At 55.6% G+C, this 57671-nt stretch carries 54 protein-coding genes (2 of these 54 cut by a window edge); 29 read left to right on the top strand and 25 right to left on the bottom strand.

The window, feature by feature from the left end; all coding sequences use genetic code 11:
- Window positions 1–520, top strand: partial view of a YHYH protein gene (locus tag AUQ41_RS15225; protein WP_143588757.1) — the final stretch only. The gene continues 581 nt to the left of window position 1, outside the view; the window shows 520 of its 1101 coding nt (coding positions 582–1101); the start codon falls outside the window, past its left edge; its stop codon occupies window positions 518–520.
- On the opposite strand, the gene AUQ41_RS15220 is transcribed toward AUQ41_RS15225, so the two are convergent.
- Entirely contained in the window at window positions 521–1477 is a 957-nt protein-coding gene (locus tag AUQ41_RS15220) for an AEC family transporter (protein ID WP_063089161.1), read from the bottom strand.
- A gap of 100 nt (window positions 1478–1577) precedes the next feature.
- Here AUQ41_RS15220 and AUQ41_RS15215 point away from each other — a divergent pair, with 100 nt between their 5' ends.
- A complete protein-coding gene (locus AUQ41_RS15215) occupies window positions 1578–2177 on the top strand; it encodes a DUF4269 domain-containing protein (protein WP_168173427.1) in 600 nt (199 codons plus the stop codon).
- Here AUQ41_RS15215 and AUQ41_RS15210 read toward each other — a convergent pair.
- Entirely contained in the window at window positions 2174–2623 is a 450-nt protein-coding gene (locus AUQ41_RS15210) for an MOSC domain-containing protein (protein WP_063089159.1), read from the bottom strand. The genes AUQ41_RS15215 and AUQ41_RS15210 overlap by 4 nt on opposite strands.
- The gene (gene nadB / locus AUQ41_RS15205) at window positions 2624–4270 is read right to left on the bottom strand and encodes an L-aspartate oxidase (protein WP_051007609.1); all 1647 of its coding nucleotides are present in this window, start codon (window positions 4268–4270) and stop codon (window positions 2624–2626) included.
- 237 nt (window positions 4271–4507) lie between these two features.
- Between nadB and AUQ41_RS15200 the strand changes: the two genes are divergently transcribed.
- Window positions 4508–4954 (top strand): GFA family protein, encoded by a 447-nt coding sequence (locus AUQ41_RS15200; RefSeq protein ID WP_063089158.1) that lies wholly within the window; start codon window positions 4508–4510, stop codon window positions 4952–4954.
- On the opposite strand, the gene AUQ41_RS15195 is transcribed toward AUQ41_RS15200, so the two are convergent.
- The 8 genes from AUQ41_RS15195 to AUQ41_RS15160 form a co-directional block, all read right to left on the bottom strand.
- Entirely contained in the window at window positions 4945–5919 is a 975-nt protein-coding gene (locus AUQ41_RS15195) for an SAM-dependent methyltransferase (protein WP_369813536.1), read from the bottom strand. The genes AUQ41_RS15200 and AUQ41_RS15195 overlap by 10 nt on opposite strands.
- A 94-nt stretch (window positions 5920–6013) precedes the next feature.
- A complete protein-coding gene (locus AUQ41_RS15190; protein ID WP_063089357.1) occupies window positions 6014–7315 on the bottom strand; it encodes an esterase-like activity of phytase family protein in 1302 nt (433 codons plus the stop codon).
- A 166-nt stretch (window positions 7316–7481) separates the two neighbouring features.
- On the bottom strand, window positions 7482–8087 hold the full coding sequence (locus AUQ41_RS15185; protein ID WP_008889862.1) for a flavin reductase family protein: 606 nt from the start codon (window positions 8085–8087) through the stop codon (window positions 7482–7484).
- Between the two features lie 78 nt (window positions 8088–8165).
- Entirely contained in the window at window positions 8166–9455 is a 1290-nt protein-coding gene (locus AUQ41_RS15180) for an amidohydrolase family protein (RefSeq protein WP_063089157.1), read from the bottom strand.
- 47 nt (window positions 9456–9502) lie between these two features.
- The gene (locus AUQ41_RS15175) at window positions 9503–10444 is read right to left on the bottom strand and encodes an ABC transporter permease (protein ID WP_062955907.1); all 942 of its coding nucleotides are present in this window, start codon (window positions 10442–10444) and stop codon (window positions 9503–9505) included.
- Between the two features lie 11 nt (window positions 10445–10455).
- Window positions 10456–11526 carry an ABC transporter permease gene (locus tag AUQ41_RS15170; RefSeq protein WP_063089156.1) on the bottom strand — a complete coding sequence of 357 codons (1071 nt, stop codon included), beginning with the start codon at window positions 11524–11526 and terminating at the stop codon, window positions 10456–10458.
- Entirely contained in the window at window positions 11523–13139 is a 1617-nt protein-coding gene (locus AUQ41_RS15165; RefSeq protein ID WP_063089155.1) for an ABC transporter ATP-binding protein, read from the bottom strand. Before AUQ41_RS15165 ends, AUQ41_RS15170 begins: the two co-directional genes overlap by 4 nt.
- 131 nt (window positions 13140–13270) lie before the next feature.
- Window positions 13271–14278: a BMP family protein gene (locus AUQ41_RS15160; RefSeq protein ID WP_063089154.1), complete on the bottom strand. Its 1008-nt coding sequence runs from the start codon at window positions 14276–14278 to the stop codon at window positions 13271–13273.
- 477 nt (window positions 14279–14755) lie between these two features.
- Here AUQ41_RS15160 and AUQ41_RS15155 point away from each other — a divergent pair, with 477 nt between their 5' ends.
- Together AUQ41_RS15155 and AUQ41_RS15150 are read left to right on the top strand one after the other, a co-directional pair.
- Window positions 14756–15856 carry a site-specific DNA-methyltransferase gene (locus AUQ41_RS15155; RefSeq protein ID WP_063089153.1) on the top strand — a complete coding sequence of 367 codons (1101 nt, stop codon included), beginning with the start codon at window positions 14756–14758 and terminating at the stop codon, window positions 15854–15856.
- A gap of 141 nt (window positions 15857–15997) precedes the next feature.
- Window positions 15998–16207: a hypothetical protein gene (locus AUQ41_RS15150; RefSeq protein WP_232308412.1), complete on the top strand. Its 210-nt coding sequence runs from the start codon at window positions 15998–16000 to the stop codon at window positions 16205–16207.
- Between the two features lie 93 nt (window positions 16208–16300).
- On the opposite strand, the gene mutY is transcribed toward AUQ41_RS15150, so the two are convergent.
- Window positions 16301–17380: an A/G-specific adenine glycosylase gene (gene mutY / locus AUQ41_RS15145; RefSeq protein WP_083952865.1), complete on the bottom strand. Its 1080-nt coding sequence runs from the start codon at window positions 17378–17380 to the stop codon at window positions 16301–16303.
- Between the two features lie 77 nt (window positions 17381–17457).
- On the opposite strand from mutY, the gene AUQ41_RS15140 reads away from it, so the two are divergent.
- The 9 genes from AUQ41_RS15140 to AUQ41_RS15100 all read left to right on the top strand — a co-directional run bounded on the left by AUQ41_RS15140 (window position 17458) and on the right by AUQ41_RS15100 (window position 26837).
- Window positions 17458–18069 carry a DUF721 domain-containing protein gene (locus AUQ41_RS15140; protein ID WP_063089150.1) on the top strand — a complete coding sequence of 204 codons (612 nt, stop codon included), beginning with the start codon at window positions 17458–17460 and terminating at the stop codon, window positions 18067–18069.
- Between the two features lie 232 nt (window positions 18070–18301).
- Window positions 18302–18898, top strand: a complete 597-nt coding sequence (locus AUQ41_RS15135) for a DsbA family protein (protein WP_063089149.1) — start codon at window positions 18302–18304, stop codon at window positions 18896–18898.
- Window positions 18899–18971: 73 nt separating this feature from the next.
- The gene (smc, locus tag AUQ41_RS15130; RefSeq protein WP_063089148.1) at window positions 18972–22505 is read left to right on the top strand and encodes a chromosome segregation protein SMC; all 3534 of its coding nucleotides are present in this window, start codon (window positions 18972–18974) and stop codon (window positions 22503–22505) included.
- An 88-nt stretch (window positions 22506–22593) separates the two neighbouring features.
- Window positions 22594–23925, top strand: coding sequence for a bifunctional 2-polyprenyl-6-hydroxyphenol methylase/3-demethylubiquinol 3-O-methyltransferase UbiG (locus tag AUQ41_RS15125; RefSeq protein WP_063089147.1), 1332 nt, complete (start codon window positions 22594–22596; stop codon window positions 23923–23925).
- Between the two features lie 449 nt (window positions 23926–24374).
- Window positions 24375–24740 (top strand): AtpZ/AtpI family protein, encoded by a 366-nt coding sequence (locus tag AUQ41_RS15120; RefSeq protein WP_040823076.1) that lies wholly within the window; start codon window positions 24375–24377, stop codon window positions 24738–24740.
- Window positions 24741–24761: 21 nt separating this feature from the next.
- Window positions 24762–25484: a F0F1 ATP synthase subunit A gene (locus AUQ41_RS15115; RefSeq protein ID WP_008889876.1), complete on the top strand. Its 723-nt coding sequence runs from the start codon at window positions 24762–24764 to the stop codon at window positions 25482–25484.
- Window positions 25485–25544: 60 nt separating this feature from the next.
- A complete protein-coding gene (locus AUQ41_RS15110; protein WP_007089066.1) occupies window positions 25545–25769 on the top strand; it encodes an ATP synthase subunit C family protein in 225 nt (74 codons plus the stop codon).
- Window positions 25770–25843: 74 nt separating this feature from the next.
- Window positions 25844–26329, top strand: a complete 486-nt coding sequence (locus tag AUQ41_RS15105; RefSeq protein WP_008889877.1) for an ATP synthase subunit B' — start codon at window positions 25844–25846, stop codon at window positions 26327–26329.
- Between the two features lie 4 nt (window positions 26330–26333).
- On the top strand, window positions 26334–26837 hold the full coding sequence (locus tag AUQ41_RS15100) for a F0F1 ATP synthase subunit B (protein WP_063089146.1): 504 nt from the start codon (window positions 26334–26336) through the stop codon (window positions 26835–26837).
- A gap of 78 nt (window positions 26838–26915) precedes the next feature.
- Here AUQ41_RS15100 and AUQ41_RS15095 read toward each other — a convergent pair whose 3' ends face one another.
- The gene (locus AUQ41_RS15095; protein ID WP_063089145.1) at window positions 26916–27875 is read right to left on the bottom strand and encodes a glutathione S-transferase family protein; all 960 of its coding nucleotides are present in this window, start codon (window positions 27873–27875) and stop codon (window positions 26916–26918) included.
- Between the two features lie 150 nt (window positions 27876–28025).
- On the opposite strand from AUQ41_RS15095, the gene AUQ41_RS15090 reads away from it, so the two are divergent.
- A complete protein-coding gene (locus AUQ41_RS15090; protein WP_008889880.1) occupies window positions 28026–28991 on the top strand; it encodes a LysR family transcriptional regulator in 966 nt (321 codons plus the stop codon).
- Here AUQ41_RS15090 and AUQ41_RS15085 read toward each other — a convergent pair whose 3' ends face one another.
- Genes AUQ41_RS15085 through AUQ41_RS15070 form a run of 4 tightly spaced genes read right to left on the bottom strand, consistent with a single transcriptional unit; the run spans window position 28992 to window position 35766 of the window.
- Window positions 28992–31067, bottom strand: a complete 2076-nt coding sequence (locus AUQ41_RS15085; RefSeq protein ID WP_063089144.1) for a hypothetical protein — start codon at window positions 31065–31067, stop codon at window positions 28992–28994.
- Window positions 31064–33775, bottom strand: a complete 2712-nt coding sequence (locus tag AUQ41_RS15080; protein WP_063089143.1) for a DUF4159 domain-containing protein — start codon at window positions 33773–33775, stop codon at window positions 31064–31066. The genes AUQ41_RS15085 and AUQ41_RS15080 overlap by 4 nt, the downstream gene beginning before the upstream one ends.
- The gene (locus AUQ41_RS15075) at window positions 33772–34725 is read right to left on the bottom strand and encodes a DUF58 domain-containing protein (protein WP_063089142.1); all 954 of its coding nucleotides are present in this window, start codon (window positions 34723–34725) and stop codon (window positions 33772–33774) included. The genes AUQ41_RS15080 and AUQ41_RS15075 overlap by 4 nt, the downstream gene beginning before the upstream one ends.
- Window positions 34726–35766, bottom strand: a complete 1041-nt coding sequence (locus AUQ41_RS15070; protein ID WP_063089141.1) for a MoxR family ATPase — start codon at window positions 35764–35766, stop codon at window positions 34726–34728. It abuts the gene before it with no gap.
- 113 nt (window positions 35767–35879) lie between these two features.
- Between AUQ41_RS15070 and AUQ41_RS15065 the strand changes: the two genes are divergently transcribed.
- The 5 genes from AUQ41_RS15065 to AUQ41_RS15045 are packed head-to-tail and all read left to right on the top strand — an operon-like array spanning window position 35880 to window position 39458.
- A complete protein-coding gene (locus tag AUQ41_RS15065) occupies window positions 35880–36461 on the top strand; it encodes a DUF1285 domain-containing protein (protein ID WP_063089140.1) in 582 nt (193 codons plus the stop codon).
- A complete protein-coding gene (locus AUQ41_RS15060) occupies window positions 36458–37102 on the top strand; it encodes a CoA pyrophosphatase (RefSeq protein WP_063089139.1) in 645 nt (214 codons plus the stop codon). The genes AUQ41_RS15065 and AUQ41_RS15060 overlap by 4 nt, the downstream gene beginning before the upstream one ends.
- A 23-nt stretch (window positions 37103–37125) precedes the next feature.
- Window positions 37126–37413, top strand: a complete 288-nt coding sequence (locus AUQ41_RS15055) for a hypothetical protein (protein ID WP_008889887.1) — start codon at window positions 37126–37128, stop codon at window positions 37411–37413.
- Window positions 37414–37443: 30 nt separating this feature from the next.
- A complete protein-coding gene (locus AUQ41_RS15050; RefSeq protein ID WP_232308411.1) occupies window positions 37444–38802 on the top strand; it encodes a CCA tRNA nucleotidyltransferase in 1359 nt (452 codons plus the stop codon).
- Window positions 38799–39458, top strand: coding sequence for a GDSL-type esterase/lipase family protein (locus AUQ41_RS15045; protein ID WP_063089138.1), 660 nt, complete (start codon window positions 38799–38801; stop codon window positions 39456–39458). The genes AUQ41_RS15050 and AUQ41_RS15045 overlap by 4 nt, the downstream gene beginning before the upstream one ends.
- A gap of 15 nt (window positions 39459–39473) precedes the next feature.
- On the opposite strand, the gene AUQ41_RS15040 is transcribed toward AUQ41_RS15045, so the two are convergent.
- The 5 genes from AUQ41_RS15040 to AUQ41_RS21060 all read right to left on the bottom strand — a co-directional run bounded on the left by AUQ41_RS15040 (window position 39474) and on the right by AUQ41_RS21060 (window position 45197).
- Window positions 39474–39827, bottom strand: coding sequence for a hypothetical protein (locus AUQ41_RS15040; protein ID WP_063089137.1), 354 nt, complete (start codon window positions 39825–39827; stop codon window positions 39474–39476).
- A gap of 128 nt (window positions 39828–39955) precedes the next feature.
- Window positions 39956–41818: an EAL domain-containing protein gene (locus AUQ41_RS15035; protein WP_083952867.1), complete on the bottom strand. Its 1863-nt coding sequence runs from the start codon at window positions 41816–41818 to the stop codon at window positions 39956–39958.
- 195 nt (window positions 41819–42013) lie between these two features.
- Window positions 42014–42964: a site-specific tyrosine recombinase XerD gene (xerD, locus tag AUQ41_RS15030; protein ID WP_063089136.1), complete on the bottom strand. Its 951-nt coding sequence runs from the start codon at window positions 42962–42964 to the stop codon at window positions 42014–42016.
- A 27-nt stretch (window positions 42965–42991) separates the two neighbouring features.
- Entirely contained in the window at window positions 42992–45058 is a 2067-nt protein-coding gene (locus AUQ41_RS15025) for a hypothetical protein (protein WP_063089135.1), read from the bottom strand.
- 1 nt (window position 45059) lies between these two features.
- Complete coding sequence (locus AUQ41_RS21060; protein WP_165374927.1) at window positions 45060–45197, bottom strand: hypothetical protein; 138 nt, start codon at window positions 45195–45197, stop codon at window positions 45060–45062.
- A 387-nt stretch (window positions 45198–45584) separates the two neighbouring features.
- Between AUQ41_RS21060 and AUQ41_RS15020 the strand changes: the two genes are divergently transcribed.
- The 6 genes from AUQ41_RS15020 (at window position 45585) to AUQ41_RS14995 (ending at window position 51704) form a co-directional block, all read left to right on the top strand.
- A complete protein-coding gene (locus AUQ41_RS15020; protein WP_232308410.1) occupies window positions 45585–46196 on the top strand; it encodes a shikimate kinase in 612 nt (203 codons plus the stop codon).
- A gap of 4 nt (window positions 46197–46200) precedes the next feature.
- On the top strand, window positions 46201–47316 hold the full coding sequence (gene aroB / locus AUQ41_RS15015; protein WP_063089133.1) for a 3-dehydroquinate synthase: 1116 nt from the start codon (window positions 46201–46203) through the stop codon (window positions 47314–47316).
- A 179-nt stretch (window positions 47317–47495) separates the two neighbouring features.
- Window positions 47496–48770: an HlyC/CorC family transporter gene (locus tag AUQ41_RS15010; RefSeq protein WP_008889896.1), complete on the top strand. Its 1275-nt coding sequence runs from the start codon at window positions 47496–47498 to the stop codon at window positions 48768–48770.
- A gap of 253 nt (window positions 48771–49023) precedes the next feature.
- Window positions 49024–49473 (top strand): CBS domain-containing protein, encoded by a 450-nt coding sequence (locus AUQ41_RS15005; protein WP_008889897.1) that lies wholly within the window; start codon window positions 49024–49026, stop codon window positions 49471–49473.
- 213 nt (window positions 49474–49686) lie between these two features.
- Window positions 49687–50256, top strand: coding sequence for a DUF2889 domain-containing protein (locus AUQ41_RS15000; RefSeq protein WP_063089132.1), 570 nt, complete (start codon window positions 49687–49689; stop codon window positions 50254–50256).
- Between the two features lie 197 nt (window positions 50257–50453).
- Window positions 50454–51704 carry a transporter substrate-binding domain-containing protein gene (locus AUQ41_RS14995; protein WP_232308409.1) on the top strand — a complete coding sequence of 417 codons (1251 nt, stop codon included), beginning with the start codon at window positions 50454–50456 and terminating at the stop codon, window positions 51702–51704.
- Window positions 51705–51740: 36 nt separating this feature from the next.
- Here the strand turns inward: AUQ41_RS14995 and AUQ41_RS14990 are convergent, their stop codons facing one another.
- From AUQ41_RS14990 to AUQ41_RS14980, 3 genes are all read right to left on the bottom strand, one after another.
- On the bottom strand, window positions 51741–52352 hold the full coding sequence (locus AUQ41_RS14990) for a c-type cytochrome (RefSeq protein ID WP_063089130.1): 612 nt from the start codon (window positions 52350–52352) through the stop codon (window positions 51741–51743).
- Window positions 52352–53605, bottom strand: a complete 1254-nt coding sequence (locus tag AUQ41_RS14985) for a sorbosone dehydrogenase family protein (protein WP_063089129.1) — start codon at window positions 53603–53605, stop codon at window positions 52352–52354. Before AUQ41_RS14985 ends, AUQ41_RS14990 begins: the two co-directional genes overlap by 1 nt.
- A 140-nt stretch (window positions 53606–53745) precedes the next feature.
- Window positions 53746–54042 (bottom strand): BolA family transcriptional regulator, encoded by a 297-nt coding sequence (locus AUQ41_RS14980; RefSeq protein ID WP_063089128.1) that lies wholly within the window; start codon window positions 54040–54042, stop codon window positions 53746–53748.
- Window positions 54043–54202: 160 nt separating this feature from the next.
- Between AUQ41_RS14980 and AUQ41_RS14975 the strand changes: the two genes are divergently transcribed.
- The 3 genes from AUQ41_RS14975 to cobT all read left to right on the top strand — a co-directional run.
- On the top strand, window positions 54203–54853 hold the full coding sequence (locus tag AUQ41_RS14975) for a DnaJ domain-containing protein (RefSeq protein ID WP_063089127.1): 651 nt from the start codon (window positions 54203–54205) through the stop codon (window positions 54851–54853).
- Window positions 54854–55065: 212 nt separating this feature from the next.
- Window positions 55066–56073: a cobaltochelatase subunit CobS gene (gene cobS / locus AUQ41_RS14970; protein WP_063089126.1), complete on the top strand. Its 1008-nt coding sequence runs from the start codon at window positions 55066–55068 to the stop codon at window positions 56071–56073.
- Window positions 56074–56124: 51 nt separating this feature from the next.
- A protein-coding gene (gene cobT, locus AUQ41_RS14965; protein WP_063089125.1) for a cobaltochelatase subunit CobT crosses the window boundary here: on the top strand, window positions 56125–57671 show its 5' portion. 379 nt of this gene lie beyond the right edge of the window; the window shows 1547 of its 1926 coding nt (coding positions 1–1547); the start codon lies at window positions 56125–56127; the stop codon falls past the right edge of the window.

Here is a 57671-nt window from a genome sequence, read left to right as displayed (position 1 = left end):
GGGGCTGATCAAAACCTGGTCGCCCGATCAGCATTCCATCCGCATTGGCTTTGCCGCCGATGGTTTTCCGATCTATGCGATGTTTGGCTACTCCGATCCGAATGATCAGGCATCACCTGTGGTCGCAGTGCGCAGTTCGTGGCGGGTGAAGGCGGGGACGCGCCCGAATGGTCCCGGGGGCAAGTATGATGGCACCTATGGCGAGGATTTCGAATTTGTTCCGGGATTGGGTGATTTGGACGAGGCCAATGGCCGTGAAACGATCACGCCGGAATATCCGCAAGGCACCTATGCCTATTTCGTAACAGAAAACTTCCCGTTCATTCCGCGTATGCTGGCAGGCATGCCGGATCGCAGTTTTGCGAAAGGCCCGGGCGGGATGGTACCAGGCGGGATGGGGCCAGGTGGTCCAAGTGGCTCAGGCAATGGTCCCGGTGCCGGACCCGATCAGGGGCGGCGCCCACCACCTGGTGGCGGTTTCCCGGGGCAGCGACCAAAATTCGGACAGCCGCCGCGATAATCAGGGCAATGGCCCGAATACCGCGGTGCTATCAAGCAACCAAAGTGCAGTGCTGATGGTGATGAAGGACAGCGATGTGGCTGCCATCAGGGATGCCGCGCCCATTGCTTCGTGCCCGTAGCGCTGACAATAGATCGGGTAGACGCTAAACATCGGGGCACAGGCATAACCGACAGCAGCGATCTTCATCACCGGATCAAGATTGGGGACAAGTCCCAGCAAAAGGAAAATGATCAAGGGGTGCAGCACAAGTTTGCCAAACACGATGCGTGCCATGTCGAAACGCAAACCGCGCAGTTTGAGCCCAACAAGCCCGCCACCGATGACAAACAGCGCCACTGGCCCTGACGCCGATGCCAGCATATCAATCACGGAAAAGATCGGACCGGGCAATGTGATCCCGGAGATCGAAATGCTCATTCCGATCACGATGGCGACAATGATCGGATTGCGCGCAAGCCGGGTAAAGGTCTTGCGCAGAATTTGCCAACGACTAGTGCCCTCTGCCTCGGCACTATCGCCCAGTATCAGGGTTAGTGGCGTGATCACCAGATTTTCGATGATAAAGCAAAGTGCCAGTGCAATACCCGCCGTCGGACCAAGCAGCTGCAGAACAATCGGATAGCCGATAAAGCCGCTGTTGGACATCGACATACCCATACCCTGCAGGGCGGCATTCTGTTGGCTTTTCTTGGCGATCAATCGGGCAAAGAAATAGCCCAGCGCAAACACGATCAAGGACCCGCCGCCATATGCCGCCAGATAGTTGGTGTCGAACACCTTATTGATGTCATGAGCAATCAACGTGCGGACCAAAAGGCATGGCAGGGCAAAGTTAATCACAAATGCCCCCATGCCGCGCGCGACCGTTTGCGCAACGATGTTGCGATAGACAGCGATATAGCCAATGGCGATGATCAGGAATATCGGCAATGTAACGGCAAGGATATCAAGCATCTGGGCCAGAGGCTTTCATTGTGGTAAGGCCTTCATCAGCTAGCCCCCTATTGGCCCAAGGTCAAGAAACAGAATGATTTCAAACAAGAACCAAACGGTAATGGATTGGCCAGAAGGACTGGATGGCAATAGCTTTTCCGGGGTGGCCCGGCTTGCGAATGCGTCTCCACGTGGGGCACAGGCCGCCGAAATTCTTGACCGTCACCGGCTAATTGATTGTTTGGCGGCGTATCAGCCCGAGATTGTCGGAACCTTGCCGCTTGCGATTGATACCCCGGAATCTGACATTGATATCCTGTGCAACGTCGCTGATTTGACGGCGTTTTCTGAATTTTCAGACCGGGTTTTCGGTCATTTTGACGGGTATCGTCTCCGCCAGCGCCCCGCAACCAGACATGTGGCGGCAGCATTGGTTGTGCGATTTGAGTGTGAAGGCCTTCCTGTCGAAATCTTCGCCACTAATTGTCCGACACGGTCGCAATACGGTTTTGTCCATATGCTGATTGAGGCGAGGATACTATTTGTGATGGGGGACGAATTTGCCCGTCAGGTGAGGGAACTGAAGCAGTTAGGCATCAAGACCGAACCGGCCTTTGCCAGACTTCTGGGATTGTCTGGCGACCCGTATATTGAACTGGCTGAACTTGTCAGCCTTTCGCCACCACAGCTTTGCCAACGACTTGGTGTTGGTGGAAACTAGGTGTTCTCAGTCACCGGATCACCAATGGTAATTGTGCCACCCACGATCACGCGACAGGGCACACCACCCCGCCAGTCTGGTCTCAAAGCTTCTTGCAGTCCCATGGCAACCGCATCCATGCGATTGCACGGGTCTGTTTCGCCGGTAATTTCAAACACCACATCGCCGATTGAAAGTTTGCTGCCTTTGCTGCGTGGTAAGGCAATCCCGCGGACAAAAAGGTTGGCACGGCGTTCGGTCCAGTGAATGTCATCTCGACCGATTTCATGGCAAGCAGCCTGCCAGTCTTCTTCTGCCAGAATGGTGACCTGACGTCGGCGCAGCTTGCCGCGAAAATCCCCGTCGATACCAAGTTCGGTTGTGGCGGAAACGCTTTCAAGGCTTTCCATCGCGGCACGCGGGCGTGCCTTGCGCGCGATACCTACAAGTTCGGCTTTATCGAACATTCAGGTTTTCCATTGACCGGAAATCACCCAGCGACCTGCGAAGTTTTCCGGCACCAGAATGGTCTGGCGCGGCGTGCCACTTTCATCAAGATCAGGGTAATCGGTGGTGTAATGAAGCCCCCGGCTTTCGCGCCGCCACAGGGCAGACTGAATGATCAGCTTGGCAACGACAGACAAGTTACGCAGTTCGAGAAGGTCATTGGTGACACGGAAATTGCCGTAATATTCATCGATTTCCGATAACAGCAAATCTACCCGGTGCTGGGCGCGTTGCATGCGCTTGGTGGTGCGTACAATGCCGACAAAGTCCCACATCACGTTGCGCAGCTGTTCCCAGTTATGGGCAACAATGACTTCTTCGTCGGAATCCGTGATGCCAGTTTCATCCCAGTCCGGGATCGGTTTGAAAAGATCCTCGACCGGCAGGGCTTCGATAATGTCCTTTGCCGCGGCCTCGCCAAACACAAGGCATTCCAGAAGCGAGTTCGATGCCAGTCGGTTCGCGCCGTGCAAACCGGTGCCAGCACATTCACCAATGGCATAAAGCCCGGTCAGATCGGTACGCCCGCGCAGATCGGTCAGAACCCCGCCGCAGGTATAATGGGCCGCCGGGACAACCGGGATCGGTTGCTGGGTCATGTCGATGCCGTAGCTCAGGCAATTTTCATAAATGGTCGGGAAGTGTTCCTTGATGAAATCAGCCCCCTTGTGGGTGATATCAAGGTAAACACAATCCGCACCCAGACGTTTGAGTTCATGGTCAATCGCGCGTGCAACGATATCACGCGGGGCCAGTTCGCCACGTTCATCAAACCGGTCCATGAAGCGTGTGCCATCAGGCAGCAAAAGCTTGCCGCCTTCACCACGTACGGCTTCGGAAATCAGGAAGGATTTGGCTTGCGGATGATAAAGGCATGTCGGGTGGAACTGGCTGAATTCCATATTCATCACCCGGCAACCCGCACGCCATGCCATGGCAATACCATCGCCCGTTGACCCGTCCGGGTTGGAGGTGAACCGGTAAACCTTACTCGCTCCGCCGGTGGCAAGAATTACGGTGCGCGCATTGAATGACTTGACCTTTCCGGTGCCAAGATCAAGCGCATAGGCCCCGATGCAGCGGCGACCTTCGCCACCGAACTTGCGATCAGTCACCAGATCAATCGCCAGATAGTTTTCAAAAACATCAATGTTCGGATGATTGACTGCCTGCCCCTGAAGCGTCGTCTGAACCGCACGCCCGGTGGCATCTGCCGCGTGCACAATGCGCCGGTGGCTATGGCCACCTTCGCGGGTCAGGTGGAACGGCTGATTGTTATCCCCATTGGGATCACGGGTCAGTTGAATGCCAAGTTCATCAAGCCAGGCAATTGCCTTTGGCGCATTGGTGGCGACGAATTCGACGGTTTCACGCTTGCACAGATCAGCACCGGCAACCAGCGTATCGCGAACGTGGTTTTCGATGCTGTCGGCGGCATCAAGTACGGCGGCAATACCGCCTTGTGCCCAGTTGGTCGATCCATCATCGATCTTTCCCTTGGAAAGAACGGCGACTTTTACATGCGGGGCAAGTTTGAGTGCCGTGGACAAACCGGCAGCACCACTACCGATAATAAGCACATCATACTGGAAAGAATTTTCGGACATTTTTTCCCATCGCTTTCGGGCGGTGCCAGATGGCGGAAACTGGCGCGGTGGCGTCAACATCGGGCTCCGAACAGAGGCGCAGAATAGGACTGCTTTTCTTCAATCTCAAACATATTTGTCTGAAATGGTGTGATGATTTCTGTCCGCTTGTGTCAGATTTATTGCGCGTTGCTTGCAAATGGCCGCCAAACAGACAGATTAAAAAGGACCACCCAACACCAACCAGGGGAGTTTGCTGTGGGCAATTCTGCGCACAAGGAGACGGTTTATCGCGGTGGATGTCATTGCGGCGATGTCCGTTATGAAGTTCACGGGCCGGTTGACGATGCGGTGATGTGTCACTGCGAACTGTGTCGCAAGCTGCATGGACATGTCAGCTCTTATGCCCGCTTTGACCGCCATCATCTGAAACTGGCCAAGGATGACGGGCTGCGGTGGTATCGCATGTCCGATAAAACCGATCGCGGATTTTGCAAGGAATGCGGCACCGCCCTGTTCTGGCGCCCTGTGCGCAACGATAATATGGCACTGATGCCCGGAACTCTAGATGATACAAAGGGTATGACCACAGTCGGGCAGATTTATTGCGCAGATAAAGGGGATTATTATCCGCTTGATCCGGCAATTCCCCAACATGATCAATCAGACAAGGCCGACAACGCCGGCGTTGCCGATCAATCCTGATCGGTAACGCCGGGCACCTTCATCCAGGTCAGTTCGTGCTTGTTGTTATAAAGATGCACGACCTTTGATCCGGGGATATCGGCGAACTGGGTGATTGCGGAATAGTCCGTATCGCCCTGCAATTTGATGGTGCAGATGAAATTGGTCGCCATTCCGGCATCCATCCACTGATTGACCAGCGTAAACAGGCGATCCGGATAGCAAATCACGTCCGAGCAAAGCCAATCAATATAGCCGATTTCTTCCGGGTTCAGGCCAAAGGCGCTTTCCTGTCGGAAATCAACGCGGGGCAGATTGGCGATCTTGGCATCTAGGCGGGCCTTGTCGATGGAAATGACGTCGGTACCAAATTCATGCAAAACCCAGGTCCAGCCGCCCGGGCTTCCGCCCAGATCCATGGTGCGATCACCGGCCTGCGGATAGGCGCCAAGGCGGGTGAAGGCTTCCCAAAGTTTAAGGTAGGCACGGTTTGGCGGGGTCACCTTGTCTTCTTCAAACTCGACTTCGCCGTTTTTCCACGGGCTGGAACAATCGGCCGATGCGATGATGGTGTCGGGATCAATCAGCGTCCATGATCCAAGCGGTGCGGTCGGAGCCGGTTCACCGAAAACCTGACGCTTGGCAGACACATGGGGCAGGTGGCCTTCGATCAGTTTGGCGCGCGAAAAATGGTCGAACTTGAACAGGGCCCAGTTGCGCTGATTGAATTTCAGGATTTTGGCCGCACCCTTGATCGACGGGATGGCAATGCGTACCGGATTGCGCCAGACATTCTGCGCCCAGAATACGCGCCGTTCCGGACCGGGCGCGAACATCAACCGGTCATGGCGTTCAATGACGTCGCCAAGTTCGGCTTCAAGTTGATCCTCAAAGCCGACAGGGGCGAGGTAGCCGGTGGCATCCATCGGCTCGATTACGGCATCAACGCCGTCCGGGGTATCGAATGTCTGTGTGTTTTCCATCATGGGCCTGCTTTTACGCCGTTTTGACCCAATAAAAAAGCGGGAAAGCTGCATGACAGCTTTCCCGCCTGTGATTGTCGAGAAGTAAGACGACAGATCAGAATTTGTCAGCCTGAACCAGACCGTCGATCAGGATAACCTTGGTCGGATCGCCCTTGATGCCAAAGTCATTGTCGTTGATCATCGCAAGTGCACCGTCGCCCATGATGGCAAGGCCTTCAAGCTTGTTCGGGGCTTCCGGGTAGTCCGCGCTGTCAAAACGAAGTGTCTTGGAAACTGCAGTCAGATTGATGCTGCCAAGATCGTTTTGCTGTTCCAAAGTCGGGCTGGTCGACATGTCATCCCAGCGGGTGGCCAGGATGTTGGTCGCACCTTTAAGTTCGACTTCATGCAGCTTCGTGGTCTTGTCAGTGCGTTCAAGCACCAGAAGACGGTCATTGCCAAGGGCGAGGACCTCGGAAATGCGCGGTGCGTTCTGTTTCTTGGACGGATCGTTGCGGAAGCTCTGCGGATCATCCAACTGATAGATATATTCACCGCTCAGTTTTGACGCTGCGCGATCATAAACGAACAGGCGGGTGTTCTTGGCCGCCTTGTAGGCATCGGCATTCGGGTTGGCCAGCGGGTTCTGAACCATGAAGTACAGCTTGGTTTCGTCTGGCGATACCGCCATGGATTCAATGCCGCGGTTGGTCTGACGTTTGACCAGAATGGCCGGAAGGCCACCGGTGACTTTATAAGCCGAACTTTCGAAATCCTTCTCCGAACCGGCCGGAACGATACGTTCGATAACGGTGCCGTCCGCCGACGCATGCAGGATCGACGGGCCGTTTTCTTCACCAATCCAGTAAGACCCGTCAGATAAACGAATAATGCCTTCGGCATCGATCGAGGACACCGACTGTTCAAGCGGATTGCCATTGGCATCGACCGGCTTTTCGGTTTTCGCCACGGTCAGCTTGTTGGTCAGGCCGGTCAACGGCACACCATTCTGGTCTTTCAGCGTGATGACGTCCTTGACGTCAAAGCTGCCATCATCATTCAGGAAGATGGTATAGATCGAAGGCGAGTAATCCGGGGTCGGATAAACGCGGACTTTCTGCCCCTTACAGACCTGATCGGCAGAAACACCAAGGACGGCTTCAACATCGCCACAGACAAAGTTCGGGCCACGGTCAGAAACGGCATAGAACATGTTGGCCGGATCGCCCGGGCGGCGATATGCGCCGGAACCAAAACCGACGGTAAGCGGGCGTGCCTTGCCGCCGTCAACCATGACGGTTGAAAGGTTGTTGATCGCGCTTTTGGTTTCAAAAACCTTGGCATCACCTGCCATGGCAGAACCCGCCATCAGCATGGCGGTAACACCGAAAAGACCGGCTGCAAACGTCCGTTTCATCACTGGGAATTCCCCGAAAAATTTCACAAAAACACTCAAGCTCAAGCCCGCAATGTTCGGGCGAACTGTGTTCCTGTTCACATTAAGGGTTCTGTGTGACAGTTTGTTTGCACTTGAGCGTCGCTTTGATGAAACAAATCAGACGCTTGGCTAGGTTTGGAATGTACTACTTCCAGAAATCCTCGCGCCGGACCGTGAAGGTTTCCGAAACGCTGGCATATTCCTGATAGCCAAGCCGCGCGAGCGGTTCAAACAGGGTGATATCAACCATGCCATCGCGAATGATGTCATCATCGATATGCAGGCCGACAACAGTTCCAATCACCATCGCGCATGGGCGTTCGGGATTGGCGCTTGGCAGGTCGACAATCTGGAACACTTCGCATTCCATATGGATCGGCACACCCTTGATCAAATGCGGTTTGACGCATTTTGCCGGCAGCTTTTCCAGCCCGGCATATTCAAACTCATCTTCGCCCGGCGGCAACGGGGCCGAGGAAAAATTAAGTTCTTTCAGCATCGCCTTCGGCGCAACGCCAACAACAAACTCGCCGGTATCGCGCGCATTGCGCAAGCTGTCGACCGACCCGCCCGATGAAAACATCACCATCGGCGGATTGCCATGCACCGCATTGAAAAATGAATAGGGGGCAAGGTTGGCCCGGCCTTCCTTATCGAGTGTTGATACCCAGCCAATCGGACGCGGCGCCACACAGGCCTTGAACGGATCATGTGGAAGATTGTGGGCGGTTTTTCCGGGCTCGTAAAACATCGGGACGTCCGTTCTGGTTGGCGGTGTCTTTTATCCGACTGCAAAAAGCAATCAGATCACTTGATCATGCGTCATATTTCATTGTCCCGGCGCGTATTCGTTTTCGCGTACATGATCCGGGCGGTCTGCGAGGTGCAGGCGTGTCTGCGCCATTGGCGTTTCGGCGATGATCTTGCCCCGGCGGATAACGAACAGGCGGTTGGCGCGCATGCGGATGGCCTCAATGGTGTCGCGGGCCTGCAGGATGACGAAATCGGCATTGTTGCCGACTTCAATGCCGTATCCTTCAAGACCCATGATTTTGGCCGGTTCGGTGGTGACCGCATCAAAACACGCGCGGATATCATCGCGCGACGTCATCTGGGCCACATGCAGCCCCATGGATGCAACCTCAAGCATGTCGCCAGATCCCATCGAATACCAGGGATCCATCACGCAATCATGACCGAATGCAACAGTAAGCCCGGCCTTGCGCAATTCCGGCACGCGTGTCATGCCGCGACGCTTGGGATAGGTGTCATGACGGCCCTGAAGGGTGATGTTGATCAGCGGGTTGGCAATGGCGGAAACCTCTGCCTCTGCCATCAGCGCGATCAGCTTGGAAACGTAGTAGTTATCCATTGAGTGCATGGATGTGAGGTGTGAACCGGCCACCCGGCCCTGAAGCCCAAGACGCTGTGTTTCATAGGTCAGCATTTCGATATGACGCGACAACGGATCATCAGACTCATCGCAATGCATATCGACCATAAGCCCACGGTCCGCCGCCATTTCGCAAAGTTCTTTGATGCTTTGTGCACCATCGGCCATGGTGCGTTCGAAATGCGGAATGCCGCCCACAACATCAACACCCTTATCAAGGGCGCGGATGGTGTTTTCCTTGGCGGTCGGGCTGCGCAAATAACCATCCTGCGGGAAGGCAACAAGTTGCAGATCGATATAGGGTGCGACCTGTTTCTTGACTTCCAGCAAAGCATCAACTGCCAGCAACCGGTCATCGCAAACATCGACATGGGTACGGATGGCAAGCAGGCCCTTTGATACGGCCAGATCGCAATATTTAAGCGCGCGCTCAATCACCGCTTCAGGGGTCAGAAGCGGTTTAAGCTCGCCCCACAATGCGATGCCTTCAAGCAACGTACCCGACTCATTCATACGCGGCAGACCAAGTGACAATGTCGCATCCATATGGAAATGGCTGTCGACAAAGGGCGGGCTGACCAGCATGCCACCACAGTCAAGCACCTCGACCGAGGGCACATCGATATGTTCGGCAATCTCGATGATCTTGCCGTTCTGACACGCGATATCCACACCGGTTGGGCCATTGGCGATATTGGCGTTTTTCAAGATCAGATCGGGTTGCATGTGTCATCCTTGGTCTGGTGGTGGCAGTCACAAACGGTTTGCAGTGCTTAACGCTGGCCCTTGAACCATGGCACAAGAAGCGCCTTGGGGTAATCGGCTTTGCGGGCGACAACAATAAGCGCAATGATCGACAGGATATAGGGCATCATCAGGAAAACCTGCGATGGCAGGAATGCGCCGACCTCTGTCTGCAGGCGCACCTGAAACGCATCAAACGCCCCAAACAGCAACGCCCCGATCAATGCCTTACCGGGTCGCCAGCTGGCAAATACGGTCAGCGCAATACAGACCCAGCCACGGCCATTGATCATGCCAAAGAAGAACGCATCAAACGCCGACATGGTCAGGAACGCCCCGCCCAGTGCCATCAGTGATGATCCGACAACGACCGCCCCGATGCGCAGCCCATAAACCGAAAGTCCCTGTGCCTCGACCGAGGACGGGTTATCGCCAACAGCCCGGATCGCAAGACCAAGTGGGGTGCGATACAAAACCCAGCCGGTGACAAACACCAGAACAAGGGCCAGCATCGTCATGGCCGTTTGCGAAAACAGTGCCTGACCGATGAAGGGCAGGTCGGACAGGAACGGGATATCAAGCGGACGGAACGGCTCAATCCGCGGCGGGGACGAAACATCGGGCAATGCCGTGCGATAGGTGAAATAGGACAGACTGGTGGCAAGCAACGTCACCCCGATACCCGACACATGCTGGCTTAGCCCCAGCGGCACAGTCAGGATCGCATGGATCAGGCCAAAAAATCCACCGGCAAGGGCTGCAACCAATACACCACCCCAAAGACCAGCACCCAGCCATACAGCCATCCAGCCGGCCATGGCACCGGCGGTAAAAATACCCTCGATCCCAAGGTTAAGCACACCGGCGCGTTCGCAAATCAATGCGCCCAACACGCCAAAGATCAACGGGGTCGCGATGCGAATGGCGGCTTCCCAGAAGCTGGCGGCAAGAAGAATATCGATGATTTCCATGGTCTTTCCCCTTAGCCCTGCGCCGATTTGCGATCAAAGTGAACCCTAAACCGGGTCAGGAACCCGCCGATCAAAACGCACAGTAACGCCATGGCAACGATCAGATCGGCCAGATAGCTTGAAACGCCAATTGCACGGCTCATGGAATCTGCACCGACAAAGACCGATGCAACAAACAACGCCGATGCAATTACGCCGATGGGTGACAGACGGGCAAGCATAGCGACCACAATTCCGGCATAGCCATAACCAGGCGACAGATCCGTTGCCAGATAGCCACGCGTTCCGGCCACTTCCGACACCCCGGCAAGCCCCGCCAAACCACCTGACAGGGCGGCGACAAGGATCATGGTTTTGGTCACCGAAATGCCGGAAAATCTGGCAGCAGCGGCATTTTCCCCAACCGCACGAATTTCAAAACCCCAAACCGTGCGTTTGACGAAAATTGCCAGTGCGACCGCCGAAACAAGTGCGATGATCAGGCCAATATGAACCCGCATGCGTTCCAGAAGGGCAGGGAAGGCCGCACTATCAATGATCGGTTCGGACTGTGGCCAGCCCATCGACATCGGATCTTTAAGCGCCCCTTCAAGCATCATCTGCACGAACAACAACACGATAAAGTTCAAAAGAAGGGTGGTGACGACCTCGTCCACGCCAAGGCGGGTCTTCAAAAGCGTCGGTCCGATCAGCATAAGCGCACCAGCAATCATACCGGCAATAATCACGACCGGGATCATTACCCAGCTTGGACCGTCAATCACACCAGAACCAACAGCAACGGCGGCCATCGCCCCCATGTAAAGCTGGCCTTCGGCGCCAATGTTCCAAAGCTTGGCGCGGAATGCGATGGCCGCCGCAAGCCCGGTCAGGATCAGCGGCGTTGCACGGGTGAGCATTTCCGAGGTCGAGAAGACGGAGCCAAACGCACCGCTGATCATAAGGCCATAGGCCTCAACGATCGGCGCACCGGCAAGCGCCAGCGGAATGGCGGCCAGAAGAATGGCGATGGCTGCGGCCAAAACCGGCACGCCATAAACAAGAAACGGGCCGGGATTACTGCGGGGTTCAAAGCGGATCATGCCGTTTCTCCCGGATTGGTGGTCGTCGTTGCAGGAGTGGCATCGGGGGCATGTGAGGCGGCTTTTTGTCCGGCCATCATCAGGCCAAGCTCGGACCGATCAATGCTATCGGTTGGCATGGCTGGCGTTATGTGCCCGGCATGGATCACCGCGATCTGATCGGAAATGGTCAGAAGTTCATCAAGGTCTTCGGAAATCAGGATCACTGCCGCCCCGCCCTGGCGGGCTTCCAGCAAGCGACGATGGACTTCGGATTGCGCGCCGACATCAAGGCCACGTGACGGCTGATTGGCAAGGATCAGCTTGGGCGATTTTTCCAAGACACGCGCCAGGATCAGTTTCTGGATATTGCCGCCGGACAAAAGGCGCGCCGGGGCATCGGGACCTGGGCAGCGCACATCATAATCGGCAATCGCATGCTCGGCACGTTTGCGGATGGCTTCAAAATCAAGGAAGCCTAGTTTCTGGTATTCCGGGCTTCGGACATCTTCGATCGCGATGTTCTCAGCCACCGTCATGGATCCGACCATACCGTCGTGATGGCGATCTTCGGGGATGCGCGCTATGCCGTTTTGGGCGAAGGTGTGGGCATCAAACTTGGTGACTTTTTCGCCAAATATTTCGACTGTGCCGCTATCGGGTTTGTCGAGCCCGGCGATGAGCTGTGCGAGCGCCGCCTGCCCATTGCCCGATACCCCGGCGATGCCAAGAATTTCGCCTTCCCGGGCAGTAACATTCACCCCATGCAGGGACCGGCGGGAATCTCCGCGATCAATGGTCACATCGGCAAGGGTGATAACCGGTTTTCCCGGCGCGCGCGGTGTACGGCGGCTGGCGGGAACTTCGCGACCGACCATCAGTTCAGCGATGGATTTATGGTTTGCATCGCTGGTTTTCATTTCGCCAACCTTTGTCCCGCCGCGCAGCACCGCAATCCGGTGCGAAACAGCAAGAACCTCGGCCAGCTTGTGGGCGATGATGATCACCGCAAGGCCGGTTGCGGCAAGTTTGCGCAGGATGGCAAACAGGCTGTCGGCTTCTTGCGGTGTCAGAACAGCGGTGGGTTCATCAAGAACCAAAAGCCGCGCATTGCGATAAAGCGCCTTGAGGATTTCAACGCGCTGCTTTTCGCCAACAGTCAGTTTGTGCACTGGCTGATCAAGATCGACATTAAGCCCCGATCCGGACATCAGGTCGCCAAGCTTTGCACGCGCCGTACTGCGATCACGACGGAGCCTGAAAATCGGTTCGGTCCCAAGGACGATGTTATCAAGCCCGGTCAGGTTTTCAGCCAGTGTGAAATGCTGGTGAACCATGCCGATCCCGGCATCAAGGGCTGCCTGCGGGGCGCCCGGTTCAAGCTGTTCAAGGTTACCATCGCGACCGGCAACCGTAACGGTGCCTTCATCTGCGACATAGTGACCGAACAGAATATTCATCAAGGTGGTTTTACCAGCGCCGTTCTCCCCGAGAAGGGCAACGATTTCGCCCTTGTGAACGGTTAGGTCGATGGCGTCATTGGCAACGAGTGGGCCAAATCTTTTGGTGACACCTGCCAGCGACAGCAGCAGGTCTTGCGACGTTTCGGATGATGTGTGCGCAGCAGATGACATTCGGGTAATCCGTTTTGTTTTTATGCGTCACGCTGTGGGGCAGTGGGCAGCTTTGTGGTGGGTATTATGTCGTAAATGACAAAGGGCAGTTCGATTGTTTAACCGAACTGCCCAGTGATTTCAGCGAAATCTTACATTGATGATTTCGGTTCTTCGTCGTTTACGTCGACCGTGAAGGACCCATCAAGGATTTCAGCCTGTTTGGCTTCGACTTCTTCAACCGTGCCGTCCGGCAGCAGTGCCGGATCGAGAACGACAGAACCGCCGCCATATTCCATGTAGCTGAACTTGCCGTAATCTTCGGCCTTGAATTCACCGGCTTTGACCGCCTCGATGGCGTGGTCAATGGTGGCTTCCATGTGCCAAAGTGCGGAACCCAGAATGGTACCCGGATAATCAGCCGCGGTGTCGATCACGTTGCCAACGGCCAGAATACCGCGTTCCTTGGCGGCATCGGAAACGCCAAAGCGTTCGGCATACATGATGTCCGCACCGCTATCGATCATGGCAAAGGCTGCTTCTTTCGCCTTGGGCGGGTCATACCAGCTATTGATGAAGGTCACCATGAATTCGACATCCGGATTGACCGATTTCGCACCTGCCATGAAGGCATGCATCAGACGGTTCACTTCCGGGATGGCAAAACCGCCAACCATGCCGATCTTGTTGGTTTCGGTCGCCTTGCCAGCCGCCATGCCGACAAGGTAGCTCGGCTCATGGATGAAGTTATCAAAGACCGAGAAGTTTTCCCCGTCCGGCGCAAAGCTTGACCCCATCAGGAACGCGGTTTCCGGATAGTCGGCCGCAACCTTGCGCGCAGCACGTTCAACGCCGAATACTTCACCAACGATCAGGTCGGAACCGTTTTCGGCATATTCGCGCATGACGCGCTCATAGTCGGTGTTGGCGACGTTTTCGGAAAATTCATAGGAAATATCGCCACGTGCTTCGGCAGCATTAAGCGCCTTGTGAATGCGCGATACCCACTGCTGTTCGACCGGAACAGTGTAGATTGCCGAAACCTTGAGCGGATCGGCGGCCTCGGCCGGTGCGCCAAAGCGAAACGATACGACGGCGGCTGCGCCAGCGATGGCCGACAGCATGGCACGACGCGATAGGCGGAAAGTACCAGACTTCATTTTTGTCCCCCTGCGGATTTATTGCCGTTATGCGAAACTCAACCTTTTGCATAGATTGTGAGCAGATTGTATACGCGATCACAAAAGAGGCAAAGCACCTTCTGTCCAAATGGTCAGTTTTCCACTCTTTGGTGTAAGTATTTGGGAATGAACGGGGTTTAGGGTGAATTAACGCGTGCAATTGGCAGGTTTCTGCGCAGCCAAAAGGTGATCGGTGGATATCCCGGTGCCGATTGGTGCTGTTTCGCGCAGGCCCGATACCCGAGTCCGGGCTGTACCAACCGCATTTATGATCATGCGGTTGCAGGGGCAAAATCTTCCGGTTTTTCGGGCATAGCGGTTAAGATTGTCTAAACAGGTGACGCACTTTCTAACACAATGCGAATCCTTGAAAAATTTCGGAGTCGGTTAACTCTTTCATTAACTATTTCGGTTGATGCTTTCATCAAGATTTCAAGGGGGAACCTAGAAGGCATCATGACAAAAAAGACATCTTTACCACTTGATCAGGTGATGGTTGGCGATTGCATCGAGCTGATGAATAGCCTGCCGGAAAAATCCGTCGATCTGATTTTTGCCGATCCGCCCTATAACCTTCAGCTTGGCGGCGATCTTCTGCGCCCGAACAATTCCAAGGTCGACGCTGTTGACGATCATTGGGATCAGTTCGACAGCTTCCGTCACTATGACGAGTTCACCCGTGACTGGCTGACGGCGGCGCGCCGCGTGCTTAAGGACACCGGTGCGATCTGGGTGATCGGTTCGTATCACAACATTTATCGTGTTGGTAACATGCTCCAAGATATCGGGTATTGGATCCTAAATGATATCGTCTGGCGCAAAACCAACCCGATGCCGAACTTCCGCGGCAAGCGTTTCTGCAACGCGCACGAGACCCTTCTGTGGTGCTCCAAAAGCGAAGAGCAAAAGGCCATCACCTTTAACTACGAAGCGATGAAGCAGCTTAATGAAGGCCTGCAGATGCGCTCTGACTGGTTGATGCCGATTTGCTCTGGCTCGGAACGTCTTAAGGATGACAAGGGCAAGAAGGTCCATCCGACCCAGAAGCCCGAAGCATTGCTGCAGCGTGTTCTGATGGCGACCACCCGCCAGGGTGATGTGGTGCTTGATCCGTTCTTTGGCACCGGCACCACCGGTGCAGCCGCACGTCGCCTGGGTCGTCACTTCATCGGTCTGGAACGCGAAGAAAGCTATGCCGAGGCTGCGCGCGAACGTATTTCCAAAGTTCAGATGCTTGATGGCGACAGCCTTGAGCTGACCGAGTCGAAGCGTTCCCTGCCGCGTATCCCGTTTGGTGCTGTGATCGAACGTGGCCTGCTTTCGCCGGGGGACAAGATCTATGACAACCGGGGCAATGTTGCCGCCATGGTGCGTGCTGACGGCTCGATCAGTCACAAGGACAATGCCGGTTCGATCCATCAGATCGGTGCCCACGTTCAGGGCGCACAGGCTTGTAATGGTTGGACTTATTGGCATTACAAGTGCGATGGCCGACTGGTTTCGATCGACAATCTGCGCAGTCAGCTGCGTAAGGAAATGGGTCAGGTCCCCGCCTGATCCAAGCCGAAAAACTTCGGCTAAATCCTTGATGCCTAAAAGAACCGGCGTGGTTGCAAAACCCGCCGGTTTTGCTTTTGGGCAAAATTCTTGCTATATTCCGATCATCAAACTTATCCGCAAGGATAGATGGAGAAGAATATGCAAGCAGGTGCAGTAGGGGGTGCAGCATACGCACCCAACCCGGTACAAATTCAGCAGGCAGCCGCGCCAATTGCTGAAACGGGTAACAACGACCTGAATTCACCGCCGACACAGCGGATCGAGCAAGCAGCAGAAACCGAAACGTCGCAGCAGGCAGCGCCGACCCCGACAGAGGGCCGTGGACAGGTGATCGACATTTACGCCTGATCGCGCCGCGCGAGGTTCAAAAACAAAAGGCCCGTGGTTCCGACCACGGGCCTTTTTTAATTGCGGTGCTTTCATTCGGCACAGCTATTCAGCTCAGGCTGGCCCGTATTTCAGGGCATGACGGACGATCTTTTTCATGATGGTCGGCAGGGCAAAATCCGAAAGCCCGTCAATGGTTGTCCAGCTGCCGTCAAGTTTATCTGCATCCGCAACGGGGAGGGTCGTGGCCAGCACGCTGACATTGAGATGGAAATGCGTGAAGGTGTGTCCGACCGTACCGTCGAGTTCCGACCAATTGGCGGAAACCGGTGCCTCGGACAACATCACATCATCGGGTGCGTCAATCGCGCGCCAGTCACTGCCCGGCACTTCATACAGGCCCCCCAGCAATCCCTTTTCCGGGCGGCGACGCACAAGGATGCGGCCATCATCTTCACGCCGGATCCAAAACGCATAGCCAACCCGGGTTGGTTTGGGTTCTTTCTTGAGTTTCTTGGGAAGGTCGGGCGCGATCCCTGATTTGCGGCCTTCACAATCGGCCTGCCATGGGCAAATGGCGCATGCCGGATTGCGCGGTGTGCAAACCGTCGCTCCCAGATCCATCAATGCCTGGGCATAATCGCCCGGGCGGTCGGCTGGCGTCAGGGCAGCCGACTTTTCCTTGATTTCCGGTTTGACGTCGGGCAACGGCGTTTCCAGCGCAAACAGGCGTGAAATCACCCGTTCGATATTGCCATCCACCGGGCTTGCATGGCGGTTAAAGGCAATGGCGGCAACCGCGCAGGCGGTATAGGGACCGATGCCCGGCAGTTTCAGCAACCCTTCCTCTGTATCGGGAAAAACACCGTCATATTCCGATGCGACAACCTTGGCGCATTTATGCAGGTTGCGCGCCCGCGCATAATATCCAAGCCCCTGCCAGGCATGCAAAACATCATCAAGTTCGGCATTGGCAAGATCGGTCACGGTTGGCCAGCGTTTCAAGAATGCAGCAAAATATGGCCCCACCGTTTGCACGGTGGTTTGTTGCAGCATGATTTCGCTGAGCCAGACATGATAGGGATCTGGCGTATCGCCGGGTTCTGATCGCCAGGGCAGGGTGCGGTGATGGCGGTCGTACCATTCCAGCATGCTTGCTGCGAGGCGTTGGGTATCCTGATGGGTGAAATGCACGTCGATCCCGTGTTATGTTGTTTTGCGGACGCAGAGTTTTGGTCCGAAGGTATGCAGACCCTACGAAAGAAGCGGGCGTGAGCAAGAAAAAAGATAGTGTTGGTACGAAAAGTGGCTCGGTGATGGATCAGGCATCCAAATCGGTTGCGCCCAAAAAGAAGCAGGGCTTTGTCCCGCTGGGCAGCTCGGAACGTCGGATGGGCCTGCGTAATGTTGCACCCCTTGTTGGCAACCTGACCCGGCCGCTGGTGCGCAAGCGCGGCTTTTTCCAAACGGAAATCATCCTGCATTGGGCCGAGATCGTCGGGCGTGATCTTGAACAATACACCATGCCGCTGAAATACAGTCCGCCGCCCAAGGAAAGCATGGCCGGTGGTACCTTGCTGATCCGGGTTGTCGGGCCGGTAGCCCTTGAGCTGCAACACCGCATGCCGCAGATCATCGAACGGGTGAACAGTTATTTTGGCTACCGCGCGATCAACAAGATCACGATGCTTCAGGGTGATATTTCACGGCCCGAACGGACCGTTCACCGCCCGACCGAGGTGCCCGAAGCCGACATCAGCCCAACTAGTCAGGCCGACCTCGAAAAGATCGAAGATCCGCATCTTCGCGAAGTTCTGACCCGCCTTGGTCGTCACATCGCCGGTGCAAGCGGCGGTTTGCGCCCGAAAACAGGCAAAAAATAACGCCCGAACGACCGTAACCCTGGGCATTTGATAACTTGCCCTGCGGTCACGATCTGTTGTCTTGCGCGTCGTCGATAATCGAATCAGTTTCATGAAATGAACGATCACGGAGTTGCCGCAATTGCGCACCACTTTGGCGACTCGTTGGTGGCATAGCCGTTTTCGGGGGTGTGTTGACTCGCGCGCTGCAACAGGCTTGTAATCACAAAACTTTGTTTTAACGGAGGTTTCCTTGCTAAAGGCAGTTAAGTTTCTTGCTTGTGCGTTTTTGATGATGGTTGGGGTCGCAAGCACCCAACAGGCACAGGCAGTTGAATGGAAAGAACATGTGCTGGGCGACGAAAATGCGCCGGTCACGATGATTGAATATGCATCTTTGACCTGCCCGCATTGTGCGTCCTTCCACACCGAGGTTCTGCCTGAGATCAAGGAAAAGCTGATTGATACCGGCAAACTGAAACTGATCTTCCGCGACTATCCTCTGGATGGTGTTGCGCTGCGTGCGGCTGCAATCGCACAGTGCGCGGGCGAAGATCGTTATTTCGGCGTGCTTGGCATGCTGTTCAAATCGCAGATGACCTGGGCACGTTCGCAGGACCCGATTGCCAGCATCAAGGAAGTGGTCCGCTTTGCCGGCATGACCGGTGATGCGGTTGATGCCTGCATGGCCGATCAGGAACTGATTGATGGTATTGTCGGCTCACGCATGCGCGGCGAACAGGAATTCAACGTCAATTCCACGCCAAGCTTCGTTCTTGATGGCGACACCATTGCCGGTTCGCGTGACGCGGAATTCTTTATCGAAAAAGTCGAAGACCTTATCGACTAAATAAAACAATTCTGCCGGACACCGCATGTGTGGTGTCCGGCAACAAGGGACAGGGTCGGACCGGGGGACATGATTGGTCCAGTTTAAATCGCTAAAGCTGACGGGGTTCAAATCCTTCGTCGATTCAACAGATTTATTGGTTGAAGACGGGCTGACCGGTGTTGTCGGCCCGAACGGCTGTGGCAAATCCAATCTTGTCGAAGCATTGCGTTGGGTGATGGGGGAAACATCGGCCAAGCAGATGCGTGGCTCGGACATGTCCGACGTGATTTTTGGCGGCACATCAAGCCGTCCTGCTCGCAACGTCGCCGAAGTATCCGTCACCCTTGATAATAGCGAGCGCAAGGCGCCCGCGATGTTCAACGACTTCGATATGCTTGAAGTCACGCGCCGTATCGAGCGTGGCGGTGGATCGAACTATCGCGTCAATGGCAAGGATGTGCGTGCGCGTGATGTGCAATTGCTGTTTGCTGATGCTGCAACCGGTGCACGGTCAAATGCCATGGTTTCCCAAGGTAAAATCGGTGCACTGATCGGGGCCAAACCGATCCAGCGTCGCCTGATCCTCGAAGAGGCCGCTGGTATTACCGGCCTGCATTCACGCCGCCACGAGGCGGAATTGCGCCTTAAGAACGCAGAACAAAATATGGAACGTCTTGAAGACGTTCTGTTGCAGCTTGATGGCCAGATTGCTTCCCTGCAAAAACAGGCAAGACAGGCCGAACGGTATCGCAAACTATCCGAAAGTGTCCGCGAGACCGAGGCATTGCTGTTCCACATCCGCTGGTCCGAAGCGCAAAAACGCCAGGAAGACGCACGTGAATTGCTGGTCGCGGGCGAAAGTGCTGTGCGTGATCTGACCTCGTCGGTGACCGAGGCGACCACAGTTCAGGCCCATGTGGCCGCAAGCCTGCCCGATCTTCGCAAAAAAGAGGCTGAGGCAGCCGCCGCCCTGCAGCGTCTTTTGATCGAGCGCGAAGGCCTTGATAAGGACAAGGCCCAGATCGAAACCCAGATGGGGCAATTGCGAGCCCGTATTCAGCAAATTGATGCCGACCTTGCGCGTGAGGCCGAACTGGCAAGTGATGCGCAAGGCGCGCTTGAAAAGCTTAAGAACGAGCGTGAAGAACTCCGCGAGGCCCAAGGCGGTGAAGATGACGCCCTTGATGAAGCGCGCGAAATGGCTTCCGAAAAGGCGCTGCGCGTCGAAGAGCTGGAAGCCGATGTTGATCAAATGACCAACAAGGTCGCCGAGGAAGAGGCACGCCTCAAATCGGTGCAACAGCGCCTCAGCGAACTGAATGCCCGCCGTGCGCGTCTGACCGAACGCCATGACGAGGCCGTCGCCAAGCTTGATGATATCCGCATTGAAGCCGACTTCTCCGAGGTGCTTGAAGAAGCAAGCATGCATCTTGAAGAGTGCGAGGAACTGGTCGAGCAGCGCAAAATGGCCGTCGAAGAGGCCGAGATGCGTCTGGCTGAAATGCGTGATCGGGAAGATGGCCTGAAAACCGCCGAAAGTGATGCACGCGATGCCCTGCGTGATGCCGAAAGCCGCAAGGCGCGCCTCACGGCGGAGATCGACGCACTTGAAAGCCTGCTGCGCGGCGGTGACGATGATAAATATCCCGGCGTGATCGAAAACATCACGGTTCAAAGTGGCTTTGAACTTGCGATGGCAGCCGCCCTTGGTGAAGACCTTGATGCCCCTGATGCAACCGATGCCGCAATGCATTGGGCCGCCATTGACCCGGCGACTGATGACCCGGCCCTGCCAGACGGGGTAGCGGCCCTTGCCAAATATGTCGAAGCACCCGCACTTTTGAACCGGCGTCTGTGGCAGATCGGCATTGTGGAAGACGAAGCAACCGGTAACTTCCTTGCCAAAAACCTCAAGGTTGGTCAGCGACTTGTGTCGCGCGAAGGGGCACTTTGGCGTTGGGATGGCTATCGCATTCTGGTCGGGGCGGAATTGCCCGCTGCGGTCCGTCTGCGCCAGCGTAACCGACTTGATGAATTGCGCGGCGAACTTGAAGAAGCCGATGCGGTGGTCGAAGCCGCAAGCGAGCGCGCCGAGATCGCCAGCGAAAATGTCGAACGCCTTGATGAAGAAATCGAAGCAGCCCGAACGGCCGAACAGGAAGCACACCGCGCGGTGCGCGATGCTGAAAACGCGGCGTCATCTGCACGTGAAGAAATCGCCAACATCAAACGCGATGCCAGCGCGATTGAAAGCCGCCTTCAAAACGCCGAAGAGGCCGAAAAACGCGCCAAGCAGGACCTCGATGAACTGATTGCCGAACAGGAAGAACTCGCCGCCCTGCCAGAGGAAAGCAGCGAGGGCCTGATGGAAATCAAGGCTGAGTTGATTGAAAAACGCGCCAATCTTGCCGATGCGCGTGCGGACCATATGGAAGCCCGCAGTCAGCTTGAACGCATGCAAAGCACCATGTCAGGCCGGCGCAAGCGCCTTGAATTCGTTGAAAACGAAATTGCCACATGGAACGAACGTGCATCGGGTGCCGGTGAACGGGTTGCCGAACTGCGCGAACGCCAGGAAGAGGCCCGCATGGAGATCGAGGAGCTTGAACTCAAGCCCGAAGAGATCGAAGAACGGCGTGCCATTCTTTCTGATCGGATCGAACTTTCCGATCAAACCCGCAAGGATGCCGCTGATGAATTGCAGCGCGCCGAAAATGCCCAGCGTGAAGCCGATATCAACCTGCGCGAAGCCGAACAGAAACTGGCCGAGGCCCGTGAAGGTCGCGTGCGCTGTGAAGCGCTGCTTGAGCAAGCCGAACAGCATCGCCGCGATTTGATCGAACGTATCCGCGAACGTGTCAATGCGACGCCGGATCAGTTGGTTGAGCTTGGCAAGATTGACCTGACCAAGGACCTGCCAAGCGAAGGCGACATCGAAGCCCGTCTGCAACGCCAGACCCGCGAACGCGAAAATCTTGGTGCGGTTAACCTGCGTGCCGAGGTCGAACTGGCCGAGATGCAGGAACAGAAAGACACCATGGTGTCTGAACGCGATGATTTGATTGCTGCCATTGAAAAATTGCGCAATGGCATCAATCAGCTCAACCGCGAAGCTCGTGCCCGTTTGAAGGCCGCCTTTGACGAGGTGGACAAGCATTTCCAGCAACTGTTTGTCCGTCTGTTTGGTGGCGGTGGTGCGCACCTGATGCTGACTGATGCGGATGATCCGCTTGAAGCCGGACTTGAAATCATGGCATCCCCGCCGGGCAAAAAGCTTCAGCATCTGTCGCTTCTGTCAGGTGGCGAACAGGCGCTGACTGCGGTGGCGCTACTGTTTGCCGTCTTCCTGACCAATCCGGCCCCGATTTGCGTCCTTGACGAGGTTGACGCCCCGCTTGACGACGCCAACGTTGACCGGTTCTGCAAGCTGTTGGAGGCCATTGGCCGTCATGCCAATACCCGCTTCCTGGTCATCACCCACCACCGTATGACCATGGCCCGCATGAACCGTCTGTTTGGGGTGACCATGGCCGAACGTGGTGTGTCTTCGCTGGTCTCGGTCGACCTGCATCAGGCAGAAGTCTATTCCAAGAAAGAACAGACTGAACTCGACTTCACCAGCTAATCCGTGCCGCTTATTAAGCAATCCATTAATAAACTGATAGGGCACGCGATGTTACACATCATTGAAACTCAATGATGGTGAAGGCCGAATGTCCCAGAAAGTGCGCGAGCTTTACGAACAGTTTCCCTATCCGTTGCGCGATCCAGGGCAGGAGAAAGACCGCCTGTTAATGCCGCCGATCGATACCTTGTCACGGGTCAATCATTACTGCTTTGGCGGGACAAAGGAATTTGATGCCACCTTCCGCGCACTGGTTGCCGGTGGCGGCACCGGGGATTCGATGATCTGGCTGGCAGAACAGTTGCGCGATGTCGGTGGATCGGTGACCTACCTCGAGCCGTCCGCGGCCAGTACCAAGGTCGCCCGTGCCCGGGCCGAGGCACGCGGTCTTTCGAACGTCACCTACGTCAATCAGACCATCTCTGAATTTGCCAAATCCAAGCCTGAGCCATTTAATTACATCAATTGTGCCGGTGTCTTGCACCACCTTGAAGACCCGGAAGAAGGCCTTCGTGATTTGACGTCGGTGCTTAAGGCCGACGGTGCGATGGGCATCATGGTCTATGGCGAACATGGGCGCCTTGCCGTGACCGAGTGGCGCAAAATGATCGAGCCATTGCTGGAAGGCAAAGACCTGCAGCAACAGTTGGCCATGACGCGGACATTGCTATCGGCCCTGCCCGAAGACAACATGCTACTTAAAATGGGCGGTGGTCCGGGCTTTATCAAAGGGTTGCTTGAAAACGATCCGGAAATTGTTGATTTGCTGCTTCATCCCGTTGAATGCGCATATGACGTACACGGGGTGTATGATTTCGCGTCTTCTGCGGGCCTTCATGTTGCGGCCTTTACGGGTTTCTTCGGGTTTGGTGGAACCGGCAAGGCGCATTACAAGATCGACAATCTGGTGCGTGACCCGGCCATTCTGCGCGAATTGGTGGCCAAGCCGCTCCGCGACCAGCAGGCCTTTTGCGAACGGTTCAGTGGCGCGATGCCGCTTCATGCATTCTACCTGACCCGTGAAGACAAGGGCCAAACTGCCGAAATGCTGCCAGATGCGGAACTGGCACCTTACTTCTTCGTCCCGCCCAACAAGACCTTCTTTGATGATCTGGTGGCACTCGCCGGACAACCTGTTCTGATCGAAGACGGCAGCGGCAACGCGGTCGACCTGACCGGTGGACCGGATCTGGCCCGCTTGCTGGCGGTCTTTGATGGCAAAAAGACGGTTGCAGAACTTGTCGCCATTCTGCGCGATGAAATTCTTGATACCCAGCCGATTGATATGAACTCGATTGCGATCAATACATTGGGGGCTGTGTGGGCGCTGTTTCACAAGTTCGATTGGATGTTGTCATCCAAGCCGGGCGGCTGGCAAAAAACCGACGGTGAACGGACACTTGGCGTGCGCAAGATCTGATTGGTTTACGGGGGTAGTGCCCCTGTAAACGTCCTTCGGTGACCGCGGGTGAATCGGGAATGCCCACTGTCTTTAATCCACCGATATTTCATGGTTTTGGGCAAAAACGCTCCTGATTTTGGCAAATTGCCGGGGCCCGGTGAAAAACACCAAATTTGTCATCTGTAGTGTCAAAGGGGATAAAACCGGCAGGAACCAAGGAAAACCGCCGGTTGCAGGCCAGTGGCACAGATCACTATCAATTCTTTTGACTGCGACTATTGCCTAACTCTAAAAGTGTTTTCCTTCACATTTAAGGGGTTAAGTGACTGAAATAATTATTATTATTTCGGTTTTCAAAGGTCCGGGGAGACGGGGTTTTACAGCTTGACAGCCCATGGGGTGCTAAGTATGTTGCCCGCGCATTTCCTTGCGACGTTTGCAGGGCTGCCAAAGCGGGGTTCACGACAATGAGCGATGATAAAGATCGCGCTTCATTAGCAGAGCTTGAGAGCAAACTGGCAGCCGTAGCAGGCAAGCGAGAAGAACTGCACAGCCCGAACCGGGCGACCGGCAAACCATCTCAAGGGATGGCGCTTGGCATGAGGATTTCGGCGGAAATGATCGCTGCGGTTCTTGTCGGCTTGCTGATTGGCTGGGCGCTGGATCGGGTGCTTGATACGACACCTTGGCTGCTTGTTCTGTTTGTTTTTCTCGGAGCAGGTGCCGGAGGTTTGAACGCTTATCGCGTTGCCAAGGGTTTTGACAGTGCTGTCGGACTTGGTCGTGCGATGGGGGAGCGCAAGCAGGGGAACGGGGACAAATCCGAACCCTGATAATATTGAGCGAGGATTACGGTGGCTGGACCGCTAGAGCAGTTTGAAATCAAGCCCTTGGCCGAACTTTCGGTTGCCGGCATTGATATTTCCTTCACCAACTCCGCACTTTGGATGGTGATCGCAGCCGTTCTCGTAACGGGCTTCATGACGCTTTCGATGCGTCGCGGCGCGCTGGTTCCGGGCCGCTGGCAGGGATCTGCCGAGGTGATGTACGAATTCGTCGCCAATATGCTCAAGGACAACGTGGGAAGCGCAGGTCGCAAATATTTCCCGTTCGTCTTTACGCTGTTTATGTTTGTTCTGTTCGGGAACCTGCTTGGCATGATCCCGCACAGCTTTACCTTTACGAGCCACATCGCTGTTACCTTTGCGATGGCTCTGGTGATCTTCCTCGGTGTGACGGTCATCGGCTTCATGCGTCATGGTACGCATTACCTTCGGATGTTCTTCCCTGAAGGTGCGCCGATTGCGACCGCGATCATTCTGATCCCGATCGAAATCATCTCCTATTTCTCTCGTCCGTTCAGCCTGGCGATCCGACTGTTTGCGAACATGACCGTCGGCCACATCATGCTGAAAGTTATCGGTGGGTTCGTCGGCCTGATTGGCATTCTCGGCGTGCTTCCCTTTGCTTTGCTGACGGGGATTACTGTTCTGGAGTTTGGCATTGCTGCGCTTCAGGCTTACGTCTACACAATTCTCACCTGCATCTATCTCCATGATGCAATCCACATGCACTGATGTGTGTGGTTTGGTGTGATCTCTTCTGATTGCCTTTAAGAAATTCGAAAGGGTGAAGTTATGGAACTCGATGCTGCTAAGATGATCGGTGCTGGCCTGGCTGCTATTGGCATGATTGGTGCCGGTATCGGTGTTGGTAACATCTGGTCGAGCCTGATTGCGACTGTTGGCCGTAACCCGGCTGCAAAAGGCGACGTTGAACTGTATGGCTGGATCGGCTTTGCTGTTACCGAAGCTATTGCACTGTTCGCACTCGTCGTTGCGCTGATCGTTCTGTTCGGCTAATCGGCGCCTTTTGCGCGAATACACGGCCCGGCGAGGCACTCCCTCGCCGGCGTCGTTGAATTCGGGAGTAGGCTATGCCGCAGTTTGATATTGCGACGTTCTCAGAACAGATCTTCTGGCTGTTCGTCATTTTCGCCATCTTGTATTTTCTGATGTCGAGAATTGCGCTGCCGAAGGTTGGTGAAGTTCTTGAACGCCGTCAAAAAACCATCGAAGACAACCTTGGCAAGGCTCGGGCGTTGAAAGACGAAACCGATGCCGCCATCGCGAAATACGAGGCTGCTCTGGCAGAAGCTCGTGAAGCCGCTCAGGCTGACATTCGCGAAGCATCGGAAAAGGCTGCTGCAGAGCAGGCTAAGAAAACCGAAGCTATGGTCAAGAAGCTGTCTAAAAAGACATCTGATGCCGAGAAGGCAATTGCGGACGCCAAAGCGGATGCAATGACGGGTGTTGCAGAAGCAGCATCGGAAATTGCCCGTGAAGCAACCGACAAACTTATCGGTGTCAAGGTTCAGGCCAAAACTGCCGACAAGGCTGTTTCGGCAATCGTAGGAGAGTAAGACAATGGCAACCCAAGAGGTTACTTTCCTTACCGATCCATACACCTGGACCACGCTTTCTTTCGTGCTGGTCGTCGGTTTTGGCGGGTTCAAAGCCGTCAAAGGGATCTCGAGCGCACTTGATAAACGTGCACAGAAGATTTCCGACGAACTGGACGAAGCACAGCGTCTTCGCGAAGAAGCCCAGGAGCTTCTGGCCAATTATCAGGCCAAACAGCGTGAAGCGCTTAAGGAAGCTGACGAAATCCGTGCGCATGCCAAGGTGGAAGCCGACCGTATGCTCGAGAACGCCCAGGCAGAACTGAAAGCGGCGCTCAAACGTCGTGAACAGCAAGCTCTGGACCGTATCTCCAACCTCGAAAGCCAGGCTATCGCCGAAGTTCGTGCACATGTTGCCGAAATCGCGGCCAAGGCCACCATGGCCCTTGTCAGTGACAAGGTTTCTGGTGCAAAGGCAGACGAGTTGGTTGATAGCGCGATCGCGGAACTCAAAGGTCGTCTGAACTGATTTTTTCCGGTTTCCGGAAACTGAAAACCCCGCAGCGATGCTGCGGGGTTTTTTATTGTTCGACAGTCTGCCTGACGATCAGGACAAATGTTCGCGGCCATGCGGTTCATCGAGGTCGAGGACCGGGCCCAATGGTACCACGCCGGATGGATTGATCGTCGGGTGGCTTTCGTAATAGTGGCCCTTGATATGGTCCATAAAGACCGTCTCTTTGATCCCCGGGTGTTGATACAGATCGCGGGTATAGGCCCAAAGATTGGGATATTCATTGAGCTTGCGCAGGTTGCATTTGAAATGGCCGTGATAGACCGGATCAAAGCGCAACAAGGTTGTGAACAGGCGCCAGTCGGCTTCGGTAAGCCGGTTGCCAACAAGGTAGCGTTGCTTTGAAAGGCGTTCTTCAAGCCAGTAAAGCGCATCAAACAGCGTGGTGACGGCTTCTTCATAGGCAGACTGCGTGGTGGCAAAGCCGGATTTGTAAACGCCGTTATTCACATCGTGATAAACGCGTTCGTTCACTGCATCGATTTCACCGCGCAAATCTTCGGGATAGAAATCGACCGTCGTTGCGCCAGGATCGTCAAACGCGCTGTTAAGCATGCGGATGATTTCAGCCGACTCATTGCTGACCAGCTTGTTGGTCTTCTTGTCCCAAAGCACCGGCACGGTGACGCGACCGGTGTAATCAGTCATCGCATCGGTATAGACCTGATGCATGAAGTCACGGTCTTCGAGATGGTCGGGAAGGCCCGCGTCCCGATCAAACTTCCAGCCGTTCTCACCCATGTGCCAATGAACAACCGATACACTGATCATGTCTTCCAGTCCTTTAAGGGCGCGGAAGATCAGCGTGCGATGGGCCCAGGGGCAGGCGTAGGATACATACAGGTGGTAGCGGCCCTTTTCGGCCGGAAACTCGGCATCCTGATTGGCAGACACCCAGTTGCGAAAAGCTGAATCCTGGCGTTTGAATTTTCCGCCGTTGCTTTTGGTGTCATACCATTTGTCGTGCCAGACTCCGTCGACAAGTAATCCCATGTCCGTTTCCCAAATTTTGTTAATCGGTTCTGGCAGGCATTCTGCCGCGGTTAGGCTTTATTGTGCTTATTTGCGCGTTGAAGACAATCCGTTGATGTGACATTAATTTGTTTCCAATTGCGCAACAGTACCCCGCTCAGGAGCCGCATAATGCTGATCGGAAATCTTGACGGCATGACCGTCTTTGCCCGTGTCGTCGAGGAACGCAGTTTTTCCGGTGCGGCGCGCAAGCTTGGCATGTCCAAATCCGCGGTCAGCAAACATGTAACCAAGCTTGAAGACAACCTTGGCATCCGGCTTCTGAACCGAACCACCCGTCGGCTCAGCCTGACGGATGCCGGGTCGACCTTCTATCAGCACTGCGCGCGCGTGGTTGAAGAAATCGAAACAGCCGAACATGCGCTGACGGATTTGCGCGGCACGCCGCGCGGCACATTGCGTATTTCAGCCCCCCTGACCTTTGGGCAGATGTATTTGCCGCAACTGGTGACCGAGTTCATGGATAAGTATCCCGGGCTGCATGTCGATATCCATCTGGCCGATCATATGGTTGATCTGGTGGCCGAGGGGATTGATATGGCGATACGCATCACCCGGCTTAAGGATTCCAGCCTGATCGCCCGCAAACTGGCCGATTTTACCGGCCATGTCGTGGCCTCACCGGGTTATTTGGAACAGTATGGCGAACCCAAAACGCCACAGGAACTGGCCGAACACCGAACGATTTCCTACACCAACGTACCAAGCCCGAATATCTGGGACTTTGATGGACCTGATGGTCAGGTCTCAGTCCGGGTTAATCCGGTGATGTCATGCAACAATGGTGAATTCACATCCGTCGCGGCCATTCGCGGCCTTGGCATTGCCCGTGAACCTGAATTCATCGTTGCGGAGGCGCTGAGCGAAGGGCGTCTTGTCCGCATCCTGCATGATTACGATCCGCTTAGCAGTGGTGGTATTTACGCGGTCTATCCCGAACGCCGCCACCTGCCCAGCAAGGTGCGTGTGTTTATCGATTTTCTGGTCGAAAAATTCAAAGGCGGATTGTGTAACTTCCATCAGGAAGCCTGTGCGGAATATCGCGAAGGGCGTGGCCGTCAAAGACCACGGCCCTAATCACTTGCTTTCGACGCGCCAGCCCAACAAACAGATTGCCCCGATCAAAAGCGCGACAAACGGGATCGGCAGCAAGTTTGTAATGCCGCCAATCACGGTCTTGAAACTGTTGGTCTGAAGGAACCCGGCCCAGTTGCTGCCATGCCAGATACGGTCATCGGGCACATGGCGGAAATCGGGCAACCCATCTTCGATCCGGCCGATATATCCATCATTTTCCGCCACCAGCCCGGCCAACAGATCCGGAGTGGAATTGGTGTTTCGGGTTTCGGCGGTCAGGACATCACGATCAACATGCAACGCGGTTTGGCTGCGATCATCCTGATCACGCACCCGAACCCGGATCAGGCCGCGGGTTTCAATCGGAACAGTCGCCTGCCAGGATTGATCGGGCAGTTGTTCGAACGCGGCATTGATCTGTTCGCCGGTTTCCGGATTGATCACGCTGGCTGCTTCGGGGGCCGCGCCGATCTTGCGCCAATTGAGGATAAGGCTTTCGCCATCCGGGCTGCGTTCGGTCAGCACGGTGTTTTCATCAAGGGCTGGTTCCTTCATCAGCCAGTGTGACAACCGCCGCAGCAACTCTACCACAGGACCACCGCCATCATGGCCGCGCTGCCAAAGCCACATCTGATCAGAACTCAGCATTGCCACGCGGCCTTCCTCGACCCGTTGCATGGTCAGAAGTGGCAGGTCATCCACACCGGTCAGAAGCGTCATCGCATCGGGATCAGAAATTCGCGTTTCGATCTGACGATACCATTGGCCCCATTTCGGGGGCGTGTTGGGGGATCCGGCAATGGCGGTTGTAACCGGGTGTAGGCGGCCGGCCTGATTAACACGGGGGACAAAGGCCTGCTCGATAACCCGGCCGGTCGGGGTGGCAGGCATCAGATCATTCAACGCCGTGCTGGCAAGCCCGTCCGGCCCGACATATTCCGGCCCGGCGACGACCAATGCCGCGCCACCCCATTTGACGAAATCAACGACCTTTTCAAGATAGTGCGGCGGCAAGACGCCGCGCATCTGATAGCGGTCAAAAATGATCAGATCAAATTGACGCAGGCGTACTTCAAACAGATCGCGGATCGGAAACGGGATTAGCGCCAGTTCATTGATCGGCGTGTCGTCGCCCTTTTCTGGCGGGCGCAAAATCGTGAAATGCACAAGGTCGACCCCCGGATCAGCCCGCAAAAGGTTGCGCCAGGCCCGCTCGCCCGGGTGGGGTTCACCAGATAATAACAAAACGCGCAAACGATCACGCACACCGGTTGTTTCAAGGATCAGCCGGTTGTTGGATTTGTCGGTTTCTTCCTCAAGCGTATCCATACGCAATTCGGCAAGAACCGATCCGGCATGAGGCACCGGGATGCTGACCCGGCGTTGTTCGTTGGCGGGCAGGGCAATTTCACGTTCCGTACCGTCTTCAAGCAGCATCCGTACCGGGATCGCCGTGCCGGGCGGCAGTTGCGGATCGACCGCCTCGATCATGAATTCGGCATCCTTGCCGACAATGCCGTAATCGGCACTTTGGCGGATGACCAACCGGCGATCACGTTCATCGCGCCCGCCACTGATCAAAACATGCAATGGCGCGTTCAGATCAAGGCTGCTTGGCACATCATGAACCTGCCCGTCGGTAATCATCATGACACCCCCCAGCCGTTCGCGTGGCAACCCGCCCAGCAACCGGTCAAGGACGGCAAACATGCGGGTATCTGTATCGCCAGGAACATCTTCAAAGCGAAGCTCCACCGATGGATCCTCGGCAAAGCGATCTTGCAGTTCGGCAATCGCCGCATCGGTTTGTGCCGCACGGTTTGCGATATCCTGACTAGCCGATCGGTCGACAAGCACCAGAATGATATCGCTTAGTTTTTCGCTTTCACGGTCGGTAAATTGCGGTGCCAGAAGGGCCAAAAGAACCAGCACCATCACCACCCCGCGCCAAACCGTGCCGCGCAGGCGGAAAATCGTGAAGACAATGACGGCAACCAAACACAAAACAGCCAAGCCTTGCAGGATGGTAATGTCGAGGAGCGGGGAAATCTGAAGGTTTTGCCATCCCTGGTTCATCGGCCCAACCTTTCCAGAATGGCCGGGATATGGACCTGATCGCCCTTGTAGCTGCCGGTCAGGGCATACATCACCAGATTGACACCAAACCGATAGGCCATTTCGCGCTGCCGAGGGGATATGTCTTCGCTGCGCAGTTCATCGCGGCCTTCGGGAATGATCCAGGCCGATGCCCAGTCATTACCGCCAAACAGAACCGATGCAACCCCGTCCAGACGTTGACTGGGGCGGGCATCAAGCCACAGAGGCTCGGAAAACCGGCCAAAGGCATGGTCAAGCAGATAGAAACTGCGAAACAGGATGTGATCACTTGGCGCACGATCCAAAAGCGGGACTTCCAACCCGGCCAAAAGACGCCGCAAGCGCGCCGGTTGGACTTCGCGATCCCGGCTGTCGATCAGGATCATGCCACCATTATTCAGATAACGGTTCAATCGTTCCTGTGCGCGTTCGGAAAACGGTTCCTGCCCGTCAACCAACGGCCAATAGATCAGCGGATAGAAACTAAGCTCGTCGGTTTCCGGATTAACGCCATCGACGGTGTTGAGGTCTGCTGCACTACGTCGGCGTAAAATTTCGGTCAGGCCGGTCATCCCGGCACGGCTCAGGCGATCTACCGGCGCATTCCCTGTCTCAAGGTAAGCCAGACGCGGTTGCAGGGCTGCTTCGGGCAGTGTTGCCGCCATGGATGCTGCGGGCATCATTACGCTGGCGGCGGCCACACCCGTCAGGACTGCGGTCAACAAAAGCGATGTCAGGGCATTGCTGCGTCGACTGCGCCGCAGCGACACATTGTTCAGCACAAGCAAAATCGCGGCATCAAACAAGATCAGGATAAAGGCGGCCAACAGGCAAAGGGCGGCAAGGTCAACCTGGCTCTGATCGGTGATTTCGCGTGTGCTGATACCCGATGGCCAAACCACATCGCGGCCGATATCGGAAAGTGAAGGGCCAAGGTTCAGTGCAACCGCCTGTCCGTTCTCGCCGTAAATGCCCGGCGGATGGCGCGGGTTGGGTGTCGGAAGCGGGGTTTGAACTGGCAGGATCAAGGCGTCTGGCTGATGAGGTCGGCCGAAACCGTCCAGAATGGTCTGGGCAGGCAGGCTGCTTTGCAGTTCGGCATCGCTGCGATTGCTCGGACTGGCAAGGGGAAGCAGCCGCTGCCACAGCTCTACAAACAGGCCCGACATCGGAAGGTTCGACCAGTCCGCCCATGGCGTGACATGGAAAAGAACAATCCGTCCGGCATTGCGCGGTGTGCTGGTGATCAGGGGCGTACCATCGGTCAAACGTGCCCATGTCTTGCTGACAATGTCCGGGTCGGGTTCGGCCAGTAATTGTCGCGTGACCGTGATGTCGTCAGGCACTTCGATCCCGTGGAACGGGCTGTTGTCCGGAAAGTCGAGCAACCTTTTGGGCTTTTCCCACGACATTGACCCGCCAAAGTCGCGGTTACCAAGTCGAAGCGTGACGGGCAGGAAATCGTTACCGATCTGCGATGAACTGTCGCCCGCAAACCGCACCAGCATGCCGCCTTCATTGACCCAGCGTTCCAGCGCGTCAAACTGGCTGCCTAGTCCTGAAATCGGACCGGCGGAGACCAGAACATCGACCTTGTCTTCAAGCAACGTTCCAAGCGGCGCATAGGTCACATCGGCATAGGGCGAAAGCGCCCGATCAAGGAAGAAATACTGATCAGACAAAACCCCCGGACCATCGCCAGAACTGACTACGACGCCAACCCGGCGTTGTTGCCAGCGCGCACCGGTCTGAAATACCGATGCGGCACTTTCGACCCCCTCAATGCCCACGGATTGAATGGCGTTGGAAATATCACGCGGCAAAAGAATGGCGACATCGCTTTGATCGCTGTCAGGTGTAATTTCCACCGTGTGACGCAGGATCACATTGCCGCGTTCGCCGCGGGCCAGCAGATTAATCTCACGCGGTTGATCGTCGCGATTATGGGCCAGCGTTGCCAACATGCCGGTACCGGACCGGCTAAGCGACCGGATGGCGATACGGTCGGTAATAGTCGGTGAAATCGTTGTGATTGGCGCGATATCAAGCAACTCGGATGCGATTTTGGTCTTGCCGGGGCTGTCCATCTCGCTGGTTAACCACAAGATGCTGCCGACAGCCCGGTTCATTTCGGGGCGTTCGGAAATCAAATCCGAAAGGGCGGCATAATCCGATGGCCAAGGACGTGGCTGCAAGCGATCAAACAGGTTTTTGGTATCGTTGGGCGATACCGGCCCGACAATGTCTGGAAGTTTCCATGTGGTGGCACCTGCGGCCTCGGGCGCGGTTTGGGCAATATAGACCGTTTGCAACTCGAACCGGGCCTGATTGGCGATCTGTTGCAATGCCGTGCGGTATTGCCGCCAGTTCGCCGCACTGTCCCAGCCATTATCGGCAATGATCAATATCGCACCATCATTGGCGGCAAAATCATTGCGGTTCATCACCGGGCGGGCAGCGGCAATGATCAGAAGCGTCAGGATCAGACAGCGCAGAATGGTTTGCCAGATCGGCGCGCGCTGAATATCGCGGCGTTTGCTTTTAAGACCGCGCAAAATACGCGCAGCCGGGAAGATAACGGTTTTGGGTGACCGCGGTGCCGATCTGATCAAAAGCCAGACAATCGGCAATGCCAGCAGCCCGGCCAGCATCGCAGGATACAGGAATGTGATGGCCGACAGGCTCATGACATCTCCTGCGTGTTATGGCGATGCAGGTTAGGGCGTCCGCGCCCGTTCGATCCGCTTTGATTTTGTCGTTCGCTCAGATGCTGATACAGGGCCAGCAATGTCGGGCTGGCACTCTCGGATGTGACATGCCGGTCATAAAGCCAGTCATTCTGGCGCGCGGCATCGCGGACCAGTGCCCGCCATTTCTGGGCGCGCTGTTTATAGCCCTCTGTGAGGTCTTCGAACTTTTCGCTGCGAAAGATCATCTGATCATCGGTATCAAACAGATCAACCCGCCCCTGAAATGGCGGGGCGATTTCCGCAGGATCAAGAATTTGTACCAGCGCACCGTCATTCTGATACTGGCCCAAGCGCCGCACAGTGCGTCCTGACTGTTCGCTTTGATCCGCAAATTCAAGGAAGTCGCCAAGGATCAGCACCGAATGTTTGCGACCGGGGTGAATGTTTGTCGCCTGGTCCGCGATGCTTTGCGGACTTGCCAGCATCGCGTGACCGAGTTTTTCAAGATGCTCTGCCGATGTGATGCGCGTACGTTCGCCATCAAAGGTGCCAACGGTTTCGCCGTTGCGGATCAGAAGGTCGGCCAATGCGATGGATATGATCAGGGTGCGTTCGGCCTTCGACGGCAGCTTGTCACTTGATGCCCAATAGGTCGATGGCGAAAGTACCGGCCAGATCCAGTAATTATGGCTGGCCTGCCATTCGGTCTGGCGGATGAAGGTATGTTCGCTGCGCGCAGACCGCCGCCAGTCAATCTGGTTGGTTGGATCGCCGGGAACATACGGGCGGAATTGCCAGAAATCACTGCCCGGTCCGACCTTGCGATTGCCATGCAGGCCACTACGCAGACTGATGGCCGTCCGGCGCGACTCATCAATCAGCTGTGGCAGTCTTGCCGCAAGGGCGCGGGCGGCGGCAACATGATCCTGCACGGGGGCGGTGACCAACTAGTTTTTCTCCTGCAGGTGGGCAAGCGCATCGGTAATCAGCCCCTTGGCGGTAAAGCCTTCGGCGCGTGCGCCATAGGTCAGGCCAAAACGATGGCGCAAAACAGGAACGGCAAGTTCTTCGATATCCTCGATCGAAGGGGCAAAGCGGCCAAACAGCATCGCACGCGCCCGGCACGCCAGTGACAAGGCCTGTGCCGCACGTGTGCCCGGGCCCCATGCGACATTTTCGCGAATATCGGCAAGCGATGTGCTTTCCGGGCGGCATTCGCGACACAGGGCAATGATGGTATCAAGAACCCGGTCCGGCATCGGCAGGCGGCGGACAAAGTCCTGTGCCTCAACCAGATCATCGGTTTGAAGAACCTGTCGTGGGCGGGCCGGATACCGTCCGGTGGTCTCGGTCACGATCTTGCGTTCTTCATCGGCATCGGGATAGCCGAGCCGGACTTCAAGCAGGAAACGGTCAAGCTGTGCTTCGGGCAGGGGATAGGTGCCTTCCTGCTCCAACGGGTTCTGGGTGGCCAGAACATGGAACGGTTCGGGCAGTTTGTGGCTGTAACCGGCAACCGAGACTTCGCGTTCCTGCATTGCCTGCAACAGGGCCGATTGAGTACGCGGGCTGGCACGGTTGATTTCATCGGCCAAAAGCAACTGGCAAAATACCGGTCCCTTGATAAAGCGAAACGCGCGTTTGCCGTCTGCCCCTTCTTCAAGAACTTCGGAACCCAGAATATCGGCGGGCATCAGATCGGGTGTGAACTGAACACGTTTGTCAAGCAGGCCAAGAACCTTGCCCAGCGTGTGCGCCAGAAGCGACTTGCCAAGGCCCGGTGCACCGACCATCAGCACATGTCCACCGGATAAAATGCCGATAAGTGTTTGCTCTACGGCATCATTCTGCCCAAATATAATACTGGAAATCATTTTGCGGGCTTCGGCCAGCCGTGCGACACACTCGTCCAGACGGGCTGCATCGCGTTCAAGACTGCTTTCCTGGGAGAAACCCATTTCTTCGGGGAATTGTGGCGCGTTTGTCATGGCGGTTGACTGTGCTTCCTATGTTGCAGTGCAGGCGTTGGCAGGCCAGAGAACGCAGATGAAATCGCATAAGTATAACGGGAAAACGTCTGGTTCAGGATCAACTCTACAGCATGAATGAAAACCAAAAAACCATCGATCTCGCCGAGAAGTTGTGGACGCGCTTGCGCGGGCAGAAGCCCGACACCGGGCGGCACCCACAAATCTGTGGCGATATCCCTATGTCTATAGGTCGGGATGGAACCTGGTTCTATCAAGGTGGTCCGATTGGCCGAATTGAGCTGGTTAAGCTTTTTTCTTCCGTGTTGCAGCGTGATGAGGAAGGCGGGCACTGGTTGGTGACCCCGGCCGAGATGGCCCGGATCGAGGTCGAGGACGTCGCCTTTATCGCAGTTGAAATGCAAAACGAAGGCGAAGGCAAAGATCAGAATATCCGTTTTCGGACCAATATCGACCAGTGGGTGGAACTTGATGATGATCATCCCCTGCGCGTCGAACACGACCCCGAAACCGATGAACCATCGCCTTATGTCGGGCTTGAGCGTGGCCTTGAGGCGCGCCTGAACCGGGCAGTATTCTATCAATTGGTCGAATTGGCCGAAGAAATTAGTGACCCTGACCACAACATGATACGTATCGGTGTTTACAGTCATGGGAAGTTTTTTGAGATCGGTCGGATGGAGGCCACGGAATGACACCCGATGACATCGTTGCCGCCTTGCGCGCGCCAACTGGCGATGTGTTGCAGCGCCGTGGCGACCATGCGGTGGACTTTCCGGGTTCGAAATCGCGCGCACGTGCATTTGCTGACGGGGAACTGATTTCGCGTCCGGCAGCCGTTCTGGTGCCGCTGGTCAAACGCGATGCGGGTTTGCATGTGATCCTGACAAGGCGTACTGATCACCTCAGCGACCATGCAGGTCAAATCAGCTTCCCCGGTGGGCGGCAGGAAGAATTCGACGCCACCCTTGAAGAAACGGCGCTCCGCGAGACAGAGGAAGAAATTGGTCTTGCCCGCCGTCACATCGATCTGGTGGGCCGGATTGATGATTATTACACCGTGACCGGCTATCAGGTGACCCCGGTCGTCGGTCTGATTACACCGCCATTCGATCTTAAGCCCGATGACCACGAAGTGGCTGAAGTGTTTGAAGTGCCGCTCAGTTTCATTCTTGATCCGAGAAATCAGAAACTGCAAACCGTGACATTCGAGGGCACCCGCAGGCGGTATTTTGCGATCCCGTATCGCGAATATTACATCTGGGGCGCGACCGCCGGGATGCTGGTCAACTTCTCTGAAGTCATCCGGGCCAATGCACCATCGCTTAACCGTTAATCCGAATATTAGGACAGAGCTTTATGTTGCGACAAATCATCCAGATCGGTCTTCCTCTGATCCTGCCCTTTGTGATTTACGGGCTGTGGCTGAAATGGGCCCGTGCCAAGGCCATCCGTGAAGGTCATGACATCATCCCGCCATGGAACAAGGGGCCGTGGCTGATGCTGTTTGGTTTGGGCGTGTTGTTGACCGCCGCAATCCTGATTTTCACTGCACTTGGGACTGGTGCGCCGCCCGATTCCATTTATCATGCGCCGGTATTGCGTGACGGCGTGGTCGAGCCGGGCTATTTCGAACCCAAGGAATAGAACAGCCCAGCCACCGTCGTGGCACTTGATATGACAGGTGGCAACAAGGCAGCGATGACAGCACTCGAAGTAACCGGCAGATTGCGGCCATACGGGATCATGGTCGCCGATGATACCGCCCGCGTGTTTGATGCCATTGCGCAGCAAGGCGGTTGTGCGCGCTTTGTTGGCGGTGTCGTGCGCGATGCGTTGCTGAAACGCGATCTGGTCGATGTCGATATCGCCTGTGATCTCGCGCCTGAGGATACGCAGGCCGCGTTGGAAAAGGCGGGTATTCGTGTCATTCCCACTGGCCTGAAACACGGGACTGTCACGGCAATTACCGATGCCGGGACCTATGAAATCACGACGCTTCGTGTCGATGTTCTGACCGATGGCCGCCATGCGGAGGTCGCCTTCACCGACAGCTGGCTTGAAGATGCCAAGCGCCGTGATTTTACCTTCAACGCCATATACTGCGACCTTGATGGCACGATCTATGACCCGTTTGATGGCGAAACCGATTTGCGCGACGGGCGGGTGCGGTTTATCGGCGTGGCCGAAAACCGCATCGCCGAGGATTTCCTGCGCATTTTGCGGTTCTTCCGCTTTCAGGCGTGGTTTGGACGCCCGCCGATTGATCCCGTCGGGGCGGAAGCCTGCCGCAAGGCGGTAAACGGCCTTCATGATATTTCGGTCGAACGTATCCGAGACGAGATGTTCAAGCTTCTGCGCTCGCGCAGTCCTGCCGGCACGATCAATGACATGATCGGGTTTGGCATTTTACCGGCCATTCTGCCCAAACTGATCCACACCGATTGCCTGCGCATCATGCAGTGGCTTGATAGCACCGCCCTTGCCGATCCGGCGATACAGCCCGATCCGTTGCGCCGTCTTGCGGCACTGTTTGCGCCGGGGGGCGATAGACGCAACAGCGACGATGACGAGGACAATCTGGCAGCAGCCGAACGTTTTGCGCGTGATTTGCGACTATCGAACGAAGAAACCGACCGTTTTGCCGAAATGGTTGCGCATGCGCCGCTGATTGATCCGAAATTGAGGCCTGAAATCGTGCGTCGCGATCTGTATCGGATGGGGGCCGCCGCATTTCGTGATGCGGTGCTCTTGGCGTGGAGTGCGCGCGCCGCGGTGCCACCACGTTGCACACGCGCAGAAAATGACGAATGGAAAGCCCTGATTGAGGCTGCTGCAAACTGGCAACCGGTGAAATTGCCGATACAAGGCCGTGATATTCTGAAAGCTGGCCTTGCACCTGCAGGGCCGCGTGTCGGGGTGCTTTTAAGGCAGGCCGAGGAATACTGGATCGATCGCGATTTCCAACCCGGTCGGGATGAACTGATGGACTATGTTGCCCGCCAGATCACGGCAGGCGATGAGGAGAAAGAATGACGACAGGCGCAATTGGACATCGGATTTGCTGTTTTGGCGATAGTCTGGTCAATGGTGTTCGCGATGGTGAAAAGGGCGGCTGGCCGATGCGTTTGGCGCGGCGTCTTCTGGACGAGGCCGGGCGTGACGTCACGATCTATAACCTTGGTATTCGCGCGGAAACGTCCGAGGGGCTCAAGGCCCGCTGGCAGGTTGAGGCAAGCCTTCGCATGGTTGAAGAATTCCCGACGGTCCTGATCTTCAGTTTTGGGGTCAATGACGCCAACCACGCCGAAGACCGCGGCGAGGAGACCACCATGCGGGTGTCGCCGGCAAAGTCGGCTGCCAATGCAGCCGAGATTATCGGGGCGGCTGCCAACCTGGCACCAACCCTTTGGGTCGGGCCGCAGGCCGTTATTAACGGCAGCAAATCCAGTCAGGAAATCAACCAGCGCCTCGAAGGCCTGAACCAGATTTATCTCGAAACCGCGCGCGGGTTTGATGTGCCCTATCTCGATCTGCTTGCCACGACGCTTGAAGACGATACATGGCAACGCGCATTACGGCGCGGCGATGGCTATCATCCCGACAAGTTCGGCTATGACCGGCTGGCAGATCTGATCTGGGAATGGGGTGCTGTGCAAAAGACCATCGGTCTTTCAGCGTCAGACGACTAAGGGTCGGGCAACCGATCAGGTCAGAATATCGAAATACTGACCACGTCCGCCGGCACCGGCTGTCAGATTATTCAGTGGATCACCAGATGCGCTGTATGTCGGAGATGAGATCTTTTCGACATAGCTGTCTGAAATTGTTTTCTGTTCGCCGTCTTTCAGGAACTGCTTTTGTTCATTGCGGTCACGCTGATAGGACTGAACAGCGCGCTCGATTTCCTGATCCGATGTCAGGACAGAGGCGCGTGTCCCATCAATAATCCGGTTTTGCTCGGCAAAACGCTGCTCATCACCACGTTGCTGGGCGATTGGGCTGGTCTGGTGGACGGGATTGGACAGCGAAAGATCAGAAAAAGGCGCGATATTTACCATTGACGGAACTGCTCGTTTGAACCGATTGGTGTTTTTAATTCGGCCGGAATATTACTCAGAGTGACTCGGATTTGAAGCCCTAATTTGCGCTTCAGAGTGACAAAAATGACAAGTCTTTGAAAAAGCGATCAAAGAAGTTTTGGTTCGCTGGCGTTGTTGCTGTCCGGGTCATAAATGCCTGCCGCGAATCGGCGTGGACTGGTCTTTGCAAGCGCCTTGAGTTTTGCCGCTTCGACCGAAATATGATCAAGGGTGATGTCGGTGCGTTCCGCCGGAATCCGGATCAGCGCGGCACTGACACTCATCAGATCAAACTTTGCGGGTTGGCCATCCCGCCCCTTGCCGGTCAGGTATCCACTTTCACGTGTTTCCGGGTCATAGAAGCTTTTGATCTGTGCATCGAACATGGCCTGAACGCGTTGGACAGCCGCGACCGCATCCTCAAAATCAATCGATTGCACATAGGCAAAGAAATCATCACCGCCGATATGGCCAACAAACCAGTCATTCTGGCTCAGGACCTTACCCAGGATATCCTTGAAAAGCAGGATCGCGCGGTCACCTTGGCGGAACCCGTATTGATCATTGAACGGTTTGAAATTGTCGAAATCGAAATAGACGGCAAACCGACGTCGGCGTGGCTCCGCCAGGGCGCGCGCGGCATAACGGTAAATCGCACTATTGCCCGGCAGTCGGGTCAGCGGATTTTCATCGCGTGCATTCAGGGTATTGCGTTCATTGACCGCACGCAAAAGCGCACTTTGATCCAGAACACCCAGATACTGGTCATTTTCCGTCAGGATCACCCCGTCGAGCGCCTCGGTCGCGACAAAGGTTTCAAGAAGCTCCGACAGGCTGGTGCGGATATCGGCAACCGGGCAGCGGCGCAGAAAGCGTTTGATATTCGCCCTGTTGGCCGGATTTTGCAGCAATTCACGGCCAAACGGCGTGTAGATAAACGCCTTGAATTCTGAATCCCGGACAATGCCCAACGGCTTGCCGTCATGGTCGACGACCGGCACCAGCGAGATATCCGGATTTTGTTGAAAGTAGCTCAGGATATCGACCGGATTAATATCAATCGGCAGGGCCGGTGTTTCCAGCAGGTAGGATCTGACAACATCATCATCGCGATCTGACTGGCGGCGCGAATCTGCTGCGATGTCGGCTGCTGAGGACACAATATCGGTCTGTTCGGGAATATCGAGTGACGGGCACGCAATAAAGAAACCCTGCACCAGATCACAACCCAAACGCCGACAACACAGGAACTCCTCACGGGTTTCCACACCTTCGGCGACGACCTGGGCTGCGATCATGTGGGCGAACGCCGTGATTTGCGTAACAAACAGTTCCTTGCGACGGTCACGGTCGATGCCATCAATAAAGAACCGGTCGATCTTGATGATGTCAGGTTCGCATTCATAAAGCGCACGCAACTGGGCAAAGCCGCTGCCGTAATCATCAATGGCAATCTTAAAGCCCTGACTGCGGTAGCGCACCAGAATGTCTTTGAGGTATCCGGCATTGCTGATGTCGTGGCGTTCGGAAATCTCAAGGAAGATGGTATCGCGTTCAAGTCCGGCATCGCTCAGCAGGGCGGCGGTCTGACCGGGTTGGTAATCCTCGGTTTTCACAACGCGATTGTCGAAATTGTAAAAAAGCTTGAGCCGCTTGGCGCCGGGAAAGCGCGCGAATTTCTCAATCGCCTTGGCGCGCAGCATCATATCGACACTGTGCAGGTTGCCAGTGTCCCATGCGGTATCAAACAGGGCCTGAATGGATGTAAATCCGGCTTCTTCCCAGCGCCGCAAAAGCGCCTCATAGCCGAAAACATGACCGGTGTGCGGACTTACAATGGGCTGGAAGGCGAAGTCGACTTTTTCGACGACCTGCTGCCAGTTACGGAGCATGACCGGTTGGGTCACGGGTCGGTCGGATATCCACTGTTCATCTGCATCAAAGGTCAAATGCAGTACCCCGATCTTCAAAATGGTCGGCTTTCCCGGAAGTTGTGAGAATTAGAAGTTCCGAGGTTTGCTGTTATCCCAGATATGACAACAAGTTCATGACAGTGGGGTTACGAATATGTGACATCCGCAGAAAACATCCGCTTTTTTATCAAGAAACGGCTGGATCTCTATACAAAGGGGTTAGACAAATCGGCGAACCCGATACTGCCTCGACTAACCGATAGCCCGTGTGGCCAGCGGATGATGTTCCTGAACCAGTCCGCGCAGGCGTGACTCGAGAACATGGGTATAAATCTGCGTCGTCGAGATATCGGAATGGCCCAGCATCTTTTGCAAGCTGCGCAAATCTGCGCCATTGGCCAGAAGGTGACTGGCAAAGGAATGGCGCAAGACGTGCGGCGATACCTTTGATGGCGGGACACCGGCCTCAATTGCCAGATCCTTGATCATTTTCAGAAACATCTGACGGGTCAAATGCCCGGTTTTCCCCCGTGACGGGAAAAGGTATGAGGATTGCCCGGGGCGATCGGCATGGCCGTTTGATTTGTCTGATGGAATAAAGGCATCGCGCACTTCAAGATAATCACGTAGCGCATCACGGGCCGGATCTGAAAGCGGCACCAGCCGTTCCTTGCTGCCCTTGCCGCGCACAATCAGCATCTGCGGATCACGTGCCGCTGCGGCAAAGGGGAGCTCGACCAGCTCCGAAACGCGCATGCCGGTGGCATACATCAGCTCCACCATCGCAAGTAAGCGCTTGCCCTTGATACCCGGATGGTTTGTTGCAGCGATGATCAGACGATCAATTTCTTCAATCGACAGAAATTTTGGCAGGGTCTGGCCCTGTTGCGGACTGTCGATATTCGATGACGGGTCATCATCGCGATACCCGTCGGAATAAAGGAACTTGTGAAACTGCCGCAAGGCCGACAGGCGCCGCGCCTGCGTACGCGGCGCAAGCCCGGCAGATCCCAGTTCGGCCATATAACGCCTGACATCCGCATCGCTTGCCGATACCGGATCGGCTTTGCCCGCAGTCAGCGATGACGCATAATCTTCAAGATCACGCCGATAGGCATCAAGCGTGTGCACACTGGCCCCGCGTTCTGCGGCCATCATTTCCAGAAAGGCCGATATCAACGAGCTTGTCAGTGCCTTGGCCATGACCGGTCCTGCCAGTGATTAAAGAGCCTACTGATTAAACGACATCAGCAGTTCTGTCGCCAGACGCCGCGCGTCATTTTCCTGCCCGATGATCAGGAGCGACGTAACGGTATCGCTCAGGACCTTGGGGTCGGCATTATCAACGGCTGCGACTTGTTGGGCCTGAATGGCGAGGGCCGCGGTTTTCGCCTTTTGCTGCGCCGCCGCAGCTGCGTTGAGTTGATGCGAAACCGCACTACTGGTTGTCATGCGTTCTTCGGCGTAGGGCGCGGTCAGGATGCTGTCCCACAGTGTATTGGGGACTTCGATGCCGAAACCTTCAAACAGGTTGAAGATCAGTTCGCTATAACGTCGTGCAGCGGCCTGATCGCCGCGCGCGGCCTGCATTTCCTGCCATTCGACCATGCGGGCACGATGACGGGCAAGGGCGGCTGCGCGATCAGATGCACTTTGCACATCCTCGGCCGAGGCCGAGTTGGGCATGACGGTTGCCGATGCCATGCCGCCACTTGATGTCGGTGCGCCCGGCACGACGGCACCGCCAAGCCCGAAGTTTTGCGTCGGGCCGGATTGCGGATCAGGCCCAAAACTCTGCGAAGAACTTCCATCCGTTGCCATGGCTGTCGGTCGAACAACACCTGTTTCCTCAAGGCCGGAAATCGCCAGAACCGGATAAAGCAGGCTCAGGCGTGATGAAATGTCATTCGATGCATTGGCCGATGATTTGGCAACCTGAAGCCAGTTTTCTGCCCGCTCGAACTTGTTTGCGGCAATTGATGCCCGAAGGGCGGGAACAGCAAACCACGAAAAGTCGCCATTCACCGGAATGTCGGTCATCAGCGGCGCTGCCAACCTTGCGGCTTGCATGAAATCGCCTTCAAAATCGGCGGCTTCAAACAGGGCGGCCAGAATTTCGGCCCGTGCGGCGGCAACATCACTTTGTGCCGCGGCCTGATACAGCTTGGCATATTGGCGTGCCTGAATGCCTTCGCTGGCATTATCAAGAACGCTTTCCAATGCCGCCGGTTCGAAACTCACCGACTGATACACATCAGCCAGTTTTTCCGGGCTGATCAGGCCAAGGTTTTCAGCCTTGCGGGCGGCCTCAAGGCGAACATCGGTCGCAGTCGCATCGGCAGTGGTAATGCCAATGATGGCGGCTGGATTGTCGGTTTCAAGCTGGCTGGTTGGGATCGATTGTTTGGCAATCGCCAGAAGTGCCAGATCGATCGGGCGCAAATCATTTAGCAAGTCGGCATCGGCAGTGCCGCCACTGCGGATTGCGGAAACCAGACCAAAGAACGTGGCATCGCTTTCGCCACCCATTTCACGCACAAGATCGACGGTGAAGGCCGCCGAAGTCGGATCATTGGCATAAAACGCGCACATCGCCGCCGCCTTAAGCCAGAAAAGCTCCTCGTAACTTGCGCCGTAACCTTCAATCGCGTCACATGCCGCATCAATTCTGGAGCCAATCAGAAGGGCGTTAACCTCTGCCTGCGCCAGCATGGAGCCGCGCGATCCTTGCGGGGCGGCGCGGACAAGTTCGATGGCGTCATCAAGCGCGCCCATCTCGATCAGCTTTGCGACACGTGCTTCAAGCAGGCTGATATCAGCCGAACCTTGTGGCAGTGCTGCTGCGGACAGAAGCATGCGTCTTTGTAAGTCACGCGCAGCATGGGTCGCCGGGGTCGCGGGCAATTCTGAAATCAGTTGTGCAGCAGACCGGCGGGTGGTGCCGTTCCACATATCGGTGCCAAGGCCGCCACGCGATTGATCAATGGTCCCGACGGCCTCGGCGTCGACCGCGCCAAGCGACAGCGATTGCACCGCGTTCGGATCCGAGGGGAATGCATCAGTCTCGGTGGTGCCAGATGATATATTGCCAAAGCCGCCTGATCGCGGGGCCGATGTGGCCCCCGGATTGGTCGGGTTTGGGGCAACCTGGCGTTCCGCGTCCTGTTCTGCTTCCTGTTTTAAAAACAACGGCACGGGGGCCGAGTTTTGCGCGCTTGCAGGGGCGGAACCAAGTCCCGTTCCCGTCATCATGGCCAGTACACAGGTCTGCATTAACAGGCGGGAACGCAATGTCATCTTAGTTAAACCTCGAATTCGGGATGGTTTCTTCGATTTGGGCGGTCGGGGCAGGAATGTCCCAGGTCACCAGGAAAGTGGCACCGCCGGCAATCACGGCGATAACCAGCAACAGGATGATGCGCGATAAAATTCTCATTTTAATCCAGACTTCGAAGCGTTTAAGCGATGGACGCGAATACCAGTATGCGGACGAAAATCAAAGATGCAAGAACCGCAACCGCCAATCATTCTGGCCGCCCGTCCAAGTATCTTGAACCTGTCATCGCATTGGGGTGGTCGCACTCCAATTCGGCAACTTAAAGGCAGTATAAGTGCCTGTTACTCACAGAGAGTTAATACCATCGCGCAGAACAACCTTGGGCAAAACGATGCATAGGCATGCCTAAAGTGACTGAAAGGGGCAATTTGGCGCAGTATTTTTGTCGTGTTTTCTGTCCGGTTTGCTTGCGTTCGGGGGCAAGCTGGCCTAAAGATTTGGGTAATTTGTATCTCAATGATTGAACCACAGGACTGCAAACCGAACATGGACAGCAACATTGCCGAGTCGGGTTTGCACGAAGACGTGATCGCCAAAATTCGGGACGGCCTCAAAGGCCGGACATTGGTGTTCATTGGACTGATGGGTGCAGGAAAAAGCTGCATCGGCCGTATGGTCGCCAAGGAACTCAAGCTGGATTTTGTCGATGCCGACCGCGAAATTGAAGAAGCCGCTGGCTGCTCGATCGCCGATATCTTCAAGTTGTATGGCGAAGAGGCGTTTCGCGACGGCGAGGAACGTGTAATTGCCCGTTTGCTTGATGGCGAACAGATCGTGTTGGCCACAGGCGGTGGTGCGTTCATTCGCGAACGTACCCGACAATTAATCCTCGAAAAATCCGTATCGGTCTGGCTGCGCGCCGACCTTGATCTGCTGATGCACCGCACCAGCGGGCGGACCCATCGTCCGTTGCTTAATAACGGTGATCCCAGACAAATTCTCGCGGATCTGATCGAGACGCGTTACCCGGTCTATTCCGGGGCAGACATTATTTTCGACTGTGATGAATCCTCAAAGGAAGCCACCCGCGATGCGGTTCTTGAACTGCTTGCCAATTCCTTTGATGACGATGGTCAATTGATCAAGACAGGAACCTGACAGAGTGAGCAATCACGACACCCTTCGCGTCGAACTTGGCGCGCGCAGCTATGACATCCTTGTTGGCAGCAACCTTTTGGCCGATACCGCCAAATATATTGCCCCGTTCGTCAAGAAGGCCGGTGTGGTCGTGATCAGCGATGCGGCACTGTCGGACAATCATTTGCCGACCGTGCTGGCATCCCTTGACGGGGCGGGGATTCCCCACCGCGAAGTCGTCGTGCCGTCTGGTGAAAAGTCCAAAAGCTTTGCCATGTTCGAAAACGTCGTCGAACAGATTTTGGCGATGGGGATCGAACGGTCCACCCTGATCATTGCCCTGGGTGGCGGTGTTGTTGGCGACCTTGCCGGCTTTGTTGCGGCGTCTTTGTTGCGCGGTCTTGATTTCGTTCAGATCCCGACCACTTTGCTGTCGCAGGTTGATAGTTCCGTTGGCGGCAAGACCGGGATCAATTCCAAGTCGGGCAAGAACCTGATTGGTGCGTTTCATCAGCCGCGTCTGGTTCTGGCCGATACCTCGGTTCTTGATACCTTGCCAGCACGTGAATTGCGGTCTGGTTATGCCGAGATTGCGAAATATGGCCTGATCGATGATCCGGAATTCTTTGCCTGGCTTGAAGAAAACGGGCAGGCGGTTCTTGATAAAGACGGGCCTGAGCGCCGTCAGGCCGTGATCAAAAGCTGTGCGGCGAAGGCCCGCATTGTGTCAGAGGATGAACGCGAAGGCGGCAAACGCGCACTTTTGAACCTTGGTCATACCTTTGGTCACGCGCTTGAAGCCGAAACCGGATATGGCGAAAAGCTTTTGCATGGCGAAGCGGTTGCCATGGGTATGGTCATTGCCCATGACGTATGCGGTGCCATGGGCATGGCACCTGCGGGCGAGAAAGACCGGATTGTTGCCCACCTGAAATCGGTTGGTCTTCCGGTGACGGCATCCGAGGTCACAGGCATGCATTTGGATGTCGACAAGGTGATCAGTCACATGTCGCGCGACAAAAAAGTCCGCGACGGCGAGATCACCTTTGTCATGACCCGCGGGATCGGCAAGGCATTTACATCCAAGGCAATGGATGTTGAAAAAATGCGTGCCGCGATCACCCGATCCTGTCGGGGTTGATCAAGATTATTCTGATCCACAATGCGTGTGGGTCGACGGACGTGCATGGTGGCGATCACTTCGCGGTGGTGACTTTGCCGCCAATGTGTTGTTGTTAACTTGTTTAACGGCATTTGACCTTATAGATGAACACAGAACAAACTTGCTCTGTTGCAATCACCGCTTGGAGACGGCCCTGAATGACGATCACGATTGTCGTGATTTTTTTGCTGCTGATGCTTTCGGCATTCTTTTCTGGCTCGGAAACCGCGCTGACGGCGGCGTCGCGTCCGGTCATGCATCACAAGGAACAGGATGGTGACATTCGGGCCGCAATCGTCAACAGGTTGCGCCGGTATCAGGAACGGTTGCTGGGCGCGATCCTGCTTGGCAACAACATGGTCAACATTCTGGCCTCTGCCCTTGCAACATCGGTGATGATCGAGCTGTTTGGTGAAAACGGTGTCGTGTATGCGACGGCGGTGATGACCGCGCTTGTTCTGATTTTCTCGGAAATTCTGCCAAAGACCTACGCGCTTCAGCATGCTGATACCATGGCTCTGCGGGTCGCGCGCCCGATGAGCATCCTTGTCGTTCTATTCGCGCCGATCACCCAGACCATTCAGGTTCTGGTGCAGGCCACCCTGCGCCTGTTTGGCAGTGGCGAGGGCCCCGGTCTAGATAGCGAACGTGAATTGCGTGGTGCCATCGAACTGCATGCCGATGACGTGGTTGTCGGTAACCATCATGCCGAACGCACGATGTTGCACGGGGTGCTTGATCTTGAAGATGTCGGCGTGTGGGAAATCATGGTTCACCGTCGCAAGGTGCAAATGATCGATATTTCCCGCCCGATGGAAGAAATCCTTGATACGGTTCTGGCAAGTCCGCACACCCGTATTCCGATCTACGAAAAGGACCCGGACAATATTGTCGGCGTCCTGCATGCACGTGAAGTTCTCAAGGCGATTGTGCGCGGGGCCAAGCCCGCCAGCGCCGAGGATGTCCGCGAACTGAGTTCCGAACCTTGGTTCATCCCGGATTCAACAACCCTTGCCGACCAGCTTAAGGCGTTCAAGGAACGGCACGAACATTTTGCCATCGTTGTTGACGAATATGGCGCGTTCGAAGGCGTTGTATCGCTTGAAGACATTCTGGAAGAAATCGTTGGCGATATTGCCGATGAAACCGACGTAGAAGTGGTTGGTGTGCAGCCGCAGGCCGACGGATCGGTCATTGTGCGCGGCGATGTCACCATTCGCGATCTGAACCGCCGTTTCGGATGGCGTCTGCCTGATGAAGAAGCCGCCACCGTGGCCGGTCTTTTGCTGTATGAAACCCGGCGTATTCCCGATGTCGGGCAACAGTTCCGTTTCCATGGCTTTGAGTTTGAAGTGCTGCGGCGTATTCGCAACCAGATCACCCGTGTACGTTTGCGCGCGGTGACGGATCCGGCCGGGGAAGAACAGGAATAAAATCTTTTCCCCCGCTTTGCCGGTGTGTTGCCGACAAACCACTATAGCGTAAAAAATTTCAGCTTTATCTACTTATGGGTTAAACTCTTGTTTCAGGGTCTTGACCCAAAGGATTGCAGGGCCACTTGCAAATAAGGGCCCGTCACACTGTGTCATCCAGTGACGTCATTTCTATATGACGTCTGGCAGTGTGAAACCAGATGATCTGATCGGGTTTGGGCATGTGGCAACAGCAACCTGCAGAGAGAGATGCATGGATACTAAAATTGTACCGGGTGTGGTCCAGGAACAATCCATCGCGACACTCAACCCCGCCGATTCCGTGATGGACGCCGTCACCATGATGGCCGAGCGTAAGATTGGCGCGGTCATCATCGTTGATAACAACGCCAGACTGGCTGGAATTTTTACCGAGCGTGACCTTGTCAACCGTGTGGTGGCAAAGGGGCTGGATGCGGCATCTGTTCCGCTTTCCAAAGTCATGACCGCTGATCCTGATACGCTTGGTCCGAATGATTCCGCCATGAGTGCGCTTGATCTGATGAGTGCACGGCGATACCGCCACCTGCCGGTTGTCGATGGCGACAAGGTTGTTGGCATGGTGTCGATCCGTGACCTGTTTAATGTGGTCAAACGCCAACTCGAAGAAGATGTGCGGGAACGCGAAAAGTTCATCTTCGGCTCGGACTACGGCGTGGCCTGAAGCCACCGGTTTTCTGGATAAGGCATATGGCTTCGGTCTGACGGGGAATTCCCCGTCAGGCCTGTGTGCCGTGAAGAATTCCGATGAGTTTCCCGAAATTCCGGTGATCGTCTTTCGCCGCCAGGTTTGGGCGGCGGGAATGACGGAAAATGCGTTTGCGACTTGACAGCATGCAGGTGAACGTCTTTACGTTTACGTAAAGGAGAAATTCCGATGCCACTGTCCCGCCCCGCAGAACGCGAACACATCCATACCCGCACGGTGACCTGTCAGGGGTTCCGGCGCAAAGACGGCCTTTGGGATATCGAAGGCCACATCACCGATGTCAAAACCTATGGTTTTTCCAATCATGATCGTGGTGAAATCCCTGCCGGCGAGCCGGTCCACGGGATGTGGATACGCGTTACCATTGGCGATGATCTTGTGATCCGCGATGTCGAGGCCGTAACCGACTTTGCCCCGTTTTCTGCCTGCGATGCGATTGCCCCGAATTACGAAAAGCTGGTCGGTTTGAAGCTTGGCCCGGGCCTGCGCAAACAGATCCGTGACAGGGTGGGGGGCGTTCATGGCTGTACGCATCTGAATGAATTGATGGGCCCGGTTGCGACCACGGCGTTTCAGACAGTTTTCCCGATCCTTGCCAAGGAATCCCTGCAGGCACGCGATGAAAACGATGACAAACCGCCACGACGCAATCCCTTGATCAATACCTGCCATGGCTGGCGCAGTGACGGGCCCGCCGTCAAACGGATATCTCCGGAACTCTATACCGGTGACGATTAACCGGGGCGTCTTGCAAGTGCATCTGTGCGGTCCAATATCCAAATGGTCCGTAACGTGTAATTGTCAGGTGGCGTGTGTTCATGTTGCGCCGGTGTGGAAACGCCAATAACGAGAAAGATTGCAAAGGCTTCTTGCACCCGTTTGAAAAGGCGGTGTTCTGTTGTTGCGTGACCGCCATTTTGCTTCTGATATCATCCTTGGCGACCGCGCATGATCTTGCATCGCCACAGGCAGAAGCCGGACAAGCCAATGCTGATGAACAGGATGGCTTCCTGATCTTGCAGACCAACCTGCACCCCCCCTATCAGGAACTTCAAAACGGCATACTCAGCGGATATTCGGTCTCGATCCTGAACTGTGTGTTTGATCGGCTTGATATTGGCTATGGGCTGGCGATTGCCCCCCGTCAACGCAACCGCGAAATGGTGCGCACCGGCAAGGCCGACGGGTTCTTTTTGGCCCGCATCAGCGACGCGATGGACGAATACGCCGTGGCGTCAAATCCGTTGGCGCTTGAAAAATGGGTGTGGGTGTCGCCCGCAATCAAATCGGACGATCCCCGTGTCAGTCGGCGGCCAAAGCCCGGTGATTTTTCAACCGTCGGGGCGATACTGGGATCGAACGAGGCCGAATGGCTGCTTGAACAGGGTTACACCGATGTCATGCGTGTACCTTCGATTGCGTCACTGGTCGGGCAAGTCGCAGCAGGTCGGGTCGAATATGCCCTTGTCGATAAGCACAGTTTTGAATTCGCCCGCAAGGAACTGCAACTGACAGCCGATAAGTTCCGGATGCAGTTCGAACGCTATGTGCCACTGGTTGTGTATTTTTCCAAACATTACGTTGCGACTTTCCCGCGGCTGCTTGATGACCTCAATGCCGTTTTGGAATTTTGTGAAACCCGCCCGATGCATTTGGAAGCCTGGGAACGCGAAGCAATCCAGAATGTTCAACTGCCCGGTATTCGCCAGTTTGCAAGTTCCCCGGAACTTTTGGGCCATCTTTTTAACCAGTTGGATGGGACAGAGATACAGAGTGCTGATCAAAAACGCCTGACCGATCAAGAATGGATCACGCTGGCGCGCGAAGGTGCCGCCAGTGCAATCGCGACGGAAATCCTTGGCAATGATTTGTCAAAATACCTTCGCACGTTTCAGGCCAGTATTGGCGAACAAGTGGCAGAGGCATTCGTTTTTGACACCCATGGTCAGATCATCGGCATGAGCCGCCTGACATCGGATTTTGATCAGAGTGACGAAGCCCAGTTTCAGATGATTGATAGCCTTAATCGTGAAAAGGCACTGATCACCGATATTTGGTATGACGCCTCGACCCGTGCGTTCCTGTCGCAAATCACGGTGCCGATCATTGACCCGGATAGTGGTCAGACACTTGCCGCCCTGACTGTGGGCCTAAACGTTTCCGCAGCACTGCGTCCGGAAAGCTGAAATCAGGGGTCGGTAGGCTTCGGCAAATCGCCGGGATTACTTGCCGGGCGGCTCGGAAATTTCAATCGCGATATTGCTATACCAGTCCGCCGCGGCCTGCATCTCCGCATCCGTCAGGTCCTTGGCAATCGGTGTCATGACGTCATGAACCCGTTTGCCGGTGCGAAACGCCTTAAGTTGCGTTTCGATATATATGTTGGTTTCGCCCGCCAGATTGGGGGCGTCTTCCAGTGTTGAAATGCCATTCGCGCTGTGACAGCCAACGCAAAGTTCGGGTGCATCGTTTTCGGATGTGTCCGCGGGCAAGGTGCCTGATACCTCGAAATGGCTGAACCAAAGTGCAACCTTGCTGATCTGATCATCAGACAGGCCGCTTGCGACCACGGTCATCATTTCATGTTCACGTTCGCCGGTCTTGAAGGCGTTCAGCTGGGCGATCAGATAATCGACCGGCTCGCCCCCGATATGCGGGGCAATCGGAATGCGTGCCAGACCATCAAGCCCGTGACAGGTGCGACACATTCCGGCAACCTTGCGGCCATCCTGAAGGGCGTTGGCATCAGGTGCGGACTTATCTTGGGCTGCCACAGCAGCCACGCCCCCGGCGGACAAAAGCCCGCCGAGGAGTGCGATCATAAATCTGCGCATCAATTGCCCTCATACCAGATGCGATACAACGCACCGGCCAGATCGTCGGAAACAAGGATCGAGCCATCACGCAATTGGGCAACATCAACCGGACGGCCAAGGTATTCTTCGTTCTCGTCAATCCAGCCTTCGGCAAATGGTTCGATGGTGGCGTTACCTTCATCGTCAATAAAGGTGACCATCACCCGCGCGCCCACCGGGGTTGTGCGGTTCCACGACCCATGCTGGGCCGAAAAGATCGCGTTCTTGTATTTGGCCGGGAACATGTTGCCGGTATAGAAGCTCATGCCAAGGTCGGCGGCATGGGCCACGGTTTCAACCGCAGGCATGACCACATCATATGGCACTTCCTGACCGGCATATTCATTGGTGCGGACATCACCGCCGCCATACCACGGATGGCCGAAATGTTGGCCTGCGGCGGTTTGATGGTTGATCTCGCCGGGCGGGATATCATCGCCCATGCCATCGACCTGGTTATCCGTCCACCACAGTTCACCTGTGACCGGATGGAAGTCATGCCCGACGGAGTTGCGCACCCCGTATGTGTAGACTTCGCGGCCGGTGCCATCGGTATTGATGCGGATGATGCCACCAATTCCCCACTCGCGATAAAGATCCAGCTTGTCTTCCGGCGCCACGTTGAATGGCTGACCAAGAGAGATATAAAGCTTTCCATCCGGGCCGATTTTGCAAACGCGCGCGGTGTGGTTATAGCTTTCCTCGGCCGGTGGGATCAGATCACCCTGTTTGACGACATTGAACGCGGCAACGTCCGGGCTTTCATAGAAAAACTCGGCTGCGGGGAACACCAGAACACGGTTCTGTTCGGCGATATACAGGAACCCGTCCGACGAGAAGCACGGACCGTTCGGGATGCTAAACCGAAGCGACGGGGCGAAGTCCTTGACCTCGTCGGCGACACGGTCTTTGTTGCGGTCTGTGACCGACCACACCTTATCCTTGCGCGTGCCGACAAAGGTCACAACCCCCTGTGGCCCGACGGCAATATGGCGGGCATCGGGGACAATAGCATAAAGGCCGATCTTGAAACCATCAGGAAGCTTGATGCGCTCAAGGGTCTTTTTGATCCCTTCGGCGTAATCACCACCCTGTTCGATGACGGTGAATTCTGTCGTTCCGGTTGATTGGAAGTTGGATAGTTTTTCAAGATTGTCCGGCGCAGGTGCTTGCGCATAGGCGGTTCCGGACATGGCAAGCGCAATGCTCGCCATTAGAAGGCGTTTCGTCATTACGTAGTCCTCCCGATTGTAGCGGATGCCATTGACCGGCACCCGTGCCGCGCGAACTTCACCATTCGCACGGCTTGTGTATAAGCATTGCGCCTAATCGGGATGAACGTCTAGGTTGATTTCACTATGTGGAATTATTCTTAATTGTTTTTGTTGACCAGGGCGTTTTCGTATTCCGCTGGTGTCATGGTTTTGAGTGCCAGCGCGTGCACGCGATCTTTCAGCAATGCATCAAGCGCGCCATATACAAGGCGCTGGCGATTGACACGGTTCTCGCCTTCGAATTTTTCGGAAACCACAAGAACGGAAAAATGGGACTCGCCACGCGGGTCTGCACCGGCGTGACCGGCATGTTTGGACGAATCATCATTGATCTGTAGTTCGACCGGGCTGAATTGTTCGGTCAGGATGTCACGGATCTGGTTGGTGACCTGCATGGTAAGGGCCTCTGTTTTCTGGTGATGTTTGCAGATTGCTGCAAAAACGTCTCTTTACGTCACGTTCTGTCATGCGGTGACCGTTTTTCAAGCCTTTTATCGCATTTAAAGCGCCCGTATGATATTGCGCGCATCGAATTTTCAGAACATATAGACGCAAATGAACCGAGGACACCGCAACAAGCGCAAGACGCTTTACCATGAAGAACCCGTTCTGCCGGAATGTGACTGGCCGGAATGTGACGGGCATGGGGAATTCCGTGCGCCCAAGGATCGCAAGTTGCACGACTATTACAAGTTCTGTCTGGAACATGTCCGCGAATACAACAAGTCCTGGAACTATTATGCCGGCATGAAGGCCGAGGATATCGAAAACGACATGCGTCGCGATACCCATTGGCAGCGTCCGACATGGCAGTTCGGTCATATCCGCGGATCCAAAAAACCGTTCAACTTCAAATTCAAGGACGGGTTCGGCTTCTTTAACGAAGACGGCGACCAGACCCATCATGGTCCCGGCGCCGAAGCCAGGGCCAATGCCGAACGCAAACGCAAAAGCGAAGAGGCCCAGCGTCGCGCTGGCGCCATGGGCATGCCGGCCGAACAGCAAGAGGCCATGGCGACCCTTGATCTTGGCTGGCCGTTCACCCGCGATGAACTCAAGACGAAATACAAGGCACTTTCCAAAAAGTACCATCCTGATGCCAATGGCGGCGACAAGGCGGCCGAGGAACGGTTCAAGCGGATCAGTGCGGCCTATACGTCACTCACACGCTATATCCGCGATCTTGAAGCGCGTGTGACACTTTAGCTTTCGGGCTAATTTTCTGCGAAATTTGATCGAAACCGGTCTATCTGGTTGCAGTTTGCGTATCTGGAAGGTCTTATCGACCAAACCTTTTGCGATAATAGATATTTTTTGCGCATCTTCCCTTTGTGTGATGCGTCATAACCGCTATTAATGAGCAAGTTTAACGAAACGACCGCGTCACCAGCGCCGGTCCGAAAAACGCGCGAGTACTTATGAGCCAAGGTTACGAAGCGAGCGGTGCAGCGGCAGAACATCCGCTTGATACACCCGACATCACCATTTCCGTCCGTGAAACGTTCGGGATCGATATCGATATGGAAGTCCCGGCATTCAGTCAGGGCAGCGAACATGTGCCGGCGATTGATCCGACCTATCGTTTTGATCGCGATACCACGATGGCGATCCTGGCGGGCTTTGCCCATAACCGCCGCGTGATGATCCAGGGTTATCACGGCACCGGTAAATCGACCCATATCGAACAGGTGGCAGCGCGCCTGAACTGGCCGTGCGTGCGTGTGAACCTTGACAGCCACATCAGCCGTATCGACCTGATCGGTAAGGACGCGATTGTTCTGCGTGATGGCAAACAGATCACCGAATTCCGCGAAGGCATTTTGCCCTGGGCGCTCAAACGCCCTGTCGCGATGGTGTTTGATGAATATGATGCCGGTCGCCCGGATGTGATGTTCGTGATCCAGCGTGTGCTTGAAGTCGATGGCAAGCTGACCCTTCTTGATCAGAACAAGGTCATCCACCCGCATTCGCATTTCCGCCTGTTTGCGACCTCGAACACGGTCGGTCTTGGCGATACCACGGGCCTGTATCACGGCACCCAGCAGATCAACCAGGCCCAGATGGACCGTTGGTCGATCATTGCGACGCTCAACTATCTGTCGGTCGAAGACGAAACCAACATCGTCGCCGCAAAGGTTCCGGCGTTTGATACTGCCGAAGGCCGCCAGAAGATCGAGGCAATGGTTGCCCTTGCCAACCTGACGCGTCAGGGCTTTGTGGCTGGTGATATCTCGACCGTCATGAGCCCGCGTACCGTGATCACGCTTGCCGAAAACGCCAAGATTTTTGGCGACGTTTCCTATGCCTTCCGCGTAACGTTCCTTAACCGTTGCGATGAAGTCGAACGTCCTATCCTGGCGGAATATTACCAGCGTTGCTTTGGTGAAGAACTGCCCGAGGAAGCCATCAATGTGATGGTCCGCTAAGGCGTGGCTCTCAAGCAGATTGGCGAACTGGTTCCACAAGCGAGTAGTGCGATGAAGAATGATGAGGCTCTTTCCGGCTTCTTGCGCGGCACGGCAGCGACGTTTCGTGCGCTTGCCGGGCGCAATGATCTGGAAGTCGGCTTTGTCAAAGGCGGGCGTCCGGGCGGCTATGGTGAACATGTGCGTTTGCCGATGCCCAAACAGTCCATGCCCAAGGATGAAGTCGCCGATCTGCGCGGTGTTGCCGATGGATGGGCGCTTAAGATGCGTCACCATGATGCCACCCTGCACGCCAAACGCATGCCTGAAACTGCCGAGGCTCAGGCTGTTTACGATGCGCTTGAAACTGCGCGTGTCGAAGCAGTGGGTTCGCGGTATTTCCCCGGTGTGCGCAAAAACCTTCGCGAACATGCCGAACAGGATTGCCATGCCAAGAACTATCACCGTGTGACATCACGCGACGATGCCCCGTTTGCCGATGCGATCGGGATGCTGGCGCGTGAAGTCTTTACCGGTGAAAAGGCCCCTGAATCCGCTGGTCCGCTGATTGACCTGTGGCGTTCACATATCGAAGAAAATGCCGGTTCAGACCTGAGCAACCTGCGCGATCTGCTGGATGATCAGGATGCCTTTGCGCGCGGCATGCGCAAATTGCTCGATCACCTGTCGCTTGAAGACGACCTCGACGATGCCCCGCCCGAACAGGAAGGCGAGGATGACGAGCAAAAAGACGGCGAAAACGATCCCGATCAGGAAGACATGGAAAGTCAGGGCGGCCAGCAGGGCCAGAATGACGATTCTGAACCTGATGGCAGCGATGATCAAACCGATGCCGGTTCCGAAGAAGCCGAAGCCGGCGAAGGCGATATCGATGATCAGCAGCTTGAAGCCATGTCGCAGGAAGAAAAGCCTGCCGGACCGGGCGAGCAGCCGGAATTTGATGGCCGCAACGAGCCGGTTGAACGCGGCTATGAGCCATTCACGCGCGAATATGACGAGGTGGTCACCGCAGATGATCTGTGTGAAAACCTCGAACTGTCGCGTCTGCGCGCCATGCTTGATAAGCAGCTGGCCAACCTTCAGAACGTGGTCTCCAAGCTTGCCAACCGTCTGCAACGCCGCCTGATGGCGCAGCAGAACCGTGGTTGGGACTTCGACCTTGAAGAAGGCATTCTTGATGCCGCCAAGCTGGCCCGGATCGTCTCGACCCCGTCGACGTCGCTGTCGTTCAAGCAGGAACAGGATACCGATTTCCGCGATACGGTTGTCACCCTTCTGATTGATAATTCCGGCTCCATGCGGGGTCGTCCGATTACGATTGCCGCCCTGTCGGCTGATATTCTGGCCCGCACCCTGGAGCGTTGTGGCGTTAAGGTCGAAATCCTTGGTTTCACCACCCGTCAGTGGAAAGGTGGCCAGTCGCGCGAAAGCTGGGTCGAGGCCGGAAAGCCGCCGAAGCCCGGTCGTCTGAACGATCTGCGTCATATCATCTACAAGGCTGCCGACACGCCATGGCGTCGGGCACGCAAGAACCTTGGTCTGATGCTGCGCGAAGGGCTGCTTAAGGAAAACATCGACGGCGAAGCGCTGCTTTGGGC

Source organism: Thalassospira sp. MCCC 1A02898 (genome assembly GCF_001618185.1).
Taxonomy (GTDB): Bacteria; Pseudomonadota; Alphaproteobacteria; order Rhodospirillales; family Thalassospiraceae; genus Thalassospira; species Thalassospira tepidiphila.
The sequence above is the reverse complement of the archived record's forward strand: the minus strand, read 5'-3'. Positions and strand labels throughout refer to the sequence as shown.

Coding starts and splice junctions, on each gene's coding strand:
- AUQ41_RS15220 (WP_063089161.1), bottom strand. CDS start 1,477: ATGCTTGATATCCTTGCCGTTACATTGCCGATATTCCTGATCATCGCC.
- AUQ41_RS15215 (WP_168173427.1), top strand. CDS start 1,578: ATGGATTGGCCAGAAGGACTGGATGGCAATAGCTTTTCCGGGGTGGCC.
- AUQ41_RS15210 (WP_063089159.1), bottom strand. CDS start 2,623: ATGTTCGATAAAGCCGAACTTGTAGGTATCGCGCGCAAGGCACGCCCG.
- nadB (WP_051007609.1), bottom strand. CDS start 4,270: ATGTCCGAAAATTCTTTCCAGTATGATGTGCTTATTATCGGTAGTGGT.
- AUQ41_RS15195 (WP_369813536.1), bottom strand. CDS start 5,919: ATGATGGAAAACACACAGACATTCGATACCCCGGACGGCGTTGATGCC.
- AUQ41_RS15190 (WP_063089357.1), bottom strand. CDS start 7,315: ATGAAACGGACGTTTGCAGCCGGTCTTTTCGGTGTTACCGCCATGCTG.
- AUQ41_RS15185 (WP_008889862.1), bottom strand. CDS start 8,087: ATGTTTTACGAGCCCGGAAAAACCGCCCACAATCTTCCACATGATCCG.
- AUQ41_RS15180 (WP_063089157.1), bottom strand. CDS start 9,455: ATGCAACCCGATCTGATCTTGAAAAACGCCAATATCGCCAATGGCCCA.
- AUQ41_RS15175 (WP_062955907.1), bottom strand. CDS start 10,444: ATGGAAATCATCGATATTCTTCTTGCCGCCAGCTTCTGGGAAGCCGCC.
- AUQ41_RS15170 (WP_063089156.1), bottom strand. CDS start 11,526: ATGATCCGCTTTGAACCCCGCAGTAATCCCGGCCCGTTTCTTGTTTAT.
- AUQ41_RS15165 (WP_063089155.1), bottom strand. CDS start 13,139: ATGTCATCTGCTGCGCACACATCATCCGAAACGTCGCAAGACCTGCTG.
- AUQ41_RS15160 (WP_063089154.1), bottom strand. CDS start 14,278: ATGAAGTCTGGTACTTTCCGCCTATCGCGTCGTGCCATGCTGTCGGCC.
- AUQ41_RS15155 (WP_063089153.1), top strand. CDS start 14,756: ATGACAAAAAAGACATCTTTACCACTTGATCAGGTGATGGTTGGCGAT.
- AUQ41_RS15150 (WP_232308412.1), top strand. CDS start 15,998: ATGCAAGCAGGTGCAGTAGGGGGTGCAGCATACGCACCCAACCCGGTA.
- AUQ41_RS15125 (WP_063089147.1), top strand. CDS start 22,594: ATGTCCCAGAAAGTGCGCGAGCTTTACGAACAGTTTCCCTATCCGTTG.
- AUQ41_RS15120 (WP_040823076.1), top strand. CDS start 24,375: ATGAGCGATGATAAAGATCGCGCTTCATTAGCAGAGCTTGAGAGCAAA.
- AUQ41_RS15110 (WP_007089066.1), top strand. CDS start 25,545: ATGGAACTCGATGCTGCTAAGATGATCGGTGCTGGCCTGGCTGCTATT.
- AUQ41_RS15105 (WP_008889877.1), top strand. CDS start 25,844: ATGCCGCAGTTTGATATTGCGACGTTCTCAGAACAGATCTTCTGGCTG.
- AUQ41_RS15100 (WP_063089146.1), top strand. CDS start 26,334: ATGGCAACCCAAGAGGTTACTTTCCTTACCGATCCATACACCTGGACC.
- AUQ41_RS15095 (WP_063089145.1), bottom strand. CDS start 27,875: ATGGGATTACTTGTCGACGGAGTCTGGCACGACAAATGGTATGACACC.
- AUQ41_RS15090 (WP_008889880.1), top strand. CDS start 28,026: ATGCTGATCGGAAATCTTGACGGCATGACCGTCTTTGCCCGTGTCGTC.
- AUQ41_RS15085 (WP_063089144.1), bottom strand. CDS start 31,067: ATGAACCAGGGATGGCAAAACCTTCAGATTTCCCCGCTCCTCGACATT.
- AUQ41_RS15080 (WP_063089143.1), bottom strand. CDS start 33,775: ATGAGCCTGTCGGCCATCACATTCCTGTATCCTGCGATGCTGGCCGGG.
- AUQ41_RS15070 (WP_063089141.1), bottom strand. CDS start 35,766: ATGACAAACGCGCCACAATTCCCCGAAGAAATGGGTTTCTCCCAGGAA.
- AUQ41_RS15065 (WP_063089140.1), top strand. CDS start 35,880: ATGAATGAAAACCAAAAAACCATCGATCTCGCCGAGAAGTTGTGGACG.
- AUQ41_RS15060 (WP_063089139.1), top strand. CDS start 36,458: ATGACACCCGATGACATCGTTGCCGCCTTGCGCGCGCCAACTGGCGAT.
- AUQ41_RS15055 (WP_008889887.1), top strand. CDS start 37,126: ATGTTGCGACAAATCATCCAGATCGGTCTTCCTCTGATCCTGCCCTTT.
- AUQ41_RS15050 (WP_232308411.1), top strand. CDS start 37,444: ATGACAGGTGGCAACAAGGCAGCGATGACAGCACTCGAAGTAACCGGC.
- AUQ41_RS15045 (WP_063089138.1), top strand. CDS start 38,799: ATGACGACAGGCGCAATTGGACATCGGATTTGCTGTTTTGGCGATAGT.
- AUQ41_RS15040 (WP_063089137.1), bottom strand. CDS start 39,827: ATGGTAAATATCGCGCCTTTTTCTGATCTTTCGCTGTCCAATCCCGTC.
- xerD (WP_063089136.1), bottom strand. CDS start 42,964: ATGGCCAAGGCACTGACAAGCTCGTTGATATCGGCCTTTCTGGAAATG.
- AUQ41_RS15025 (WP_063089135.1), bottom strand. CDS start 45,058: ATGACATTGCGTTCCCGCCTGTTAATGCAGACCTGTGTACTGGCCATG.
- AUQ41_RS21060 (WP_165374927.1), bottom strand. CDS start 45,197: ATGAGAATTTTATCGCGCATCATCCTGTTGCTGGTTATCGCCGTGATT.
- AUQ41_RS15020 (WP_232308410.1), top strand. CDS start 45,585: ATGGACAGCAACATTGCCGAGTCGGGTTTGCACGAAGACGTGATCGCC.
- AUQ41_RS15010 (WP_008889896.1), top strand. CDS start 47,496: ATGACGATCACGATTGTCGTGATTTTTTTGCTGCTGATGCTTTCGGCA.
- AUQ41_RS15005 (WP_008889897.1), top strand. CDS start 49,024: ATGGATACTAAAATTGTACCGGGTGTGGTCCAGGAACAATCCATCGCG.
- AUQ41_RS15000 (WP_063089132.1), top strand. CDS start 49,687: ATGCCACTGTCCCGCCCCGCAGAACGCGAACACATCCATACCCGCACG.
- AUQ41_RS14990 (WP_063089130.1), bottom strand. CDS start 52,352: ATGCGCAGATTTATGATCGCACTCCTCGGCGGGCTTTTGTCCGCCGGG.
- AUQ41_RS14985 (WP_063089129.1), bottom strand. CDS start 53,605: ATGACGAAACGCCTTCTAATGGCGAGCATTGCGCTTGCCATGTCCGGA.
- AUQ41_RS14980 (WP_063089128.1), bottom strand. CDS start 54,042: ATGCAGGTCACCAACCAGATCCGTGACATCCTGACCGAACAATTCAGC.
- AUQ41_RS14975 (WP_063089127.1), top strand. CDS start 54,203: ATGAACCGAGGACACCGCAACAAGCGCAAGACGCTTTACCATGAAGAA.
- cobS (WP_063089126.1), top strand. CDS start 55,066: ATGAGCCAAGGTTACGAAGCGAGCGGTGCAGCGGCAGAACATCCGCTT.